This is a genomic window from Pantoea sp. 18069 (assembly GCF_902706035.1).
In the GTDB taxonomy this organism is placed as follows: Bacteria; Pseudomonadota; Gammaproteobacteria; order Burkholderiales; family Burkholderiaceae_C; genus Comamonas.
The window spans coordinates 1-56,048 of record NZ_CACSJA010000030.1 but is presented as its reverse complement, the minus strand read 5'-3'; the positions used below and the strand labels follow the sequence as shown (position 1 = coordinate 56,048).

Annotated in this window: 53 protein-coding genes, 6 tRNA genes and 1 pseudogene; 43 read left to right on the top strand and 17 right to left on the bottom strand. The window is 64.3% G+C overall.

Annotation, left to right across the window (positions count from 1 at the left end):
• Nucleotides 1-14: 14 nt before the first annotated feature.
• The 3 genes from GVL12_RS19840 to GVL12_RS19830 are packed head-to-tail and all read left to right on the top strand — an operon-like array spanning nt 15 to nt 3,068.
• A complete protein-coding gene (locus GVL12_RS19840; protein WP_159917289.1) occupies nt 15-998 on the top strand; it encodes a branched-chain amino acid ABC transporter permease in 984 nt (327 codons plus the stop codon).
• Between the two features lie 16 nt (nt 999-1,014).
• A complete protein-coding gene (locus GVL12_RS19835) occupies nt 1,015-2,091 on the top strand; it encodes a branched-chain amino acid ABC transporter permease (protein ID WP_159917288.1) in 1,077 nt (358 codons plus the stop codon).
• Complete coding sequence (locus tag GVL12_RS19830; RefSeq protein WP_159917287.1) at nt 2,088-3,068, top strand: alpha/beta fold hydrolase; 981 nt, start codon at nt 2,088-2,090, stop codon at nt 3,066-3,068. Before GVL12_RS19835 ends, GVL12_RS19830 begins: the two co-directional genes overlap by 4 nt.
• Nucleotides 3,069-3,135: 67 nt before the next feature.
• Here the strand turns inward: GVL12_RS19830 and GVL12_RS26365 are convergent, their stop codons facing one another.
• The 4 genes from GVL12_RS26365 to hemH form a co-directional block, all read right to left on the bottom strand.
• The gene (locus GVL12_RS26365; protein ID WP_200843936.1) at nt 3,136-3,303 is read right to left on the bottom strand and encodes a hypothetical protein; all 168 of its coding nucleotides are present in this window, start codon (nt 3,301-3,303) and stop codon (nt 3,136-3,138) included.
• A 14-nt stretch (nt 3,304-3,317) separates the two neighbouring features.
• Nucleotides 3,318-4,415, bottom strand: a complete 1,098-nt coding sequence (locus tag GVL12_RS19825) for a YeeE/YedE thiosulfate transporter family protein (RefSeq protein ID WP_159917286.1) — start codon at nt 4,413-4,415, stop codon at nt 3,318-3,320.
• Between the two features lie 4 nt (nt 4,416-4,419).
• Nucleotides 4,420-5,361: a sulfurtransferase gene (locus GVL12_RS19820; protein WP_159917284.1), complete on the bottom strand. Its 942-nt coding sequence runs from the start codon at nt 5,359-5,361 to the stop codon at nt 4,420-4,422.
• 166 nt (nt 5,362-5,527) lie between these two features.
• A complete protein-coding gene (hemH, locus tag GVL12_RS19815; protein WP_159917282.1) occupies nt 5,528-6,622 on the bottom strand; it encodes a ferrochelatase in 1,095 nt (364 codons plus the stop codon).
• A 74-nt stretch (nt 6,623-6,696) separates the two neighbouring features.
• On the opposite strand from hemH, the gene GVL12_RS19810 reads away from it, so the two are divergent.
• From GVL12_RS19810 to GVL12_RS19690, 25 genes are all read left to right on the top strand, one after another.
• Complete coding sequence (locus tag GVL12_RS19810; RefSeq protein ID WP_159917280.1) at nt 6,697-7,431, top strand: HAD family hydrolase; 735 nt, start codon at nt 6,697-6,699, stop codon at nt 7,429-7,431.
• 80 nt (nt 7,432-7,511) lie between these two features.
• Entirely contained in the window at nt 7,512-8,321 is an 810-nt protein-coding gene (locus tag GVL12_RS19805) for a DUF2189 domain-containing protein (protein ID WP_200843935.1), read from the top strand.
• 11 nt (nt 8,322-8,332) lie between these two features.
• The gene (locus tag GVL12_RS26655) at nt 8,333-8,545 is read left to right on the top strand and encodes a DUF2788 domain-containing protein (protein WP_159917276.1); all 213 of its coding nucleotides are present in this window, start codon (nt 8,333-8,335) and stop codon (nt 8,543-8,545) included.
• 61 nt (nt 8,546-8,606) lie between these two features.
• Nucleotides 8,607-9,500 (top strand): aromatic amino acid DMT transporter YddG, encoded by an 894-nt coding sequence (gene yddG, locus GVL12_RS19795; protein ID WP_159917297.1) that lies wholly within the window; start codon nt 8,607-8,609, stop codon nt 9,498-9,500.
• A 16-nt stretch (nt 9,501-9,516) separates the two neighbouring features.
• On the top strand, nt 9,517-9,666 hold the full coding sequence (locus tag GVL12_RS19790) for a hypothetical protein (protein WP_159917274.1): 150 nt from the start codon (nt 9,517-9,519) through the stop codon (nt 9,664-9,666).
• A 248-nt stretch (nt 9,667-9,914) separates the two neighbouring features.
• Nucleotides 9,915-11,048 carry a porin gene (locus GVL12_RS19785; RefSeq protein WP_159917272.1) on the top strand — a complete coding sequence of 378 codons (1,134 nt, stop codon included), beginning with the start codon at nt 9,915-9,917 and terminating at the stop codon, nt 11,046-11,048.
• Between the two features lie 92 nt (nt 11,049-11,140).
• Nucleotides 11,141-12,115, top strand: a complete 975-nt coding sequence (locus GVL12_RS19780; protein ID WP_159917270.1) for a tripartite tricarboxylate transporter substrate binding protein — start codon at nt 11,141-11,143, stop codon at nt 12,113-12,115.
• A 5-nt stretch (nt 12,116-12,120) separates the two neighbouring features.
• Nucleotides 12,121-12,837: a hypothetical protein gene (locus tag GVL12_RS19775; RefSeq protein WP_159917268.1), complete on the top strand. Its 717-nt coding sequence runs from the start codon at nt 12,121-12,123 to the stop codon at nt 12,835-12,837.
• A 186-nt stretch (nt 12,838-13,023) separates the two neighbouring features.
• Nucleotides 13,024-14,064 carry a hypothetical protein gene (locus GVL12_RS19770; RefSeq protein WP_159917266.1) on the top strand — a complete coding sequence of 347 codons (1,041 nt, stop codon included), beginning with the start codon at nt 13,024-13,026 and terminating at the stop codon, nt 14,062-14,064.
• Nucleotides 14,065-14,143: 79 nt separating this feature from the next.
• Nucleotides 14,144-14,935: an HpcH/HpaI aldolase/citrate lyase family protein gene (locus GVL12_RS19765; RefSeq protein ID WP_200843934.1), complete on the top strand. Its 792-nt coding sequence runs from the start codon at nt 14,144-14,146 to the stop codon at nt 14,933-14,935.
• Nucleotides 14,936-15,895 (top strand): ABC transporter substrate-binding protein, encoded by a 960-nt coding sequence (locus GVL12_RS19760; protein ID WP_159917262.1) that lies wholly within the window; start codon nt 14,936-14,938, stop codon nt 15,893-15,895.
• 5 nt (nt 15,896-15,900) lie between these two features.
• Entirely contained in the window at nt 15,901-16,788 is an 888-nt protein-coding gene (locus GVL12_RS19755; RefSeq protein WP_159917260.1) for a phosphate ABC transporter substrate-binding protein, read from the top strand.
• A 10-nt stretch (nt 16,789-16,798) separates the two neighbouring features.
• The gene (locus tag GVL12_RS19750; protein WP_159917258.1) at nt 16,799-17,722 is read left to right on the top strand and encodes a VOC family protein; all 924 of its coding nucleotides are present in this window, start codon (nt 16,799-16,801) and stop codon (nt 17,720-17,722) included.
• Nucleotides 17,723-17,740: 18 nt separating this feature from the next.
• On the top strand, nt 17,741-18,760 hold the full coding sequence (locus tag GVL12_RS19745; protein ID WP_159917256.1) for an amidohydrolase family protein: 1,020 nt from the start codon (nt 17,741-17,743) through the stop codon (nt 18,758-18,760).
• 17 nt (nt 18,761-18,777) lie between these two features.
• On the top strand, nt 18,778-19,557 hold the full coding sequence (locus tag GVL12_RS19740) for an SDR family oxidoreductase (RefSeq protein WP_159917254.1): 780 nt from the start codon (nt 18,778-18,780) through the stop codon (nt 19,555-19,557).
• Nucleotides 19,558-19,569: 12 nt separating this feature from the next.
• Complete coding sequence (locus GVL12_RS19735) at nt 19,570-20,433, top strand: fumarylacetoacetate hydrolase family protein (RefSeq protein ID WP_159917252.1); 864 nt, start codon at nt 19,570-19,572, stop codon at nt 20,431-20,433.
• A gap of 48 nt (nt 20,434-20,481) precedes the next feature.
• Complete coding sequence (locus tag GVL12_RS19730; protein WP_159917250.1) at nt 20,482-21,681, top strand: LysR family transcriptional regulator; 1,200 nt, start codon at nt 20,482-20,484, stop codon at nt 21,679-21,681.
• A gap of 103 nt (nt 21,682-21,784) precedes the next feature.
• A complete protein-coding gene (locus tag GVL12_RS19725; RefSeq protein ID WP_159917248.1) occupies nt 21,785-22,588 on the top strand; it encodes an amidohydrolase in 804 nt (267 codons plus the stop codon).
• Complete coding sequence (locus GVL12_RS19720; RefSeq protein ID WP_159917246.1) at nt 22,585-23,877, top strand: MFS transporter; 1,293 nt, start codon at nt 22,585-22,587, stop codon at nt 23,875-23,877. Before GVL12_RS19725 ends, GVL12_RS19720 begins: the two co-directional genes overlap by 4 nt.
• 20 nt (nt 23,878-23,897) lie before the next feature.
• Nucleotides 23,898-24,899, top strand: coding sequence for a tripartite tricarboxylate transporter substrate-binding protein (locus GVL12_RS19715; protein ID WP_159917244.1), 1,002 nt, complete (start codon nt 23,898-23,900; stop codon nt 24,897-24,899).
• Nucleotides 24,900-25,211: 312 nt separating this feature from the next.
• On the top strand, nt 25,212-26,402 hold the full coding sequence (locus GVL12_RS19710) for a CaiB/BaiF CoA-transferase family protein (protein WP_159917242.1): 1,191 nt from the start codon (nt 25,212-25,214) through the stop codon (nt 26,400-26,402).
• A complete protein-coding gene (locus GVL12_RS19705; protein WP_159917241.1) occupies nt 26,402-27,211 on the top strand; it encodes an enoyl-CoA hydratase in 810 nt (269 codons plus the stop codon). The genes GVL12_RS19710 and GVL12_RS19705 overlap by 1 nt, the downstream gene beginning before the upstream one ends.
• 24 nt (nt 27,212-27,235) lie before the next feature.
• The gene (locus GVL12_RS19700; RefSeq protein WP_200843933.1) at nt 27,236-28,231 is read left to right on the top strand and encodes a zinc-binding dehydrogenase; all 996 of its coding nucleotides are present in this window, start codon (nt 27,236-27,238) and stop codon (nt 28,229-28,231) included.
• Between the two features lie 34 nt (nt 28,232-28,265).
• Nucleotides 28,266-29,243 (top strand): tripartite tricarboxylate transporter substrate binding protein, encoded by a 978-nt coding sequence (locus tag GVL12_RS19695; protein ID WP_159917240.1) that lies wholly within the window; start codon nt 28,266-28,268, stop codon nt 29,241-29,243.
• Between the two features lie 97 nt (nt 29,244-29,340).
• Nucleotides 29,341-29,970, top strand: a complete 630-nt coding sequence (locus GVL12_RS19690) for a GntR family transcriptional regulator (RefSeq protein WP_235033920.1) — start codon at nt 29,341-29,343, stop codon at nt 29,968-29,970.
• Between the two features lie 44 nt (nt 29,971-30,014).
• Here GVL12_RS19690 and hpnE read toward each other — a convergent pair whose 3' ends face one another.
• The 4 genes from hpnE to hpnC all read right to left on the bottom strand — a co-directional run bounded on the left by hpnE (nt 30,015) and on the right by hpnC (nt 34,662).
• Nucleotides 30,015-31,319: a hydroxysqualene dehydroxylase HpnE gene (hpnE, locus tag GVL12_RS19685; protein WP_200843932.1), complete on the bottom strand. Its 1,305-nt coding sequence runs from the start codon at nt 31,317-31,319 to the stop codon at nt 30,015-30,017.
• Between the two features lie 7 nt (nt 31,320-31,326).
• Complete coding sequence (gene hpnD, locus GVL12_RS19680) at nt 31,327-32,166, bottom strand: presqualene diphosphate synthase HpnD (RefSeq protein ID WP_159917238.1); 840 nt, start codon at nt 32,164-32,166, stop codon at nt 31,327-31,329.
• 135 nt (nt 32,167-32,301) lie between these two features.
• A complete protein-coding gene (locus GVL12_RS19675) occupies nt 32,302-33,576 on the bottom strand; it encodes a DEAD/DEAH box helicase (RefSeq protein WP_159917237.1) in 1,275 nt (424 codons plus the stop codon).
• Between the two features lie 150 nt (nt 33,577-33,726).
• A complete protein-coding gene (hpnC, locus tag GVL12_RS19670; RefSeq protein WP_200843930.1) occupies nt 33,727-34,662 on the bottom strand; it encodes a squalene synthase HpnC in 936 nt (311 codons plus the stop codon).
• Nucleotides 34,663-34,983: 321 nt separating this feature from the next.
• On the opposite strand from hpnC, the gene GVL12_RS19665 reads away from it, so the two are divergent.
• The 4 genes from GVL12_RS19665 (at nt 34,984) to GVL12_RS19650 (ending at nt 40,871) form a co-directional block, all read left to right on the top strand.
• Complete coding sequence (locus tag GVL12_RS19665; protein ID WP_159917235.1) at nt 34,984-36,138, top strand: efflux RND transporter periplasmic adaptor subunit; 1,155 nt, start codon at nt 34,984-34,986, stop codon at nt 36,136-36,138.
• 7 nt (nt 36,139-36,145) lie between these two features.
• Nucleotides 36,146-39,400, top strand: a complete 3,255-nt coding sequence (locus GVL12_RS19660) for an efflux RND transporter permease subunit (RefSeq protein WP_159917234.1) — start codon at nt 36,146-36,148, stop codon at nt 39,398-39,400.
• A 150-nt stretch (nt 39,401-39,550) separates the two neighbouring features.
• Nucleotides 39,551-40,630, top strand: coding sequence for an RNA-guided endonuclease TnpB family protein (locus tag GVL12_RS19655; protein WP_159917233.1), 1,080 nt, complete (start codon nt 39,551-39,553; stop codon nt 40,628-40,630).
• A 157-nt stretch (nt 40,631-40,787) separates the two neighbouring features.
• Nucleotides 40,788-40,871 (top strand) — tRNA-Leu (locus GVL12_RS19650).
• A 278-nt stretch (nt 40,872-41,149) separates the two neighbouring features.
• Here the strand turns inward: GVL12_RS19650 and iscB are convergent.
• From iscB to GVL12_RS26930, 3 genes are all read right to left on the bottom strand, one after another.
• A complete protein-coding gene (gene iscB / locus GVL12_RS19645; protein WP_306770609.1) occupies nt 41,150-42,574 on the bottom strand; it encodes an RNA-guided endonuclease IscB in 1,425 nt (474 codons plus the stop codon).
• Between the two features lie 515 nt (nt 42,575-43,089).
• Entirely contained in the window at nt 43,090-43,668 is a 579-nt protein-coding gene (locus GVL12_RS19640) for a cysteine hydrolase family protein (RefSeq protein WP_159917231.1), read from the bottom strand.
• A 9-nt stretch (nt 43,669-43,677) separates the two neighbouring features.
• Complete coding sequence (locus GVL12_RS26930; protein ID WP_306770608.1) at nt 43,678-43,812, bottom strand: hypothetical protein; 135 nt, start codon at nt 43,810-43,812, stop codon at nt 43,678-43,680.
• Between the two features lie 127 nt (nt 43,813-43,939).
• Here GVL12_RS26930 and GVL12_RS19635 point away from each other — a divergent pair, with 127 nt between their 5' ends.
• Complete coding sequence (locus tag GVL12_RS19635) at nt 43,940-44,209, top strand: hypothetical protein (protein ID WP_159917230.1); 270 nt, start codon at nt 43,940-43,942, stop codon at nt 44,207-44,209.
• Between the two features lie 434 nt (nt 44,210-44,643).
• On the top strand, nt 44,644-44,850 hold the full coding sequence (locus tag GVL12_RS19630) for a hypothetical protein (protein ID WP_159917229.1): 207 nt from the start codon (nt 44,644-44,646) through the stop codon (nt 44,848-44,850).
• Nucleotides 44,851-45,513: 663 nt separating this feature from the next.
• Here GVL12_RS19630 and GVL12_RS19625 read toward each other — a convergent pair.
• Nucleotides 45,514-45,590, bottom strand: a tRNA-Pro gene (locus tag GVL12_RS19625).
• A gap of 413 nt (nt 45,591-46,003) precedes the next feature.
• Between GVL12_RS19625 and tig the strand changes: the two genes are divergently transcribed.
• The 9 genes from tig (at nt 46,004) to GVL12_RS19580 (ending at nt 53,905) form a co-directional block, all read left to right on the top strand.
• The gene (tig, locus tag GVL12_RS19620; RefSeq protein ID WP_159917228.1) at nt 46,004-47,314 is read left to right on the top strand and encodes a trigger factor; all 1,311 of its coding nucleotides are present in this window, start codon (nt 46,004-46,006) and stop codon (nt 47,312-47,314) included.
• A 126-nt stretch (nt 47,315-47,440) separates the two neighbouring features.
• Nucleotides 47,441-48,049, top strand: a complete 609-nt coding sequence (gene clpP, locus GVL12_RS19615) for an ATP-dependent Clp endopeptidase proteolytic subunit ClpP (RefSeq protein ID WP_159917226.1) — start codon at nt 47,441-47,443, stop codon at nt 48,047-48,049.
• Between the two features lie 128 nt (nt 48,050-48,177).
• Entirely contained in the window at nt 48,178-49,440 is a 1,263-nt protein-coding gene (clpX, locus tag GVL12_RS19610) for an ATP-dependent Clp protease ATP-binding subunit ClpX (RefSeq protein WP_159917224.1), read from the top strand.
• 163 nt (nt 49,441-49,603) lie between these two features.
• Nucleotides 49,604-52,003, top strand: coding sequence for an endopeptidase La (lon, locus tag GVL12_RS19605; protein ID WP_235033919.1), 2,400 nt, complete (start codon nt 49,604-49,606; stop codon nt 52,001-52,003).
• Between the two features lie 105 nt (nt 52,004-52,108).
• Nucleotides 52,109-52,184: transfer RNA gene (locus GVL12_RS19600), tRNA-Gly, on the top strand.
• A 65-nt stretch (nt 52,185-52,249) separates the two neighbouring features.
• Nucleotides 52,250-52,325: transfer RNA gene (locus GVL12_RS19595), tRNA-Gly, on the top strand.
• Between the two features lie 65 nt (nt 52,326-52,390).
• Nucleotides 52,391-52,466: transfer RNA gene (locus GVL12_RS19590), tRNA-Gly, on the top strand.
• A 48-nt stretch (nt 52,467-52,514) separates the two neighbouring features.
• A tRNA-Cys gene (locus tag GVL12_RS19585) sits at nt 52,515-52,588 on the top strand.
• 183 nt (nt 52,589-52,771) lie between these two features.
• Nucleotides 52,772-53,905 (top strand): site-specific integrase, encoded by a 1,134-nt coding sequence (locus GVL12_RS19580; protein ID WP_159917220.1) that lies wholly within the window; start codon nt 52,772-52,774, stop codon nt 53,903-53,905.
• Here GVL12_RS19580 and GVL12_RS27055 read toward each other — a convergent pair.
• The 5 genes and pseudogenes from GVL12_RS27055 to GVL12_RS19560 form a co-directional block, all read right to left on the bottom strand.
• Entirely contained in the window at nt 53,891-54,193 is a 303-nt protein-coding gene (locus GVL12_RS27055; protein ID WP_368855048.1) for a helix-turn-helix domain-containing protein, read from the bottom strand. The genes GVL12_RS19580 and GVL12_RS27055 overlap by 15 nt on opposite strands.
• Before the next feature lie 76 nt (nt 54,194-54,269).
• Nucleotides 54,270-54,635 carry a DUF5131 family protein gene (locus tag GVL12_RS26355; RefSeq protein ID WP_200843928.1) on the bottom strand — a complete coding sequence of 122 codons (366 nt, stop codon included), beginning with the start codon at nt 54,633-54,635 and terminating at the stop codon, nt 54,270-54,272.
• Nucleotides 54,636-54,697: 62 nt separating this feature from the next.
• Nucleotides 54,698-55,549 carry a hypothetical protein gene (locus GVL12_RS26350; RefSeq protein ID WP_200843927.1) on the bottom strand — a complete coding sequence of 284 codons (852 nt, stop codon included), beginning with the start codon at nt 55,547-55,549 and terminating at the stop codon, nt 54,698-54,700.
• Nucleotides 55,537-55,752 (bottom strand): hypothetical protein, encoded by a 216-nt coding sequence (locus tag GVL12_RS19565; protein ID WP_159917218.1) that lies wholly within the window; start codon nt 55,750-55,752, stop codon nt 55,537-55,539. Before GVL12_RS19565 ends, GVL12_RS26350 begins: the two co-directional genes overlap by 13 nt.
• Nucleotides 55,749-56,048: pseudogene (locus GVL12_RS19560) on the bottom strand (morphogenetic protein); the annotation flags it as partial. The pseudogene GVL12_RS19560 and the gene GVL12_RS19565, both read right to left, overlap by 4 nt.

The following is a 56,048-nucleotide window of genomic DNA, read 5'->3' as shown; positions in this document are numbered from 1 at the left end:
GGCAAGGAGAAAACATGAATCTCAAGGACCTGGACTGGAAACCGCTGGCCCTGGTGCCGGCGCTGGCGCTGGTCACGCTGCCGCTGATCGGCTCGCCCAGCACCTGGCTCACGCTCACCGTGGCCGGGCTGGCGATGGGCATGATCATCTTCATCATCGCCTCGGGCCTGACGCTGGTGTTCGGCCTGATGGACGTGCTGAACTTCGGCCATGGCGTGTTCATCGCGCTGGGCGCGTTCGTCGCGGCCAGCGTGCTCGGCGCGATGGGCGACTACACGGGCTCGGCCGATCTGTGGCGCAACCTGCTGGCCGTGCTGCCCGCGATGCTGATCGCGATGCTCGTGGCCGCGGCCGTGGGCCTGGCGTTCGAGCGCTTCATCGTGCGGCCCGTGTACGGCCAGCACCTCAAGCAGATCCTGATCACCATGGGCGGGATGATCATCGGCGAGGAGCTGATCAAGGTCATCTGGGGCCCGCAGCAGATTCCGCTGCCGCTGCCCGAAGGCATGCGCGGCGCCTGGCTGCTGGGCGATGCCGCGGTGGAGAAGTACCGCGTGGTCGCGGTGCTCGTGGGCCTGGCGGTGTTCGCGGCGCTGGCGTACACGCTGGCGCGCACCAAGGTCGGCCTGCTGATACGCGCGGGCGTGCAGGACCGCGAAATGGTCGAGGCGCTGGGCTACCGCATACGGCGCTTGTTTGTAGGCGTGTTCGTCGTCGGCTCGGCGCTCGCGGGCCTGGGCGGCGTGATGTGGGGGCTGTACCAGCAGAGCGTGATTCCGCAGATGGGCGCGCAGGTCAATGTGCTGATCTTCATCGTGATCATCATCGGCGGCCTGGGTTCCACGGGCGGGGCGCTGATCGGCGCGCTGCTGGTCGGGCTGATGGCCAATTACACCGGCTTTCTGGTGCCCAAGGTCGCGCTGTTCTCGAACATCGCGCTGATGGTCGCCATCTTGCTGTGGCGGCCCCAGGGCGTGTACCCGGTCGCCAACCGTTGAACCAGGAGTCACAAGCATGTTGAACCGATTGCTTTCCGGCGATATGCCGCGCAGCAGGCCACTGGCGGTGATTCTGCTCGCCATCCTGGTGGGCCTGGCCGTGGCGCCGTTTCTGTTTCCCGGCGTCAAGGCGCTGAACGTCGCCGCCAAGGTGCTGATTTTCGTGGTGCTGGTCGCGAGCTTCGACCTGCTGCTGGGCTATACCGGCATCGTGAGCTTCGCGCACACCATGTTCTTCGGCATAGGGGCGTATGGCGTGGCGATTGCCGCGGGCCGGCTCGGCCCCACCTGGAGCGCGCTGGCGCTGGGCATAGGCTGCGCCTTGCTTCTGAGCCTGCTGCTGTCGCTGGCCGTGGGGCTGTTCTCGCTGCGCGTGCGCGCGATCTTCTTTGCGATGATCACGCTGGCCGTGGCCGCGGCCTTCCAGACGCTGGCCTCGCAGCTGTCGGAGTGGACCGGCGGCGAAGACGGGCTCACGTTCAGGCTGCCCGAGTGGCTGTCGCCGAGCTTCGAGCTGTTCGAGAACGAAGTCCTGGGCCGCATGATAGACGGCAAGCTCATCACCTACTACCTGCTGTTCGTCGTCGCGCTGGTGCTGCTGCTGGCGCTGCTGCGCATCGTCAACTCGCCGTTCGGGCGCGTGCTGCAGGCCATACGCGAAAACGAGTTCCGCGCCGAAGCGCTGGGCTACCGGGTCGTGGTCTACCGCACCTTGTCTAGCGTGCTGTCGGCGCTGTTCGCGTGCCTGGCGGGCGCGATGCTTGCGCTCTGGCTGCGCTACAACGGGCCCGAGACCTCGCTGTCGTTCGAGATCATGATGGACTGTTTGCTGATCGTGGTGATAGGCGGCATGGGCACGATCTACGGCAGCGCGATAGGCGCGGTGCTGTTCCTGATCGCCCAGAGCTATCTGCAGGACCTGCTGCGCGTGGCCAGCGAAGCCGCTGCGGGCCTGCCTTGGCTGGCGGCATTGCTGAGCCCCGACCGCTGGCTGCTGTGGCTGGGCGTGCTGTTCGTGCTGTCGGTCTATTACTTTCCCACGGGCATTGTCGGCCGTCTGCGCGCCGCGGCCCAGCGCAGGAGCGTGCCATGAGCCATGCAGCCCCCCGTCTGGAATGCGCGATTCCCTCGGCTGCCGAGCAGACCGCCTGGGCCGCCCAACTGGCCCATGTGCCTGCGCCGGCATCCCGTTATGTGCAGTGCGCGGGTTATGAGATCCATTACATGGACTGGTCCGCCGCTGCGGTCGATGCAGCATTGCCCACGGTGATCGCCTGGCATGGCCTGGCGCGCACCGGGCGCGACATGGACCCGCTGGCGCGCTATCTCGCGGCCCAGGGTTATCGCGTGATCTGCCCCGACACGCTGGGCCGCGGCCTGAGCGAGTGGAGCCGTGCGCCCGGCGATGAATACCAGCTGCGCTTCTATGCGCGGCTGGCGCGTGAACTGGCCGATGCGCTTGGTCTGGAGCAGATCCATTGGATAGGCACGTCGATGGGCGGCGCCATCGGCATGGTCTGCGCCTCGGGGCTGTTCGAGCCCACGCTGGGCTCCCGCATTCGCAGCCTGGTGCTCAACGACAACGCGCCCGAACTTGCCGCGCCCGCGCTCGAGCGCATCAAGGGCTATGCGGGCCAGCCGCCGGTGTTTGCGACCATGGCCGAGCTCGAAGCGTTTTTCCGCAGCGCCTACGCACCTTATGGCTGGCTGCCCGACGCGCAGTGGCGCGCGCTGACCGAAACCAGCATGCGCCGCCTGCCCGACGGCCGGGTGACGCCGCACTACGACCCGCGCATGATCGAGCAGTTCACGGGCCATGAGAACGACTATCTGATCTGGCCGCACTACGACGCCATTCAGGTGCCGGTGCTGCTGCTGCGCGGCGAAGCCTCGGACCTGGTGCTGGCCTCGACGGCGCAGCAGATGCTGCAGCGCGGGCCGGGTGCGCGCGGGCAATTGCAATGGCTGGAAGTCGCGGGCTGCGGGCATGCGCCGGCGCTCAATGTGCTCAAGCAGTGGCAGGCGGTGAAGGGGGCGCTGCGCGCGGGGGAGGCGGCGCGCGGCGCTTGAGTACAGGCCGTTCACCCTTCGACGTGGCCGGCCAGGCAGGCTCAGGAAGCACGGTTGTTAGCGCTTTTCAATCCGGCATAGAACAATGCCCGCCCTGCGAGGCCTGGCCCGAGCCCGCGGCGATCAGCGGGGCTTCGTAGCGCAGGTCGACCGGCGCGGAGTGCTGGTAGTCCCAGGCCAGAAAAGCGACCAGCACCAGCCAGAAGGCGATGCGCAAAGTGGTTTGTTGCGTCATGGTGTGCGGTCCCTTCAGAAGCCGAAGCGCCGGCGTATGCGCAGGCCGAAGATGGTGCCGGCGAAGGCCAGCGGCACCCAGATCCAGCCATGGATGCTGCCGGTGCTGATGCCCGAGAGCATGGCGCCGACATTGCAGCCGAACGCCAGGCGCGAGCTGTAACCCAGCACCAGGCCGGCGACCAGCGCCACGACCCATTGCGTGCCGGTCAGCGCCTTGGCCGATGCCGGCTTGTTCGCCGCGACCCACAGCGCGCCGGCCAGAATACCGATGTTGGTGATGCTGGTGACGTCGAGCAGCACGGTTTCCTGCAGGCGCGCGGCGTTGCCGGGCTGGCTCCAGAACCAGTTCTGCGCCAGGTCCACGGCGCCCGTGGCATTCGCCACCTTGGCGGCCCACAGGCCAAAGCCATAGACCACGCCCCAGGGCTGGCCGGCAATCACCAGATTGGCCGTGGCCAGGATGGCCAGCAGCACCGCGCCCACGACCCATTTGCGCTGCCACAGCGGCTGCGTGGCGCGCTGCAGGCGGGCGTTGGCCCGACCCACATACCAGCGCACGCCCACGGCGACCGCGGCGAGTGCCAGCAGCGTCGCGCCCAGCGCCGCCGGCCAGCCCCAGGCGCTGACCAGGCCCACGGGCTGCATGCGCCCCAGGTCCAGCCACCAGCCCAGGTGCAGCGAGCCGACAAAGCTGCCGATCGCGAACATCGGCAGGATGGCGGCGTTCATGGGAATGCCCATGCCCGCCTTGTAGAGCGTGCCGCTGCCGCAGCCGTCGGCGATCTGCATGCACAGGCCGAAGACAAAGGCACCGATCAGCAGGCTCACGCTTGGTGGCCCGAGCGCGGCGGTGAGTTCGGGAAAGCTGCCCAGCAGCGGCATGGCAAGCAGAGCGGCCAGGGCCAGCAGCAGCAACTGGCCGAAGACGCCGCTGGCGTCCTTCTCTTCGATCAGCAGGCGCCAGCCGGTGGTGAAGCCAAAGCGCTGGCCCGCGAGCACCGCGCCCAGGCCTATGCCCACGGCAAACAGCGCGGCCTGGCGCACGGACACGGTCCACAGCAGCCAGGCAAAGAAAACGGCCATCAAGGCCGCGAGGGGAAGACGTTTCATGGGTTTATTTGAATTTTCGCTGCCACCATTGGCGCGCGTCATAGGCCAGCGACTCCAGGCGGCCGGGCTGGTTTTCGAGCGCGGGTGCGTCGGGCTGCTGGGTCCAGTCGACCATCGAGCCCGCATACAGCTTGACGTTGGGCAGGCCCGCGATTTCGCTCAGGCCGAACCAGTCGGTCGCGGCCCAGTGGCCGGTGTTGCAGAAGGCGACCATGTCCTGGCCTTGCTTGCGCTGGACCTTGGCGGCGATCTGCCGGGCCGTGGCGGTGTCTACAAAGGTCGAGGTACCGGGCACGAACCACTGGTTGAAGTCGAGCTGCTGCGCGCCGGGCAGCGTGCCCGACAGCTTGGCCGCGGGCGCGCGGGTCTTGCCCTGGTAGAACGCGTCGGGGCGCGCATCGACCAGCGCCGCATTGCTCAGGTCGAGGTTCTGGCGGATGTCTGCGCGCGTCGCGATCAGGCTGCTGTCGAGTTGCGGCTGCCAATGGCTGGCCGCCACTTGCACGGCCGCGTTGTCCTGCGGCAGCTTCGCATCTGCCCAGGCTTTCATGCCACCGTTGACGATGGACAGCTCCTGGAGCCCCAGCGTCTTGAGCGTCCAGTAGACGCGCGCCGAAGCGCCGAAATCGGTGGTGTCGGCGCCGCTGGACACGACCACCGCATGGGTCGCGGGTGTCAGGCCCAGCGACTGCACGAGCTGCGTGAGCTGGGAGACATCGGGCAGTTCGCCGGGATTGCTGGCCGGGCCGCGCCACTTGCCATAGGGCGCACTCACTGCGCCCGGAATGTGCTGCTTGGCATAGGCCTGCGGATCGCGGATGTCGATCACGCGCAGCGCGGGCGTCGATGCCGTGGCGTGCAGCTGTGCCGGCGTCAGCAGGGGCTGGGCCGCGGCGGCCCACTGCGCGGCAGTCAGCGCCAGCGCAAAGGCGAACATTTTCTTCATGGTCACTCCATGGGGAGCTATCCCCGAATACACCGATTGTCGTTTTCCATCAGTCGACGGCCAACGATGTTTACGCTCTTGGTTCATGAGCAGAGGTAATAAGAAGGGGCGCCTTGCTGCGCAAAACCGCAGAACGCGGCGTGTGCCTGAGGCGCCGATACCACGCTCAGCGCGCGCCCATGGCCTTGGCCCGTTGCGCAGTCTGTTGCAGCGCCGCGTCAGAGGGCTTGCCCATGGCCCAGCCCGCGAGGTGCTGCTGCGCAACCTGGCTCAGCGCCGTGATCCAGGGCGCGCTGTCGTTGAGGCAGGGGATATAGGCGAAGGCCTTGCCGCCTGCATGCAGGAAAGCTTCGCGTGCCTCCTGGTTGATTTCCTCCAGCGTTTCAAGGCAGTCGCTGGTGAAGCCCGGGCAGACCACGTCGACGCTTTGCAGGCCGCGCTGCGCCATGGCGATCAGCGTGGGCTCGGTATAGGGCTCGAGCCATTTGGCCCTGCCAAAGCGCGACTGGAACGTCACGGTGTACTGCGATGGCGCCAGGCCCAGGCGCTCGGCCAGCAGGCGGCCGGTTTTCTGGCTTTCGCAGTGGTAGGGGTCGCCCAGATGCAGCGTGCGTTCGGGCACGCCGTGAAAGCTCATCACCAGGTGCGCGCTGCGGCCGGCGTCGCGCCAGTGCGTTTCAATGCGCTGGGCCAGTGCATCGATGTAGCCGGCGTCGTCGTGGTAGCGGTTGACGAAACGCAGCTCGGGAATATGGCGCTGGGTGCGGGCCCAGTCGTAGACCGCGTCGAACACGCTGGCCGTGGTCGTGCCCGAGTACTGGGGGTACAGCGGCAGGATCAGAATGCGCGTCGCGCCTTCGGCCTTGAGCGCGTCGAGCTCGCTGGCGATAGCCGGGCTGCCATAGCGCATCGCGTGGCGCACCAGCACGTTGTGCCCGGCCTCGCCGAGCCAGCCGCGCAGCAGCAGCGCCTGGCGCGCCGTCCAGTGCGCGAGCGGCGAGCCGTCCTGGGGGTGCCAGACCGTGGCGTATTTCGCGGCCGATTTCGCGGGACGCGTACGCAGGATGATGCCGTGCAGGATGGGCCACCAGGCGAGCTTGGGGATCTCCACGACGCGGTCGTCGCTGAGAAACTGCGCGAGGTAGCGGCGCACGGCCGAAGGCGTGGGCGCATCGGGCGTGCCGAGATTGCACAGCAGCACGGCGGTGCGCGCAGCGCGGCCGTGGGGGGAGGGGGGTTCTGGCGCAAAGCGTGAAGGCATGGGCCGATTGTGCCAAGGCGCGGGGACGCGCGCAGCCGCAGGCCCGCGATGGCTGCGGTATTCTCGGGCTACCTATGCAAGCTTCTCCTGACTCCAACGCATTCTCCGGCATCCGTGCCCGCGGTATCCGTGCCATCACCCTCGATCTCGATGACACCCTGTGGCCGATCTGGCCGACGATAGAACGTGCCGAACGCGTGCTGCTGCAGTGGCTGCAGACCCATGCGCCGGCCACCGCGCAGTCGCTGCAGACCCAGGCCGCGGTGCGCGCCGTGCGCAACGAGATCGGGCGCCTGCGGCCCGATCTCGCGCATGACCTCAATGGCCTGCGGCGCGAGTCGATCCGGCTGGCGCTCACGCGCGCGGGCGATGACCAAAGCCTTGCCGAGACCGCGTTCGACGTGTTCTTCGCCGAGCGCCAGCGCGTGGACCTGTTCGAGGACGCGCTTCCCGCACTCGAGTTTCTCGCCGCGCGCTGGCCGCTGGTGGCGCTGAGCAATGGCACGGCCGATGTGCATGTCGTCGGGCTCGGGCGCTACTTCCATGCGAGCGTCAGCGCGCACCGCGTGGGCGTGGCCAAGCCCGACCCGCGCATCTTCGCGCTCGCGGCGCAGGCCGCAGGCGTGCCCGCCGCGAACGTGCTGCATGTGGGTGACGATGCGCTGCTCGACGCCCGAGGCGCGATGGATGCGGGTATGCACGCAGTCTGGCTCAACCGCGCGGGCGTAGACTGGACGCACGGAGGCGCCAGCCCTTCCGTGACGGTGGCCAGTCTCGCGCAGTTATGTCAGGGTCTGGCCGAAGGCTGATCCTTCCCGATGCTGTTAGCGAGCCGAGAACCATGCCCAGTACCCTGCGCTCCCGCCCGCGTTCTCCCTCTCCTCTCCCCGTGGTGCGTACCGTCGGCCTGCTGCAGCCGCTGTCCTGGCTTGCGCTGGCCTGGCGCGACATCTGCCGCGCGCCGGCCCTGGGCTTCGCGCATGGTCTGGTATTGGCGCTGCTGGGCGCTGCCATCCTGGCCGTGGGGCACAATCGCTTCTGGCTGATGGCCGGTGCGCTGTCGGGCTTTCTGGTGATAGGACCGGTGGTGGCGACCAGCCTCTATGCGATCAGCCGTGCGCTCGAGCGCGGCGAGCCCGTAGGCCTGGGCCTGGTGCGCCAGACCTGGACGCGCTGGCAAAGCGGCCACGCGGGCGCAGGACGCCACGCAGGCTACTGGTGCCTGGTGCGCTTCGGCCTGCTGCTGTCGCTTGCGGCCACGGGCTGGGTGGTGATTTCGGCTTCGCTGATCACCGTGCTGTCGCCCGTGCGCGTGCAGACGCCGATGGATTTCCTGCACCACGTCGTGCTCGCACGCGATGGGCAATTGTTTGCTTTGTGGATGGCGCTGGGCAGTTTTCTGGCCGCGCCTATTTTTGCGTCCAGCGTCGTGGCCATGCCGCTGCTGCTGGACCGCCGTGTAACCGTGCTGCAGGCCGTGCTGACGAGCTGGACGGTGGTGACCGCCAACCCGGCGCCCATGGCGTTCTGGGCGGCGTTGATTGTGTTGTTTACCCTGTTGGGCCTGGGCTCGGTGCTGATCGGCCTGGTGGCCGTGGTGCCCATGCTCGGCCATGCGAGCTGGCATGCCTACCGTGATCTGGTCGACGCCTCGGCGTTCGCGCCACGCGAGCCGCCGCAGCCGGACAGGGCGTTGTAGGACTTGTCGTCGTGATTTTTGGGTATACGGAAGAGCAGCTTGCGCACTTCTTTCTCACCTACGGGGTGGGAGCGTTCATTCTTTTCATGGTGTTCATCATCCTGCAACTCGCGCGCCAGTCGAAGGCGGGCAAGTTCGGCACGTTCGTGATCTTTCTCGGGCTCGGTGTGGGCTTTGTCGGCTTTCTGGCGAAGGTGGTGATTCAGTGGTGGCTCGAAAGATAGCCGCTGGCGGGCAGCCGGGCATTGCACGCAGCGCCCATGCAGGATTTCGGTAGCCATGCGAATGCCCAGCAAGAAAGGCGCCACACTCATCGGCCTGGTCGCGATCGTCCTATGGTCTTCGCTCGTGGGCCTGATCCGCAGCGTCAGCGAAGGCCTGGGCGCAACGGGCGGCGCGGCCATGATCTACACGGCGGCAGCGTTGCTGCTGCGGGTCACCGTGGGCTGGACGCCTTTGCGCGAGATGCCCAGAAGATACCTGTACTGGGGAAGCGCGCTGTTTGTTTCCTATGAACTGTGCCTGGCGCTGTCCATCGGCCATGCGCACACCGGGCAGCAGGCGATCGAGGTGGGCATGGTCAATTACCTCTGGCCCACTTTCACCATGCTGGCGGCGATCGCTTTCAACGGGCAAAGAGCCAACTGGCTGGCGGTGCCAGGGCTGCTGCTGGCGCTCGCGGGAATCTGCTGGGTATTGGGCGGCGAACAAGGCATGGACCTGGCGGGAATGCGCGCCAACGTCGAGGACAACCCGCTGAGCTACGGGCTGGCGCTTGCGGGCGCATTCATCTGGGCCGCGTACTGCACGGTCACGGCGCGGATCGCCAAGGGCAAGAACGGCATCACGCTGTTCTTCATGCTCACGGCGCTGGCGCTGTGGGTGAAGTACCTGGCGTTGGGCGGTGTCGAAATGAATTGGAGTGTGTCGACTGCCGTGCACTTGGCATTGGCCGCCGCCGCCATGGGTTTCGGCTACGCGGCCTGGAATATCGGCATCCTGCACGGCAATGTCACCCTGCTCGCCGGCGCATCCTATTTCACGCCGGTTTTTTCCGCCGCGCTGGCGGCGCTGATGCTGCGCGTGCCGTTGACGGCCTCGTTCTGGATGGGTGCCTTGACGGTGTGTGCGGGCGCCATTGTCTGCTGGCTGGCAACGCGCGTGACAGCCAGGGCGTAGCGCTGGTAAGCCGGCGGTGCTGCGCCGCAAAGGCAATTCCCAGCCCGCCGTGCAGATGCTGGAGACCGTGGTCGAGAAGATCTTCGAAGATTTGCGGCACAAGGTCGATGCCTGGCTGGCATCGACATCACGCGCACGGCTGCGGCGGGGCGATTCTCGGCCTTGAGGCACAGGCCCGGGGCCGCGATGCACGCCCCAGGCCCTTTGCCCGCCCCCCTGGGCACGAATGTGCTGTGGCTGGCCTGCCAGAGCATCGAAAACCCTTGGATTGCGGCGTTTTCAGTGGAAATTTATAGATAACGCGTATTTCGTATGAAGATTTTCTCCCGACATTGAAGAGAATAAATTCTCGAACGCAAGCCGTGGTGGTGCCGAGGCTGCGCGAAGATGCATTCATTAAAATGAGGAGACAATATGATTATGAAATATGCATTTCCTATAGGGGCCATGCTGCTCGGTATTTCCACTTCGCTGATGGCGCAAAGTGGTTTGAAAATATCGGGTGAAATGGATGCGGGAATTCAGAATTACAAAAGCGCCAATGGCAATACGCTGAATCGGCTGCAAAGCGGCGCATTTGGCGCCACGCGCATGATCTTCTCGGGCAACGAGGATCTGGGCAACGGAATGCAGGCCAATTTCATGCTCGAGATGGCCCCGGCGCTGGACACCGGTGCGACCAGCCGCTTCGGGTTCTTCAACCGCAACGCCTGGGTCGGCCTGTCGGGGCGCCAGTGGGGGGAAGTGCGCCTGGGCCGCTATCTGACCGGCACCGCCAACCTGCTGTGCCAGGTCGATCTGCACTGGTGCGCGAGCGGCTTCAACGGCACGGGCATCATGTACAACGGCGATCTGTCCACCGTGGGGCGCTGGATTTCGGGCAGCCCGGGGCGCGGCGGCAACAACAACGACGGCATTTCGGTGTTCTCGGGCGGAACGGCCGCGGCCGGGACCGCCGAGTCCAACCGCAAGAACAACTCGTTGCAGTACACGACGCCGCGCGTCAATGGCTTGCAGGGCAAGGTCATGTACTCGCTGGGCGAAGCCGGCAGGAACCCGGTCAATGGCTCGGGCGACCATGTCGATCTGACGCTGAGCTATGCGAGCAAGCAGTGGTTTGTCGGCATCGGCTACGCCCAGGTGCGGCCCGACCCGCTGTGGAATGCGAAAGGCAGCCTGACCAGCCTGGGCGGCACCTACGACTTCGGCCAACTCAAGGTCGGCGCGATCTACCAGCATGAGACGGCTTCGGGCGCTTCGGCGCGCTGGACCCGCGCCAATGCCTGGGCCGTGACGGCCGCCTACCGTGCGGGCGCGTTCGAGCCCTATGTGAAGGTCGGGCAGCACCGCACCAACGGCACGGGCGCCTACGGCATCGTCGACGGCGCGGACGCGACCGTGGTCAACCTGGGCACGCTGTACCGCCTGTCCAAGCGCACGGCGCTGTATGCGGACTTCGTGACCGATCTCAAGGGCAGCGAGGGCAATCCCGCAGTCTACAAGAACGACACGCGCGGCATTTCGCTGGGCCTGCGCCACAACTTCTGAAACTTGGCGCCTGCGCGCGACCGGATCGGCCCGGCCTGAAGGCCGGGCCGCGCAGCCGGCGTGTGCAGCCGCATTCCAACGTCGAGAACATCATGCACAAAAGAATCGTCTTGCGCGCCGCCGCGGCCGCAGTCCTGCTGGCCAGTGCCAGTTGCTGGGCCAACGAGGCCTATCCCACACGCGCCGTCACCATGGTCGTGCCGTTTGCCCCGGGCGGGGGCGTGGACCTCATGGCGCGCTATGTGAGCAAGAAGCTCGAAGCCCGGCTGGGCCAGCCGGTGATCGTCGAGAACAAGGCCGGCGCCGGCGCGTCAATCGGCAGCGGTCATGTGGCGCGGGCGCGCGCCGACGGTTACACGCTGCTATTCACCAGCGTCGCCCATGCCATCAACCCCGGCTTCTATCCGCGCCTGCCGTTCGACACCGTCAAGGACTTCGCGCCCATCGCCACGGTGGCCACGGCTCCCAATGGCATTGCAGCGCGCGTCGATGCACCCTTCAATACGCTGGCCGAGATGGTGGCCTATGCCAGGGCCCACCCGGACAAGCTCAGCTACGGCGCGATCAGCGGTTCGACCACCATGTACCTGGGCATGGCGATGTTCGTCAAGGAAGCGGGGCTGCCGATCCGCTACATTCCTTATTCGGGAACGCCCGCTTCGGTGCAGGCCGCTGTTGCAGGCGAGGTCGACATGGTCTCGAGCGGCTATGCCTCGGCGGATATGTTCGCGAAAACCGGGCGCCTGAAGATGCTTGCCGTCACCACGGCCCAGCCCAGCGCGCTGGCGCCGGGTGTCGCAACCATCGCCCAGGCGGGCCAGCTGCCAGGCTTTGAAGTGCTCAACTGGATGGGCGTGCTCGCGCCCGCGCAGACGCCCGCGCCCATCGTGCAGCGCATCAACCGCGAGATCAAGGCGATTCTCGAAGAGCCCGAATCCGAGCAGTTCTTCTTCGCGCAGAAGAACGACCGTTTCTACAGCACGCCCGAAGCCTTCCAGAAGCTGATCGTCACCGACATCCAGCGCTACACCAAGGTCATCCAGGAAACAGGAGCGGCACAGAAGTGAACCAGATGCAAACGCGCAAACGCATAGGCATGATCGTGCCCTCGCTCAACACCATTGGAGAGGACGATTTGCGCCGGTTCTGCCCCGAGGATGTGGCGTATCACGTGCATCGCATCCGGCTGCGCAAGGAAGGCGGTGTGGTTACGCCCGAAAGCCTGCTGCGTGCCTACCTCGAAGCCACGGACGACGCGAGCTATCTCAAGGACTTCGGCCCCGATGTGATCACCTTCAACTGTACGGGCGCGAGCGTGGCCTATGGACCGACGGGCGACGCGCTGCTGGCCCAAAGCATGCAGCAGGCGCTGGGCGTGGCCTCGTCCAACACCATGCTGGCGATCAAGCGCGCGCTGGCCCATGTCCGTGCGCGCCGTATCGTGCATGTCTGCCCGTTCGCCGACAAATTCTCCAGCGGCGAAAAGGCCGCGCTTGAGGCCGCGGGCCTGGAGGTGATCAAGTCCGTGGGCCTGAACTTCGTCGATGCACGCGAAGCGGCGCGCATGGACCCGCAGACGCTGGCCGCGCATGCGATGGCGCATGCCGATCCGGGCATGGATGCGCTGCTGCTGTCCTGCGCCAACGTGCGGGCGTTCGAAGCCGTCGAGCCGCTCGAGCGCGCGCTGGGCGTGCCCGTGGTGACCAGCAACCAGGCCGTGCTCTGGGACGCGCTGCAGCAGATCGGCTGGACAGGGCAGGTGGAGGGCGGCGGCAGGTTGCTGCAATAGCAAGGCTGCTGGGAAGCGGCGAATGACACGGCGCTGTCTCGCGTCATTCTTGGGCCCCTGATGGGCCCTTTTTTTCCAGCCTTCGGATGGTTCAGCAAAAATTGATGGAAGCTGGAGTTTTTTAATTAGTCTGCTTTACAGTCGTCACCTAATATTCATTCAGTTGAATAACAGAAGGAGACGGTAATGGATAAAGTGATTTTTGCCGGCACGGCAGTTACTCGGGAAAATTCCATTGGATCGCTGTATAAACTCCTGCACGGTCAGCAATGGGAAAAAGTCCAGGATATTCCAGATGATGCCGCCGTGCAGGCCATTGTTCCGCACCCGAAATATGAGAATGTGATTCTCGCTGCAACGCGAAAAGGCATTTATAAATCCGAGGACAAGGGCATTACCTGGCGCGATGTGGGCGCGGCCGACGCCAGGTTCCAGTTCTGGTCCATTGAAGTCGACCCGCGCGACCCCGACCACCTGTTTGCGGGCACGGCACCTATCAGCGTTTTCGAGAGCCATGACTGCGGCGAAACCTGGCGCGAATGCGAAGTCCACCATCCCGAGCGCTTCAACATCCGCTTCGGCGCCTCGCGCGTGATGCGTCTGGCCTTCCATCCCTCCGACGCCAACGTGCTTTACGGCATTGCTGAAATCAACGGCTTCATGGTCAGCACCGATGCAGGCAGGAGCTGGCATGCGCGCACCGCGGGCATTCTGGCGCTGTCCGAGCAGCCGTACCTCAAGAGCAGGATCGAAACCGACGACGACGCCGAAGGCATGTTCGATGCCCACGCGGTGACGACGACGCCGGCCGCGCCCGATGCGGTGTTCTATCTGTGCCGGCTGGGCGTGTTCGAGAGCCGCGACCAGGGCTCGGTGTTCGAGGACCTCAAGGTCGGCCAGTTCGCGCCGTTCAACTATTGCCGCGACCTGCGCATCGTCGCCGGCCAGCCCGAGAAGATGTATGCCTGCTTCAGCATCGCCTCGCGCAGCAACGCTGGCGCGGTCTATACCAGCGATGACCTGGGCCGCCACTGGCACCGGGCCGATGCACAGGTCACGCCCCAGAGCACCATCATGGGCATCAACGTGCACCACGCTGATGGGCAGGGCGTGATTTCCGTGACCCGCGGCGGCCAGGTGTTCTACAGCTTCGATGGCGCGGCCAGCTGGTTCGAGGCACAGCTTCCCGCGGACGCCGGCGACGCGTTCTGCGTGGCGATGATTTGATCATGTGGAGCATAGGATGCGTCTGAACAGTATTATTCGCGCCCTGGAATCAGGGCCTGGCATCGCTTTCACCTCTTTCATGCAGGCCGAGGTCGAGAACGCCGTCAATTTCGCGCAGTCAAGCAACGATGGCCTGGTGTTCGAAATGGAGCACAACCCCTGGGACATCAACGCGCTGCGCGTGTCCATGCAGTTTCTGCTGCTGCGCGAGCAGATCGTGAAGGCTGGCTCGGTGGCCAATACCATGTCGCCACTGGTGCGCATTCCCGCCAACGGCAGCGAAAGAAACGAGTGGTTTGCCAAGCAGGCGCTGGACCTGGGCGCCTACGGCATTCTCTGGCCGCGCATCAGCAACAGCGAACAGGCCTACAACGCCGTCGCGGCCTGCCGTTATCCGCGCCTGCCGTCGCGCAGCCACTACGAGCCCGCGGGCCTGCGCGGCGACGCGCCGATGGCCGCCGCGCGCTACTGGGGCCTGCCGCAGCAAGAGTACTACAAGCGCGCCGATGTCTGGCCGCTGGTGCCCGAAGGCGAGATCCTCGTCGGCCTGATGATCGAGGACACCGAAGGCGTGAACAACGTCGAGAAGATCCTCAAGGAAGTGCCGGGCATCGGTTTCATCCTGATTGGCGAAGGCGACCTGAGCCAGGAGCTGGGCTGCCCGCGCGAGTACGAGAACCCCGAGCTGCTGCGCATGATGGACCATGTGCTGGAGGTGGGCAAGGCGCATGGCGTGGCCGTGGGCCACCCGCACATGACGCGCGAGAACGCGCGCCAGATCATCGGCCAGGGCTACCGTTTCCTGATGAGCTATCCGCGGCGCGACTTCTCGGCGCTCGAGACCGGCCGCAAGATTTTCCAGGAGCTCTGAATGGCATCGCTCAAGACCGTTCTGGGCCCGCACGCGCAGCTGGCCGGCGTGCGCGCGCAGACCGACATCCTGCCCGGCGTGACGCTGGAGTTCGTCAACGTCAAACGCATGCCCGACGCCTACCGCGACATGGCGCGCAGCCAGCCCTACGACATCTGCGAGATGGCGCCGACCATGTACCTGATGGCGCTGGAGCGCGGCGCGCAGCTCACCGCGCTGCCGATTCCCATGACGCGGCGCTTTCGCCATTCGGGTCTGAAGAAGCGCAAGGGCCTGGCGCTGGCCAGCCCCAAGCAACTTGAAGGAATGAAGGTCGGCGTGCGCAACTACTCGGTGACGGCCGCGGTCTGGACGCGCGGCGTCTATGCCGATGACTATGGGCTGGATCCGAACCGCGTGACCTGGGTCACCGAAGAAGCCGAGAACCTCGAAGACCTCGCGCTGCCGGCCAATGTGCAACGGCTCGCGCCCGGGCGCAAGATTGCCGATGCGCTCGCGGTTGGCGAGATCGACGTGGCGTTTGATGGCCTGGCGGGCGCAGGCAATGCGCAGGTCGAGATGGAGGAGGTGGTGGCCGATGCGGCCGCGGTGGAGCAGCGCTGGTTCGAGCGTACCGGCATCTACCCGATCCATGGCGTGATCGTCGTGCGCAACGACGTGCTGGCCCGGCATCCGGGCCTCGCACAGGCGCTGTTCGATCAATTCGTGCAGGCCAAGCAGAGCTATCTTGCGGGCCTGGCGGCGCTGGCAGAGCCTTCGGGCGACGACAAGCGCTATCTGCGGCTGGGCCGCTATGTCGGCGACCCGCTGCCCTATGGCTTTGCCGAAAACGCGGCTTCGCTGCAGGCGCTGGTGCGCTATGCCCGGACGCAGCAACTGGTGCGCACGCCCGCGCAGGCCGAAAACCTGTTCATAGACCCCCGCACCGCGCCTGCCGGCCAGGTCGCGCAATGGAAGTGATTCCCATGGAAAAAATACCGCTCACAGTCATGCTGGGCAGCTACCCCAAGACGGCGGCGCTCAAGAACGCGCAGATCGCGTCGGACCGCGTGGCGCTCGACATCGCGCCCGTGGACACGGCGCAAAAAGCCTTCAAGGACGTGGTGCGCGCCCACCGCTTCGATGTCGCCGAACTGGCCATCGTGACCTATCTGCTGGCCGTCGACGCGGGCCACCGCTACCTGCTGCTGCCGTTCGTGATGAACGGCAATTTTCACCACAAGAGCATCTATGCGCGCGCGGACGATGCGTTCGGGCCAGGGCAGCTCAAGGGCAAGCGCGTGGCCATGCGTTCGTTCTCGCAGACCACGCCGACCTGGGTGCGCGGCATCCTGTGCGACGAGTACGGCTTGCAGATGTCCGACGTGCAGTGGTGGAGCCAGGAAGGCGCGCATGTCGCCGAGTACCAGGACCCGCCATGGGTGAAGGCGCTCGACAAGTCGACCGGCCTCGAGCAGGCGCTGCTGGCCGGCCAGGTCGACGCGATCATTGCAGGCGGCGCGCTCGAGCACAAGGGCCAGTTGCGCCAGGTGATTGATCAGCCGCTCGCCGCCGCGCAACAGTGGAATGCGCGCACCGGCGTGATACCTATCAACCACATGGTGGTCGTCAAGCAGGAACTCGTCGAGCGTCACCCCGAGGCCGTCGCCGAGGTCTACCGCATGCTGATCGAGAGCCGGCGGGCCGCGGGCGAAACACTGGCCGCGGGCGAGCGCGATCTGCAGCCGTTTGGCTTCGATGCACTCGAGCTGTCGCTGCGCAAGGTGATCGACTATGCCTTCAACCAGCAGATGATACGGCGGCGTTTCACGACCGATGAGCTGTATGGCGCTGTGCGCAGGATTTTGAAATAGAGAGGACCCCATGCCCGGAATCGTTTCTTCCATTGCCTATGTGCGCCTGGGCGCACCCGATCTCGACGTGCAGGAAAAATTCCTGCAGGAGTTCGGTCTGTTGACCGTGCAGCGTGATGCCGATCGCCTGTACATGCGCGGCCTGGGGCCACGCCCCTTCATCCATGTCACCGAGCGCGGGGAGTCGGGCGTGATCGCCGTCGGCTACGACGTCCATCCCGACGTGCCTATCGAGTCGCTGCAGCAGCGCTTTGGTGCCCAGGTCGAGGCCATAGCCGAGCCCGGCGGCGGCAAGCGGCTGTGTCTGCGCGACCCCAACGGCATGCGCGTTGAACTCGTGCAGGGCCGCGACGTGGCGCCCGCACTCGCGCGCCGCAACCCGCTGCGCGGCGCCGAAAGCGTGAGCAAGGACCACGGCCCGGCGCGCATCGAGCAACTGGCGCACACCGCCTATATGACCACGCGCCTGCAGGAGACGCTCGACTGGTACCAGGGGAACTTCGGTTTCCTGCCCACCGACGAGCTGTTCATCGAGAAGAAGGGCAACACGCTGGGTCGCTTCGTGCGCGTCGACATGGGCGACGAGCCGGTATTCCACCATGTGCTGTTCATCATGCGCGGCGAGAAAGATGGCTTGCACCATGCGTCGTTCGAAGTCGAGCGTGTCGACGAGATCTTCACCGGCGGCGACCACCTGCACGGTCTGCGCTACGACCATGTGCGCGGCATAGGCCGTCATGCGCTGGGCAGCCAGATCTTCGACTACTGGATGTCGCCGTTCGAGGTGATGCACGAGCACTGGTCATCGAACGAAAAGATGAACGTGCACAGCCGCTTCAACGAGATCCAGATCGGCCCGGGCATGTCGCATGACAGCGGAGAGCGTCCGCCAGAGCGCTTCGTCAAGCAGGCCTCGACCATCGTGCAGAAATAAACCATTCAGGACAGCTTCATGATCATCGATTGCCACGGTCATTTCACGACCGTTCCCCCCGCGCTGCACGCCTGGCGCAAGCAGCAGCTCGAAGGCCCGGGCCTGTCGGGCCAGCCGCTGGAAATTTCCGACGACGAATTGCGCGCCTGCCTCGAAGACAAGCAGCTGCGCCTGCAGCGCGAACGCGGGCTGGACCTTACGCTGTTCTCGCCGATCGCAGGCCAGATGGGCCACCACCTGGGCACGCCCGCGCAGAGCGTGGAATGGTCGGAACTTGCCAACAACCTGATCCACCGCGTCTGCGGGCTGTATCCGCGCAATTTTGTCGGCGTGTGCCAGCTACCCCAGTCGGCAAGCGCGGCAGACTTCGGCATTGCGGCCAGCGTGCGGGAACTCGAGCGCTGCGTGAACGAGCTGGGCTTCGTTGCCTGCAACCTCAACCCCGATCCCTCGGGCGGCTTCTGGCAGGCGCCGGCGCTGACCGATAGCCGCTACTACCCGCTCTACGAAAAAATGGTCGAACTCGACGTGCCCGCGATGGTGCATGTGAGCGGCTCGTGCAACCCCTGCCACCACCATGTGGGCGCGCACTACCTCAATGGTGACACCTCGGCCTTCATGCAGTTCCTGCTCGCGCCGCAGCTGTTCCAGGATTTTCCGACGCTGCGCTTCGTGATTCCGCATGGCGGCGGCGCCGTGCCCTATCACTGGGGGCGCTACCGCGGCCTGGCCCAGGACCTGGGCTTAGCCAAGCTCAAGGCAGGGGTGCTCGACAACGTGTTCTTCGACACCTGCGTTTACCACCAGGACGGCGTGGACCTGCTGACCAAGGTCGTGCCCACGGAAAACATCCTGTTCGGCTCCGAAATGGTCGGTGCGGTCAAAGGCATAGACCCCGAGACCGGCCACCCCTATGACGACACGAAACGCTATGTGCAGGCCACGCCGCATCTGAGCGAAGCCCAGCGCCACGCCGTGTTCGCGGGCAATGTGCTGCGCGTCTATCCGCGCCTGGCGCGCCATCTCAACGCTGTCTGATTTCGAAGGAGAACCCCATGGATCTGGGTATCAAGGGCCGCAAGGCGGTCGTCTGCGCATCTTCACAAGGCCTGGGCCTGGCCTGCGCTACATCGCTGGCGCGCGAAGGCTGCGAGGTATGGATCAACGGCCGCACCGAGGCCAAGCTGCTCGAAGCCGCGGCGCGCATCGAGGCGCTGACGGGACATCGCCCGAAGGTCATCGTTGCCGACATCACGCAGGACCAGGGCCGCGCCGCAATTGTGGCGGCCTGCCCCGACGCCGACATCCTGGTCAACAACAATGCCGGCCCCGAGCCGGGCAAGATCGCCGACTGGTCGGAGCAGGACTGGCGTGACGCTGTCGAAGGCAACATGCTCGCGCCGATCATGTTGATCAAGTCCTATGTGCCCGGCATGCGCGCACGCAAGTTCGGGCGCGTGATCAACATCACGTCGGCAATGGTGAAGTCGCCCAGCGCGACCATGGGGCTGTCGGCCGCGGTGCGCGCCGGCCTCACGGCGCTGAGCAAGTCGGTGCAAAAGGATTCGGTCGTCGACAACGTGACCATCAACAATCTGCTGCCCGAACGCTTCGACACCGACCGCCAGCGCTTCATGGCCGAGCGCATGTCGCAGCGTGAAGGCATCACCATCGACGCAGCGCGCGAGCGCATTGCCAACACCATTGCCGCCAAGCGCTTCGGCAGGCCGCAGGAATTCGGCGATGCCTGCGCTTATCTCTGCAGCGCCCAGGCCAGTTTCATTTCGGGCCAGAACATGCAACTCGATGGCGGCTCGTATGCCGGCCTCGTCTAAGGAGAAAAAAGCATGAAACTCATCAGTTTCGAGAAGGCCGGCAAGGCCTCGTTTGGCGCCGTGGTCGAGGAACGCGTGGTCGACCTGGGCCGGCATTTCGCCGGGCGTTTCGCCACGCTGCGCGACCTGCTGGCGGCCGGTCTGGGCGAAGTCGGCGATATCACCCGCTACGCGACGGATTGCGCTCTGGCAGACGTCAAGCTGCTCAAGCCCGTGACGAACCCGGAGCACATCTGGTGTCTTGCGGTCAACTATGCCGACCACCACAAGGAGGTCGAGTCTGCGGGACGCGCCCAGGACCTGCCCAAGTACCCGGCGGTGTTTGCGCGTTTCAACGACAGCTTTGCGGCCCACGGCGAGGATCTCTGGCACCCCGAAGTCAGCGAACAGTTCGACTACGAGGGCGAACTTGCGGTGGTGATAGGCCAGGGCGGCTACCGCATCGCGGCCGCCGAGGCGTTCGCGCATATCGCGGGCTATACCATCCTCAACGACGGCAGCGTGCGCGACTGGCAGTTCCATACGCGCCAGATCACGCCGGGCAAGAACTTTCACCGCAGCGGCTCGATCGGCCCGTGGATCGTGACCGCCGATGAAATTCCCGATCCCTATGCGCTGCGCATCGAGACCCGACTCAACGGTCTGGTGCTGCAGTCGGACCCGGCAGGCCTGATGCTGCACAAGATCGCGGGCTTTATCGAGTATGTATCGACGATCGCGCCGCTGCAACCCGGCGACATCCTGGCCACGGGAACGCCCAGTGGCGTAGGGTTTTCCCGCAATCCGCCCGTCTGGATGAAGCCGGGCGACGTCTGCGAGGTATCCATCGATAAAATAGGTGCCCTGCGCAACAAGATCGTGACCCCACAGTATTGATGCCGGTATTTTGATTTTCAAGGGGCCGCGCGTTGCGGTCGACCCCTCATGAATAATATTCCCAATATATGGCAGCTCAGGGTTTTTGACTGCGTTGCACAACATGAGAACGTTACCAAGGCTGCGCAGGAATTGCTGCGCACCCAGCCTGCAATAACAACCAGCATTTTGGGATTGGAGAAAATCCTTGGTGCGACATTATTCGATCGCAACAAGACCGGCATTTATCTGACCGAAGTGGGCGTCGCCGCCCATATTCGCATCAAGAGCATTCTGGCCGCGCTGCAGGAGGCGATGGCGCTGCTGGGCGAGCGCAGCATCAGCCCGCTGGTGCTGGGCTCGCGCATCTCGCGCTCGCAGATGCATGCGCTGCTTGCCATCCATGAGTGCCACTCGTTTCGCGCCGCTGCCGCCAAGCTGGGCATCACCGATGCATCGCTGCAGCGCGCGGCGCGTACGCTGGAAACCAACCTCGGCTGTGTGCTCTACCGCTACACGGCCGCGGGCATCAAGACCACGCAACTCGGCGACGAACTCGCGGCGCGCCTCAAACACCTCGAAGCGCAGATCACGGCGCTGGTCGAGGCCGTCGCCGTGTTCGTCTACCCGCGCAGCAAGAACATCCGTGTGGGCGTGATGCTGCTGGATCCTTCGATGCTGCTGGTCAACGCCATCAAGGAAACCCGCAGCCGCCATCCCGATGTGCGCATCACCGTGATCAGCGGCGTCTACGAACAGCTGGTCAACAAGCTGTTGCGCGAGGAGATCGATTTCATTGTGGGACTGTTCAAGAAGCAGGAGCATGAGCTGAACCTGCGCCAGCAGCCGCTGTACGCCGAGTCGTACTGCATTGTCGCGCGACGAGGGCATCCGCTGAGCCACCAGGCGACCGTCAGCGTCGAGGATCTGCAGCAGTATCCGTGGATCATTCCGCCCGCGGGTTCGCCGCGCAGGAATGCCTATGAGCATGTGTTCATCGAGACCACCATGCCGCCGGCGCTGATCGAAACCTATTCGCTCTCGACCATGCGCATCATGCTCGCCGACTCCGATATGTTGACCATTCTGAGCTGGGTCGAAGTGCTCAGTGAACGGCATTTCGGCATTTTGACGCCCTTGCCATTTCATATTCACTGCGACGGGCCCATGGTCGGTATCAGCACGGTGCAAGGTAAACAACTCAATGAAGCCCAGCAGTATTTCATTGATGCCTTTAAAAAGAATTCGGAATGCCTGGGCGGGCATTGAATGACGTTTTTTATGAATGCTGGTAAATATCTTATGGAAGGCTGAATCGGCTTCTGGTTAGCATATCTCTACTTGATTAATATGCGCAAGAAAGTAGGGATATATGGTTATTGTGGATGCCCAGGTTCATCCATGGTCTGACGGAGAATCCACCGGCCACCACCGGCGCGATCCGATTGACAACGGGGTTTTGCTGCAGGAGATGGCCGCGGCCGGCGTGGACAAGGTGGTGCTGGTGCCGCCGCTGTGGGACCCGAATGGCAATGCGTATGCGCTGTCGATGGCGCGCCAGGCGCCCGAGCGCTTCTCGGTCATGGGCTTGATCGATCCGGCTGCGCAGGATGCCGCCGAGCGCCTGTGCCATTGGCATGACGAGCCCGGCATGCGTGGCGTGCGCCTTTTGCTCAACACGCCCGAGCGTCTGCAGCCGCTGCTCGACGGTCGCTGCGACGCGCTGTGGCCGGTCGCGCAGGAGCAGGGCATCACCGTCGCGATTCTTGCGCCCGGGCAGCTGGGCCGCGTCAAGGCGATTGCACAGAAGTACCCGAAGCTCAAGCTGGTCGTCGACCATCTGGCCGTGCCGCGCGCGGCCGTCGGCCCGCGCGCGCTGCAGCACTGGCCTGAATTGCTGGCGCTGGCCGATCTCCCCAACATCCACGTCAAGGCCGTGGGCGTGGGCGACTATGCGCTCGATCCCTATCCTTTCGCTTCGCTCGAGACGCCGCTGGCGCAGGTGTTCGACGCGTTTGGTGCCGACCGCGTCATCTGGGGCAGCGACCTGAGCCGGCTGCACCATCCCTATGTGCATTGCGTGCAGCATTTCCGCCAGCACCTGCCATTCCTGGCCCAGGATGCGCTGGCGCGGGTCATGGGTCAGAATATCCTGCGACTGCTTGACTGGACATGAGCGCGGCCCTGCGGCGTGGGTCCGCTTTCCAGGAATTGCTGACATTGGCGCCGTTTCGCCGGCTGCTCGCGGTGCGCGTGTGCTGGACGCTGGGCATTCAGATGCTGCTGATGGCCATCGCCTGGCACGCCTACGAGATCGAAGGCGACGCCTGGGCGCTGGCGCTGATCGGCCTGTGCCAATTCATTCCGGTGCTGCTGTTCGCGCTGCCCGCGGGATACATCGTCGACCGCTATCCGCGTTCGCGCGTGATTGCCGCCAGCCTGGTGCTGCATGCGCTGACGGCGCTGGTACTGGTGCTGATGGCCGCGACGCAGACGCTCACCACGCCCGCGCTGTATGCCGCAAGCGTCGTGCTGGGCGTGGCGCGCGCGCTGTTTCTGCCTGCACTGCAGTCCATCTTGCCCGGCCTCGTGCCGGCATCGATGCTGTCGCGCGCTATGGCATCAGTGTCCACCGCCTCGCAACTGAGCGTGATGCTGGGTCCGGCACTCGCGGGGTTTTTGATCGTGCAGGACGTGCACTGGGCCTATGGCGTGGCTGCGGGCCTGTTCGTGCTGGCCCTGGCGCTGCCTGTGGGCCGACACCTGCAGTCGCAGGCCGCAGCGCCGCGCAAGATCAGCCTCGAGACGCTGTTCGCGGGCTGCGTCTATATCCGCCGCCATCCCGTCGTGCTCGGGGCCATTTCGCTCGACATGTTTGCCGTGCTGTTCGGCGGGGCGGTGGCGCTGCTGCCACTGTATGTGAAGGACATTCTCGGCGGCAGCCCCGCGGACCTGGGGTTGCTGCGCGCGGCGCCGGCCTGCGGCGCAGTGCTTGCGGCCGTGGCGCTGTTCATGCAGCCGATACGCCGGCGCGTGGGCCGCAAGCTGCTGCTGGCCGTGGGTTTGTTTGGCCTGGCGGCCGTGGTGTTCGGACTGTCGCGCAGCTTCTGGTTGTCGGCGCTGGCGCTCGCCGTGAGCGGCAGCGCCGACATGGTCAGCGTGGTGATACGCCAGACGCTGGTGCAGCTCGAGACGCCCGATGCGATGCGCGGGCGCGTGAGCGCCGTGAACTCGGTGTTTGTCGGCGCGAGCAACCAACTGGGTGAATTCCAGGTGGGCGCGGCCGCAGCCTTGCTCGGGCCGGTCACGGCCGTGGTTGCGGGCGGCCTGATCACCGCGCTGCTGCCGCTGCTCTGGTGGAAGTTCTTTCCCGCGCTGGCACAGCGGGACGCCATGGAATCCAATGATGCCGGCCAACCCCAGGGCGGGCGGATGCAAGCGCTTCGCACTGAAGCCCCTCAATGAAAATACCAAGGAGACAAACCATGCAACACGTCTTTTCTCGCCGCCGTTTCAACGCCTGGCTCACCATGACCGCGGTCGGCGCGGGCCTGGCCGCGCCAGGCGCGCGCGCGGCCACCGAACGAATTCCCATGGTGCGCGTCGTGACCGGCGTGCCCGCGGGCTCGATGGTCGACAACATCACGCGCCGCGTGGCCGAAGTGATCAAGACCGACTATGCGGTCAACTCCATGGTGGAGAACAAGACCGGCGCGGGTGGCATCCTGGCGCTGGGCTACCTCAAGAGCCAGCCCAAGGATGGCAGCAGCCTCTATGTCGGCGTGTCTTCGCCGCTGACCGTATACCCCGTGACCTACAAGAAGCTGCCTTACGACGCCGACAAGGACCTGGTTCCCGTGGGCAGCCTGGGTACGTTCGATCTGGCGCTGGCCGTCGGGCCCATGGTGCCGGCGTCGGTCACCGATCTCAAAGGCTATTTCGAGTGGTGCAAGAAGAACCCCGAGAAGGCGAGCTTTGGCTCGCCTGGCGCGGGCTCGATGCTGCATTTCATGGGGGCGATGGCCGGGCGGTCGGCGGGCGCGGAACTGAGCCACGTCGCCTATCGTGGCCCGGGACCGGCGGTGATCGACCTGCAGGGCGGTGTGGTCTCGGCCGTCGTGGTGCCGCTGGTTGATGTCGCCGAATTCGCGGCCCAGGGCCGGATACGCATCCTGGGCACCACGGGCGAGGAGCGCAGCCGCTTCGTGCCGCAGGTGGCGACGTTCAAGGAACAGGGCTTTGGCGAGTACGCCAAAAGCGTCTGGATCGCGGTGTTCGCGCCCGCGGGCACGCCGGACGCCGTGGTGGAAGCCTTGCGCGCCAACCTCAAGTCGGCGCTCGCCACGCCCGACGTGCAGTCCACGCTGGGTCGTCAGCTGCAAAAGGCGCAATGGGGCGGGCCCGAAGCGTTGACACGCGCAATCGAGCAGGAGCGCGCGAGCTGGAAGAAAGCCGTCGAGGCGCTGAACTTCACGCCCGAGTCCTGAAGCGCGCGTCTCACCACGCGAGCCGAGCGCGCACGCCAAGTGCGCGCTGCGCGGCCATACCGTGCGGCTGCGCCCTGCAGCGCCGCGCGAAGGCGCCCGAACGCGGCGTAACCAGTCCAATCTCCCGTGTCGCAAAGACAGCGCCTTGTCGAGCCCGGCTGGGCCAGCGGGCCCCATCCGCGAGGCTGGGCATTGTGTCACTCCTTTTGAAAACAGAAAACAATGGATTTCCATGAGTTAACTTAAATTCATAAAGTGTTGACAGTTTGGTTTTAATTGAAAACAATTAATCCATCTTGTTAAGGAGTTGCCATGCCACATATGCCCGCATCCGCTGCGCTATCACGCTTTCGCGTCATTGATCTCAGCCAGGTTCGTGCCGGGCCTACCGCGTGCCGCCAACTGGCCGACTGGGGCGCGGATGTCGTGCAAGTGCAGATGCCGGAGCACATGCGCGGCGACGACACACTCGGCGGCCAGGATGGCTCCGACTACCAGTACACCCATCGCAACAAGCGCTCGATCACGCTCAACCTCAAGGAAGAGGAAGGCATTGCCACGCTCAAGCGCCTGATCGCCACCGCGGATGTGGTGGTGGAGAACTTCCGGCCGGACGTGAAATACCGGCTGGGCATCGACTACGACAGCCTGGCCAAAGACCATCCTGGCCTGGTCTATGCCAGCATCTCGGGCTTCGGCCAGACAGGCCCGCTGGCGCAGCGCCCGGGTTTTGACCAGATCGCGCAGGGCATGGGCGGCCTCATGTCGGTGACGGGTCTTCCCGGCGAAGGTCCGATCCGCGTCGGCATTCCGATCGCCGATCTCTGCGCCGGCATTTTTGCCGCCCAGGGCATCCTCATCGCGCTGCTGGAGCGCGAACAATCGGGCAAGGGACAGTGGCTGCACACTTCGCTGCTGGAGTCCATGGTCTACATGCTGGACTTCCAGACCGCGCGCTTTCTCACCGACGGCGAGGTGGCCACCCAGGCCGGCAACTTCCACCCGACCAGCATTCCCACCGGGGTCTATCAGGCGCGCGACGGCTACATGAATATCGCGGTCTTCGGCTCCAAGATCTGGGAGCGTTTTTGCCACATTCTCGGCGCGCCGCAGTGGATAGCGGACGCGCGTTACTGCGACAAGGCCTCGCGCTCGGTGCACCGCGATACCTTGAACGCCGAGATCAACCAGCGCCTGGCCGCCGAGGACCGTGCGTACTGGGTCGAGAAGTTCAACGCAGGAGGCGTGGCCTGCGGCCTGATCAGTGACATGCGCGAAGTGTTCGCCGAGCCGCAGATCCAGCACCTGGGCATGGTCAAGGAGGTGGTTTCCGAGCGCCTCGGGCCGCAGCGCCTGGTGGGCCAGCCGGTGCAGCTCGAGCGCACCCCCAGCACCATCGCGCGGGCCGCGCCGCGCCGCGGCCAGCACACCGAAGAAGTCCTGCAGGAACTGGGGATCTCGGCCCAGCACATCGTCGAAATGAAGGAACAAGGAGTTTTCTGATGACTGAACCTATCTATGCATCCGGTACGGAGCGTGTGCTGTCCTGGCTGGACGGCAGCGCGCTGCATGTGCAGTTCAACAACCCTGCGCGGCACAACGCCCTGTCCGTCGACATGTGGGAGGCCGTGCCAAGGCTGCTGAACGCAGCACGCGACGACGATCGCGTACGCCTGGTGGTGTTCTGCGGCGCGGGCGAGAAGGCCTTTGTTTCCGGCGCGGACATCTCGCAGTTCGAGGACATGCGCGCGGCGCGTGAAGCCGTTGCGCGCTACGAGGCCATGGCCGAAGAGGCGCTCATGGCGATTCACGATTTCCCCAAACCCACGCTGGCCAGCATCCGCGGCTACTGCATTGGCGGCGGGGTGAACGTGGCCATCAGCTGCGACATTCGAATCGCTGCGGACGATGCGGTGTTTTCCATTCCTGCCGCCCGCCTTGGCCTGGGTTACCGCTACTCCGCGATGAAGAACCTGGTCGATCTCGTGGGCCCGGGCGTGGCCAAGGACCTGTTCTTCACCGCCCGCCGCATTGACGCGGCCGAGGCAAAAGCCGTGGGACTCATCAGCCGCACCGCATCCGCCGAGGACCTGCCGTCGCTGCTGGCCGAGTACACCGGCAGCATCGGCGTGAATGCTCCGCTGACCATTGCCGCGGGCAAGGCCATCACGCGCGAGATCCTCAAGCCGTCCACGGACATCGACCTGGAACTGTGCACTGCACTGATCCAAGGGTGTTTTCGCAGCGCAGATTACACGGAGGGCCGCACGGCCTTCATGGAAAAGCGCAAACCGGTTTTCTCCGGCCTTTGAGCCGCCATCTCCAGGAGTCTTGACATGGACCAGACCACAATGCAGTCCTACTGGATGCAGCAGAACGCCGATTCATCGGTGCTGGAGCAGCGCGTCGTGCCGGTGCCCGTGCCCGGCGCGCAGCAACTGCTGGTGCGCGTGCGTGCCGCATCGCTCAACCGCGGCGAGTTCGTTGCCGGCCACGGGCTGCACGGCGCGCCCGGCAGCTGGAAGGCCATAGGCGGCGAATGTTCCGGGGAAGTGGCGGCGCTGGGCGAGGGCGTCACCGGATTCACCGCGGGCGAGCGCGTCATGGGCCGCTGTGCCGGCGCGTTCTCCGAATACGCGCTCATCGACACTGCGGAGGCGATGCACGTGCCGGCGGGGATTTCATGGGAAGAAGCCGGCTGCATCCCCATGACCTTCCTCGTTTCCTACGACATGCTGGTACTGCAAGGCCAGCTCGAGAGCGGCCAATGGGTGCTGATCAACGGCGTGTCCTCCGGTGTGGGCGTAGCGTCGCTGCAGCTTGCCAAGGCTTTGGGCGCCCGGGTCATCGGCACCTCAGGCTCGCAGGAAAAGCTCCAGTCCCTGGCACCTCTGGGCCTGGACCTGGGCATCCAGACACGCGCGCCGGATTTTTCAGCGCGGGTGCTCGAAGCCACGGGGCAACAAGGCGCGAACCTCGTCATCAATACGGTGGGCGGCAGCGTGTTCGCCGAAAGCATTCGCAGCCTGGCCTTTGAAGGTCGCCTGGCTACCGTGGGCTATGTCGACGCCGTGGTCCATGCCGACATCGATCTTGGCACGCTGCATGCCAAGCGCCTGACCGTTTTCGGCGTGTCCAACAAGCTGCGCACCAAGGCGCAAAGGTCCGCTGCCATTCCCCGGTTCGTGGCTGACGTGCTGCCCTTGTTCGCCAGCGGCCGCATCCGCCCGCATATCGACGAAACGGTGGATTTCGCCCACCTCGCCCAGGCCAAGGCCCGCATGGAAGCCGGCCATCACGCCGGAAAGATCGTTCTGACGATGCCCGCGTAAGACGCTTTCGCAATCCATAAACAGGAGACAGACAATGAAAAAGAACAAGCTGCTACTGACGGTGACTCTTATTGCGTGTGCCACCGGCGCCCTCGCGCAGTCCGCGCCGGCCAACTACCCCGTCAAGCCGATCCGGCTGGTGGTGGGTTTTGCGCCAGGAGGTGCGGCCGACTATGTGGCGCGGGCGATGGGCGAGGCTTTCTCCAGGGAACTCGGCCAGCCGGTCATCATCGAAAACAAGCCCGGCAACGGCTCCAGCATCGCGGCGGACGTCGTCGCCAAATCGGCACCCGATGGCTATACGCTGCTCATCGCCAGCCCCAGCAGCATCTCGGTCAACCCGGCGCTCAATCCCAAGCTGTCCTATACGGCCAAGGATCTGGCACCGGTCACCAAGATCACCACTTCGCCGCTGGTGCTGGCGGTCAATGCGTCCACCGGCATCCAATCCGTCCAGGACCTGATCAAGGCGGCCCAGAAGGACCCGGGCAAGCTCAACTATTCAACTTCGGGCAACGGCTCGGCACCCCATCTGGGCGCGGCTCTGTTCAGCCTGGTGAGCAAGACCGAGATGACGCATGTGCCTTACCGGGGCGGAAGCCTGGCCATCCAGTCCGTCATGGCGGGCGACACCCATCTCACGTTCGGCACTTCGCCTTCGGTGCTGCCGATGATCGTCAGCGGCAAGCTGCGTGCGCTGGCGGTGAGTACCCGCGATCGCTCGCCCCTCGTGCCGCAGTTGCCAGGCATGCGCGAAGCCGGGCTGCCGGACTACGACCTCGCGTTCTGGTACGGGATGTTCTTGCCGGCCAACACCCCCGCGCCCATACTGCAGAAGGTTTTCAAGGCCACCGTGGCCGCCATGCAGAAGCCTTCGGTCAAGGCGGCCCTGGAACGTGACGGCACCGAAGTGTCGTTGTCGAGTTCGCCCGCCGACTTCGGCAAGTTCCTCGATGAGGACGGCAAATTCTGGGTGGGTCTCGTCAAAAGCGCCAATGTGAAGGTCGAATGAGCCCGCAGCCTGCAGCCCGGGGGCTGGCGCAGGTACGATCCATCTCATGACGATATCCCCTCCTGTTTCTCGCGGCCCAGGCCTCTCGAACTCCATAGTGGAGCAACTCAAGCAGCTGATCTACACGGGAGAGTTCAAGCCAGGTGAGCGCCTCAACGAGGCGGCCCTGGCCTTGCGCATGGGGACCAGCCGCGGGCCCATCCGTGAAGCCGTTCGAGTGCTGGCCGGGCTCGGCATCGTCACCGCCGTGCCGAACCGGGGCGTCTATGTGCGCCAGCTTACGCTGCGCGAAGCGCTGGAGCTCTACGAACTGCGGGCCTTGGTGTTCGGCTATGCGGCCGAGCGGGCCTGCGACCACATGACGCAAGAGCACCGCCAGCATTGCGAATCGCTGTTGACGGCGATGGATCAGGCCTGTGATGCAGGGGAGGGCTCCGCCTACTACGAACTCAACCTGCAGTTCCACGCGCTGATCATGCAACTGTCGAACAACCGGAGGGCCCAGCAGGCGTATGACGACTACGTCAAGGAGTTGCACCTGGTGCGGCGGCGGTATTTCAATGCGCCGGGCAATATGCGACGCTCCAATGTCGAGCACCGCGCGATCTTCGATGCCATCGTGGGCAACAACGCCGCGCGAGCCCGTGCCGCGGCTGAGCGCCATGTACAGGCGGGGCGCTTGCGCCTGATGGAATTCTTCGAAGAACCTTTGCCGGCTGGAAGCTGATGGGGCGGTGTCCTGCCCATGGCCCAGCGTTCGATCGCCCGCTCCTACCTCGCAGCCCGCGATTGCCCCGCTGACTCCAGGGCCCGCGCCGCAGCCATCCCGCTTCTCACGGCGCCTTCGAGCGTCGCCGGATAAGGCCCATCCACATAGTCGCCGCAGGCCCACAGGCCTGGCGCCAGCGCCTGGCCCGGGCGCTGCAGCCCGGGCGTGCAGGCAAAGGTCGCGCGCTTGTCGATCACCGTGGTCAGTGGCTGCATGCCGTGCCAGCCGAGTTCGCGCGCGGCCTGGGCCAGCACCTGGGCCTGGGTGTCGGCGCGCGATGCAACGCTGGCACTGACCACAAAGGCCATCAGGCCCGCGGGCCCGCCGAGGTGGCCGCGGTCGAAGACAAACTGCGCGGGCGCGCCGGCCGCCGGGCGCAGCGCCATCAACGGCAGCGCGGCCGGCAGGCGCTGTTCGGGGAGGGCTGTGCGTGCGTAGACCGTGGCGATCGCGGTGTGCGTGAGTGCGGCGGCGCTACCTGACCATGCGCGCAGGCTGTCGGTCTGGCCGGCCAGGCGCGCGGCTTCGCTGCTGGGCGTGGCCAGCAGCACGGCGTCGAAACGTTCGCCATCGACGCGCCAGGCGTGGCCCTCGGCCTGCAGCGCTTCCACGCGCGCGCCCAGTCGCAGCGCATGGCCGCGTGCCTGCAGCCAGTCGGCCGCGGCCTGGGGAAACAACTGGCCCAGGTCGCAGGTGGGCAGCAGAAAGTGCGAGCCGCCGCGGCCGCTGAACAGCGCGTCGCGCAGCACGCGCAGAAAGACGGCACCGCTGGAAATCTCGGGCGGCGTATTGAGCGCCGAAACGCATAGCGGTGCGATGAATTCGTCCATCAACTTCTGCGGCAGCGATGCGCACAGATCGGCCACGCTGGCCGCGTCATCGCAGCGAAAGCCTTGCAGCCGCCAGCGCGCGGCGCGCGCGAGCAGCGCCTGTTTTTCGCGCCAGCTCCAGCCGTGCGCGCCGAGAATGCCGGCCAGCGCGTCGAATGGCGGCGCCCAGTCGGGAAACGCCAGGCCCGTGCCATCGGCGTAGCGCAGCGTCATCGGCAGGCGCGCCAGCGCCTGGTCCACCGGCACGCCTACGCCACGCATCAGCGCCAGGCAGTCGCTGTAGGCGCCGATCAGGATGTGCTGGCCATTGTCAAGCGTCAGCGGGCCTTCGGGTGTATCAAGAGTGAGTGCGCGCGCACGCCCGCCCCATTGGCGTGCCGATTCATAAATCGTGACCTGCCGACCCGCCAGGGCCAGGGTCAGCGCCGCGGCCATGCCGGCCCAGCCGCCACCGATGACGGCGACGCGCGCGTTCACATCCGCCTCACATTCGTCCCAAGGCCTGCATCTTCCACGCGAGCCAGAACTTGCGCAGCGGCGTGAGCTTGATGCGCTGGTGCAGCACCTGGAAGTTGTCGTGCTCGATCTCGCGCAGCAGCGTGCGGTAGATGCTGGCCATCATCAGGCCGGGCTTTTGCGCGCGCCGGTCGGCTTCGGGCAGCATCGCCAGCGCCTCGTCGTACAGCCGGTGCGCGCGCTCGGCCTGAAAGCGCATCAGCGCCGTGAAACGGTCGGAATACTGGCGCTTGAGAATCTCGTGGGCCTTGACGTCGAACTGCTGCAGCTCGCTCACGGGCAGATAGATGCGTCCGCGCAGCGCGTCTTCACCGACATCGCGAATGATGTTGGTGAGCTGCAGTGCCTGGCCCAGCTTGTGCGCGTAGGCGGTGGTGGCTTCGTCGGTCTGGCCGAAGATGCGCGCCGCGACTTCGCCGACCACGCCTGCGACCAGATGGCAGTAGCGCTGCAGGCCCGCATAGTCGAGGTAACGGGTCTGGTCCAGGTCCATCTGGCAGCCGTCGATCACGGCCAGCAGCTGCGCCTGCGTGATGCCGTATTCGGCGCTGCAGGGCATCAGCGCCTGCATCACGGGGTGCGAAGGCTCGCCCGCATAGGACTTGGCGACTTCGCCGCGCCACCAGGCGAGCTTGGTCGCGGCCACGCCGGGGTCGCTGACTTCGTCCACGACATCATCGATTTCCCGGCAGAACGCGTAGAACGCGGTGATGGCCGCGCGCCGCTGCTGGGGCAGGAAAAGAAAAGCGTAATAAAAGCTGCTGCCCGAAGCGGCAGCTTTTTCTTGGACGTACTGGGCCGGATTCATATTGGCGCTGATTCTCCCATGATCCCGGATGGGTCTTTGGCGTGGAGGCCCTTCGACGGGCTCAGGGCGATAGGAATGGAACCGTTGGTCCTGGGCCTGCGCTTGTCGTCGGATCGAAGGATGAACGGCCTGCGCTCAAGACGCGTCGTGCCGTCCTTGAGCCGCCGCCGCGCGCAGCTTGTCCTTCTTGCTCGGGCGCTTGCCCTTGACGCCTCCATTGCCGTCGGCCGCGCCCGCCACGGGCGCGGGCACTTCTTCAATGGGCTCGAAGCCCTCGACGATCTCGCGCGGCAGCGCCAGGTGCTGGCGCTTTTCGATCAGCTGCCAATGGGCTTCGCTGGCTGGCGTGACAAAGCTCACGGCCAGGCCGCTTTCGCCCGCGCGGCCCGTGCGGCCGATGCGGTGCACGTAGTCGACGGCCGAACGCGGCAGGTCGTAGTTCACCACGACCGGCAACTGCGCGATGTCGATGCCGCGCGCCGCGAGGTCGGTGGTCACGACCACCTGCCAGCGCTCGGCCTTGAATTCCTCGAGCACCTGCTGGCGCGCGCCCTGGCTCAGTTCGCCATGGAATGGCGTGGCGAATACGCCGTTCTTGTAGAGCTTTTCGGCAACGATGTTGGCCGTGTGCTTGGTGGCGACAAACACCAGCACGCGCGTCCAGGCCGGGTCCTGAAGCATTTGACGCAGCAGTTGCGTGCGCCGGCTGGTGTCGACGGCGATGGCGCGCTGCTCGATGATGGCCTGGCTTTCGCTGGCGTCGGTGGCGATGTCCACGCGCAGCGGGTCGCGCAGCAGGCTTTGTGCCAGCGCTTGCACCTCTTGCGGGAACGTGGCCGAGAAAAACAGCGTCTGGCGCTGTGCGGGCAGCAGGGCCAGCGTGCGCTGCAGTTCGTCGGCAAAGCCCAGGTCGAGCAGGCGGTCGGCTTCGTCGAGCACCAGCAACTGCACCTGCGACAGGCGCAGCGCGCGCTGGTCGACGAGGTCCAGCAGGCGCCCGGGCGTGGCCACGACGATGTCTGCACCGCCGCGCAGCGCCATCATCTGCGGGTTGATCGACACGCCGCCGAACACCACCGCGATCTTGGGCGGCTGGGACAGGTGCTGGCCCAGGCTGCGCAGCACTTCACCGACCTGGGCCGCGAGTTCGCGCGTGGGCACAACCACCAGCGTGTGCACGCTGCGCGCGCCGCCGGCGCGCTGGCCCAGCGTGAGGTTCTGGTGCTGCAGCAGCGCGGGCAGCGCGAAGGCCGCGGTCTTGCCCGATCCGGTGCGCGCGGACGCCCAGACATCGCGGCCTTGCACGATGGCGGGAATGGCCTGCGACTGGATGGGCGTGGGTTGGTCGAACCCCAGTTCACTGGCGGCGCGGGCGAGGGCCGGGGAAAGGCCGAGGGAAGAAAAAGGCATGTATGGGCAAAGAAAGTGGCGGACGCAAGAGCCGGGCGCGAAAGCCGGGCGGGCACAAGCGCAGGCCAGCGCCTGTAATGCCCGCATTGTGCGCCAGCGGCGCCAAAACGCCACGGGCCAGGGCATTCGCGGGGGCTGGGCGCTCCCGACCTACATCCGCAGGCAGCGGCCCAGCATGCGCAGCCAGTCGGCCTTGCCCAGCTTGGGGCGGGTGTGCAGGCTCGCGCCCTGCAGCGCGTCGACCTTGTCGAGAATGCGCAGCCCGCCTTGCACCACGAGGCGCAGCTCCCAGCCCGCGCGCCCGGGCAGACGGTGCACCAGCGGCAGGCCCTCAAGCATGCACTCACGCGCCCAGCGGGCATTGTCTGCAATCAGTTGGCGGTTGGCAGGCGTGCTCTTGCGCGTCGCCAGCTCGGCGCGGCTCACGCCATGCCGGGCGCAATCGGCGTCGCTGAGGTAGTGGCGCCCGCGCGGAATGTCCACGCTCAGGTCCTGCCAGAAATTGATCAGTTGCAGCGCGCTGCAGATCGCATCGCTTTGCGCCAGCGCGTTTTCATCGTGCACGCCGTAGAGGTGCAGCAGCAGGCGGCCCACGGGGTTGGCCGAGCGCCGGCAATAGTCGAGCAGCTCGGCGCGGTCGGCATAGGTTTCTCCGCCCGCCGTTTTGTGCACATCCTGGGAAAAGGCGCTGAGCAGGTCGGTGAGCAGCGGCACGGGCAGGTCGTGCTGCCGTATCGCCTGCTGCAGCGGCCCGAACACCGTGGCCCAGCGTGCGCCAGGCGCCTTGCCCGCAGCCACGGCCAGCAGCTCGTCGCGGTAGTCGGCGAGCGCTTCCAGGCGTTCGGCGGCGCTGGCGTCGCCTTCATCGGCGATGTCGTCGGCGGTGCGCGCAAAACCATAGATGGCCGCAATCGGCTGGCGCAAATGGGGCGGGCACAGCAGCGAAGCCACGGGAAAATTCTCGTAATGCGTGACGGGCGCGGCCAGCAGGGGCGCGGCGAGGGTTGGAACGGGGGCCTGCGCTGCAGCGTCGGGCGTCAGCGGGGCGCCGGGGGAGGGCGAGGATGGCGGGGGGGCAGGTTTCACGCCGTTATTGTCGCTTGACAAGCGCGCGCGGCTTTCGATAATTACTAACCGTTGAGTCATTAGTGCGACCAACACCCCCTTGAAACGTCGTTGCTTCGCCTTGCCGTGCTGTTGCACAGTCTGCGGCGCAGCGCCTGGTTTTCACCGCAGATCCAGCGATTTGCCGGGCGGTGTGGGCCGCGATCAGTGACCATTCCCACAGAAGAGAGAAGGCGCGCAGACCTTCGTCGTTTGTATTGTGTTGTGGGCCGTTGCCCCCTTGGCGACGATTCCCCGGTGGTGGCGCGCTGATGGCGCGGCGCCCGTTTTTTTGAGCACCGCATGCCTTCCTTGATCTCTGTCCGGCCCGGTTGGGCCCTTTCCACCGTGGTGCTCGCCTGTGCGCTTGCCGCCTGTTCACGGCCTGAACCCGCGCCCGAGCCCGTGCGTGCGGTCAAGCTGCTCGAAGTCGGCGTCGGCGTGTTCGACGCGCAGACCGAATATGCGGGCGACGTGCGCGCGCGCGTCGAATCGCGGCTGGGCTTTCGCGTGCCGGGCAAGCTGGTCTCGCGCCAGGTGGAGCTAGGTCAGCAGGTGAAAGCGGGCCAGTTGCTCGCGCAACTCGATGCGCAGGACTACCGGCTCGCAGCCGATGCGGGTCGCGCGCAGGTGAGCGCGGCCACGACGCAGCGCGATCTGGCGGCGGCCGATGTGCAGCGCTATCGCACGCTCAAGGCGCAGAACTTCATCAGCGGCGCCGAGCTCGAGCGCCGCGAGGCCACGCTCAAGTCGGCCCAGGCCAGCCTGGACCAGGCGCGCGCCCAGGCCGCGGGCCAGTCGCTGCAGACCGATTACACGCGCCTCGTGGCCGATGTGGCGGGCGTGGTCACGGGCATAGACGCCGAGCCCGGCCAAGTCGTCGCTGCTGGCACCCCCGTGGTACGCATCGCGCAGGACGGCGAGCGCGACGTGGTGTTCTCCGTGCCGGAAGACCGGGTCGCGCGCGTGCGCACCGGCCAGGCGGTGGCGGTGCGCCTGTGGGCCAGCGACCAGCGTTACAGCGGGCGCGTGCGCGAAGTCGCGGCCAGCGCCGATCCCGTGACGCGCACCTACCTCGTCAAGGTGGCGCTGGAGCGCGCGCCGGGCCAGGCCTTGCCGGCGCTGGGCGCCACGGTGCATGCGCGGCCCGAAGGCATGGGCGCGACCGGCCAGCCGGTGATCAAGCTGCCGACGACGGCGCTGCACCAGGAAAACGGCGGCTCGGCCGTATGGGTGTTCGACGCCGCGTCAAGCACCGTGCGCTCGCAGCCGGTGGTGGTGGCGACCGCCGATGGCAACGAGATCGTGATCTCCGAAGGGCTGACGCCGGGCATGCGCGTGGTCGCGACCGGCGGCCATGTGCTCGCGCCGGGCCAGAAGGTGACGGTGTACCAGGGCACTGCAGAAGCAGCGCGCGCCGCGGCCCCCGCCGCACAGCCCACCCCTGCCACCCGCTGAGTCCGCCATGAATCCACAGCAGCCCAAACCCGGCTTCAACCTCTCGCGCTGGGCGCTCGAGCATGTGGCGCTCACGCGCTATCTGCTGGTGTCCATCGTGCTGCTGGGCTTTGCCGCCTACTTCCAGCTCGGCCAGGATGAAGACCCGCCGTTCACCTTCCGCGCGATGGTGGTGCGCACCTACTGGCCCGGCGCCACGGCGCAGCAGGTTGCCGAGCAGGTCACCGACAAGCTCGAGCGCACCTTGCAGGAGGTGCCCTATGCCGACAAGATCCGCAGCTATTCCAAGCCCGGCGAGTCGCAGATCATCTTCCAGCTCAAGGACAACTCCAAGCCCGCGGACGTTTCCCAGCTCTGGTACACGGTGCGCAAGAAGATAGGCGACATCCGCTACACGCTGCCGCAGGGCGTGCAGGGGCCGTTCTTCAACGACGACTTCGGCGATGTCTATGGCGTGATCTATGCGCTGCAGGGCGAAGGCTTCAGCTACGCGGAACTCAAGAACGTGGCCGACGACGTGCGCCAGCAACTGCTGCGCGTGGGCGACGTGGCCAAGGTCGAGATGTTCGGCGTGCAGGACGAGAAGCTCTATATCGAGCTGTCGCAACTGCGCCTGTCGCAACTCGGGCTCGATATGAACCAGGTGCTGGGCCAGCTCGACCAGCAGAACGCGCTGCAAAGTGCGGGCGTGATCCAGGCCGGGGCCGAGCAGGTCCAGGTGCGCGTGGCCGGGCAGTTCAACGCGGTCGAGGACCTGCGCGCCATGCCGATACGCGGCGCTTCGGGCGCGCAGCTGCGCCTGGGCGACATCGCCGAGATCCGTCGCGGCTACGTGGACCCGCCGGCCGTGAAAGTGCGCCACCAGGGCCAGGATTCGATCGCGCTGGGCGTGGCCATGACCAAGGGCGGCGACATCATCCGCCTGGGCAAGGCCTTGCATGTGGCCAGCGAGCGCCTGGCCCACGAGCTGCCCGCGGGTATGCAACTGGTCAACGTGCAGGACCAGCCCAAGGCCGTGTCGAGTTCGGTCAACGAGTTCATCGCGGTGCTGATCGAGGCCGTGGCCGTGGTGCTGGCCGTGAGCTTCATCAGCCTGGGGCTGCACAAGCGCCCGGGCGAACAGCGCTGGTGGCGGCGCTGGTACATAGACCCGCGCCCGGGGCTGGTGGTGGGCATCACCATTCCGCTGGTGCTGGCCGCGACCTTCCTGGCCATGTGGTACTGGGGCATAGGCCTGCACAAGATCTCGCTGGGCTCGCTGATCATCGCGCTAGGCCTGCTGGTCGACGACGCCATCATTGCCGTCGAAATGATGGTGCGCAAGATGGAGGAGGGCTACGACAAGCTGCGCGCGGCCACGTTCGCCTACGAGATCACGGCCATGCCCATGCTCACCGGCACGCTGATCACGGCCGCGGGCTTTTTGCCCATCGGCCTGGCCAAGTCCATGACCGGCGAATACACCTTCGCGATTTTCGCGGTGACGGTGGTGGCGCTGGTGCTGAGCTGGCTGGCGTCGGTGTTCTTCGTGCCCTACCTGGGCATGCTGCTGCTCAAGCGCCCGCCGCATGCGCCGGATGCACCCGCGCAGGTGCCTGTGGCCGATGCGCCGCCCGACACCCTGGCGGCCGCGGCGCAGGAACCCATGGGGACGGCCCATGCCGGGGCGGCCCATGCCGCGAGCCAGCACGAAGTCTTCGACAGCCCGTTCTACAACCGCTTCCGGCGCACGGTCGACTGGTGCGTCGAGCACCGCTGGATCACCATAGGCGCCACGGTGCTGGTGTTCGCGCTGGGCCTGTTCGGCATGTCGCGCGTGCAGCAGCAGTTCTTCCCCGATTCGACCCGGCTGGAAATCATGGTCGACCTGTGGTTCCCCGAAGGGACCTCGTTCGCGGCCAATGAAGAGACCACGCAGGCCGTCGAGAAGCGCCTGCTCGCGCAGGACGGCGTAGAGACCGTGAGCACCTGGTTCGGCTCGGGCGTGCCGCGCTTCTACCTGCCGCTGGACCAGGTGTTTCCGCAGGCCAACGTCTCGCAGTTCATTGTCCTGGCCAGGACGCTCGAGGAGCGCGAGGCGCTGCGCCGGCGGCTGCCCGGCATGCTGGCGCAGGAGTATCCGCAGGCGCGCGGCCGCGTGACGCTGCTGTCCTCGGGCCCGCCCGTGCCGTATCCCGTGCAGTTTCGCGTGATGGGGCCGGACCCGGCGACGCTGCGCATGCGCGCCGACGAAGTCAAGCAGATACTGCGCGACAACGCCGACATGCGCGGCGTCAACGACAACTGGAACGAGTCGGTCAAGGCCTTGCGCCTCGAAGTCGACCAGGACAAGGCGCGCGCGCTGGGCGTGAGCAGCCAGTCCATCGCCCAGGCCGCGAACGTCATGCTCAGCGGCGCCACTGTCGGCCAGTACCGCGAAGGCGACAAGCTGATCGACATCGTGCTGCGCCCGCCGCTGGCCGAGCGCGACGCGATCACCGACATCGGCAACGCCTACCTGCCCACGGCCTCGGGAGCGTCGATTCCATTGACCCAGATCGCCAAGCCCGTGATGGCCTGGGAGCCGGGCGTGCTCTGGCGCGAAGGCCGCAGCTATGCAATCACCGTGCAGGGCGATGTGCGCGAAGGCCTGCAGGGTGCGACCGTGACCGAAGCACTGCTGCCTGCGCTGCGCGCAGTCGAGCAGCGCTGGCACGCCGAAGGCGCGAATGCCTATCGCATCGAAGTCGCGGGCGCAGTCGAGGAAAGCTCCAAGGGCGCTTCATCGATCGCCGCCGGCCTGCCGGTCATGCTGTTCCTCACTTTCACGCTGCTGATGCTGCAGCTGCACAGCTTCAGCCGTGCGCTGCTGGTGTTCCTCACCGGCCCCATGGGCATTGCCGGCGTCGCGGCCGCGCTGCTGCTGCTCAACCGGCCGTTCGGCTTTGTCGCGCTGCTGGGCGTGATCGCGCTGATGGGCATGATCCAGCGCAACTCGGTGATCCTGATCGACCAGATCGAAGTCGACCGCGCGCGCGGCATGCCGGCCTGGGACGCGATCATCGAAGCCACCGTGGGCCGCCTGCGTCCCATCGTGCTCACCGCCGCTGCCGCCGTGCTGGCCATGATCCCGCTGTCGCGCAGCGTGTTCTGGGGCCCTATGGCCGTGGCCATCATGGGAGGCCTGATCGTGGCCACGGTATTGACGTTGCTGGCCCTGCCGGCGATGTACGCGGCGTTCTTCCGTGTGCGCAGGCCCCAAGGGAGTGTGCAGACTCCCTAAACAACGTGTGCGACTGCACCTCCACGCTGGTTCGCTGCACAGCCGCTTGGGGGTGAAGCTGAGAGGGCAGGAAAATATAGCCCTGTCAGCGTTGGCTGTCATGGCTTGAGATACTTGTTTTTTATACAGTTTTGTATAAAAGCAGCATTCATGCACCATACCAAAACCCTCCAGTTGCGCATCAAAGACAAGCACGCAAAAGTGCTCTCTGCGATGGCGCGTGAGGCAAATACAGTGTGGAATTTTTGCAATGAGACAAGCCACCGGGCCATCCGGGAAAAATGCACATGGCTGTCTGCCTACGACTTGCAAAAATTGACAGCAGGCTACAGTAAGTGCGATGGAGTGCAAATTGGCTCGGCCACGGCGCAGTGTGTATGCGAGCAGTACGCTCTTCGGCGCAGGCAGTTCAAGAAGGCCAAGCTGCGCTGGCGGGTGAGCGACCCCAAGTCCAGCAAATACTCCCTGGGCTGGATTCCGTTCAAGGTGGGTTGTGTCAAGTACAAAGCAGGCCAAGTCTGCTTTGCGGGCCATAAATTCAGTCTGTGGGACAGCTATGGCCTGGCGGACTATGTGTTGCGGTCCGGCAGCTTCACGCAAGACACACGTGGGCGCTGGTACTTGAACGTTGCGGTGAAGGTGCTGATCAAAATCAGTACGGGCAAGGGCAGCGTGGGCATTGACCTGGGTCTCAAGGAAGCGGCTACAGCCTCTACGGGCGAGCGTATTGAAGGGCGCTTTTATCGCAAGCTGGAGTCCGAACTGGGCATTGCACAGCGGGCGCATAAAAAGCATCGGGTCAAGGCAATTCACGCAAAAATAGCCAACCAACGCAAGGACATGCTGCACAAATTCAGCACGCAGTTGGTTGCCAGCAACGCAGCGATCTTTGTAGGAGATGTAGCCAGCGCCAAACTGGTGAAAACCAAGATGGCAAAAAGCACGCTGGATGCGGGCTGGGCCATGTTCAAGACGATGTTGGAGTACAAGAGCCAGCAGGCCGGTGTCGTCTTTGAAGTCGTCAATGAAAGCTATTCAACCCAGACTTGCTCGTGCTGTTGGGGCATACCCGCCAGCAGTCCGAGAGGTAGAGCAGGTTTGCGAATAAGAGAATGGGTTTGCAGCGACTGTGGAACGGTCCATGACCGCGACATCAATGCGGCCCAGAACATTCTCGCGGCGGGACATCGTCGCCTCGCAGGAGGAATCACCGCCCCTTCCCGGCGGTGAGGATGTCAAGCACCAGGTTTAGGTCTGCGCCGATGGGGGCATCAATGATTGAGCCCTAGCCATCAGGCAAGCTGAATCTTTCCCTGAAGGACTTAGGCGTCAATCAGCGTATGTATAATTTCATGTTCCGCGCGAACGTGCGGGCATAGCTACAAGTGCGGAAGTGGTGGAATGGTAGACACGCTGGTCTTAGAAGCCAGTGCCGAGAGGCATGAGAGTTCGAGTCTCTTCTTCCGCACCAAAAAAGCGGGTGGTTTCTTCAACCACCATGGATTCTGTGAAAAAGGCTGCTTTCTCTTGGGAAGTGGCCTTTTGTGCTTGTACACCCAGCATGGGCGCGCATTCGGTCAAAGTGTGTGGCCCGGCTGCTGTGCTTACGTGCCCCAGCGCTCGCTGCCGTTCTTGCTGAAGTTGGGCACATTGAACCGCCCCGGGTGCAGTTCAAATTCCAGGTACGACAGGGTTCTGACCAAGCCGTCGGCCTTGTGGATCAACGGGTTGGGGTGGCGGGAGTCTTCATCAGAGTGCGCGTGAAACCTCGGCATTCATGCCGGGGAGGTAGAGCGCCGGATGCGAAGCATCCGATGCTTTTGGCCTTACCTGATCACGTTTTGTGTGATTGGCCGGGTTAAGAAAATAGCCATACCCGTCGTTCCTTTGAACGATACGGCAGTGTCTGTAGTGGATTCCCTGCACCACCGCTGAAACGCCAGCTTGGTGCAATTGGATGTTGAACCTGCCCGTTGCCCGAATCGCCACGCGGCCCGTGTGGACGCCGGCCTTGAGACCTTTGGGTACATCCGCGCGCACCATGTCGCCCGTGGCAAAGTCGTGGACGCGCTTGCTGCGCATGAGGTAACCCCTGGGGAAACCGAATTTATCCAGGCGCGTGCGTTGGTAGCTGCCGCGGCCCATCGCCTTCAAGGCCAGGGTCGGGCTATTCCAGTTTTCAATGGAGTGGACCTGGCCCACGCAGGCCGCGTCCAACGCATGGGTTTTGGGCACACCCAGCGCACTGCGGTTGAATTTGGTCCGCCCGCCCGAGGCCAGCTCCACGGGCAGGCCCGTAGCCTGCAAGGCGTTTGCCAGTGCCCAGCGCGTGGCGTTGACGGCTGCCGCATCGCGCAGCGGCTTTTGGGCCTGCGCAAGAATGGCGTTTAGTCGCTTGTGGTCTTGGGACAGAAAATCCTCGATGCTGCGTGCCGCTTTTTTCTGGTTGCAGCAGGCGCAGGCCAGGGTCAAGTTGGAAGCGCGGTTGCTGCCGCCATGGGCCTTGGCTCGGATGTGTTCGATCTGCAGGGGCAGATTCCTGGCGCCGCAGTAAGCGCATTGACGCCCCCATTTTTCCAGCAGATACTCGCGCAACTCGTAGCCGAACAGCGTGCCTTGCTGGTATTCGATGCCATCGATCTCAGGATTTTGCAACGCTTGCATGTCGAAGCGCACAAGCTCCGAGCTGATGGCACGCACGGGTGCCCAGCGCTGGATGCGCCGAACCCAGGTCATGGTAGTGTCCACGCGGTGCTGCAGCGATGGGGCGAGCCTGCCAGTCTTGTCGCCGCCCCGGTTCAGAAATCTTGGAGCGCGATAGCGCAGATTGCTGCGACGCCGACGGCGCATCTGACGGCGCGCCGTCATGGCCTCGGAAATCTGCCGGCCGCGGTGGACCAACTCCAACAGGTTCAGCACGGCTACGCCCAGCTGGACTTCGCCAGTCAAAGCGTCCACTGCCGCCACCTCGCGGACCAGCGCGAGCCCCGTAGTCTTGCTCCCCGGGTCGATTTTCAGACGCAGAGGCTGGAATTCGCAGTCGCCGGCCTGACGGTCGACCAGTCGGACGACCATAGGCAGGAGGCGATGCACGCGCGCCCGGCCGCGGTCCAGCAACAGCCGGGCCCGCTTTTCGGTGCACGGCATCAAAGCCTTGCCATGGATGTCCAACACAAAAACCGCCACATCGACTCCTGATCACAAGCGCTGCAATCTGTGCAGCCAGGCTGTCTTTCCAGCAGTCAGCCCTTACGGGCCTGGTGACGGGGCGCGTGATTTCTCACGAACCCGCTCCCCTCGGGAATGTCGACAACCGGCTCCAGCCCTTGCGGGCTGCGATCCAGACCTTCGGACCTTTACCTTTGTCCTGCATGATCCGGACCTTGCAGAGCAGCGAACTGAGGAAGCATTCGCTGGTGCGTCTGAACGACCTGTTATCGACGCAGCGGGTTGGGTACCGCTTTCCCTGGTCAATCTGGCTTGATTCCTTTCAGTTCCAAGCCCCGTCTTTTAGGGCGGGGTAATTGACATAGTGCCGTTCTTGAGTTTTTGCGTTCGATGATGCCGAAGTTGCATTGCCGTGCATATGAAATAATTTTGTATTTTTATTGCAAATGATGGTTTTGCGCATGCTGAAGCTAGTCCTTGCTACGTGATCGATGCGGCACACGACGTTGTGAATTGCGGCGCTACGCTGTGCGATGCGCGGCGTGGACTGCGCATTTGAATACCGCATGCAACTGCTGCAATGCGTTGTCCTTGCGCTCGGCGGACTCCGCGGCCGTGCAGTCCTTGGGCACCCATACCTTGTAGCCGAGCATGCGGGCATCGGTGGCAGTGAGCATTACGCACATGTCGGCGGCCAGGCCTACGATGGTGATTTTCTCGGCCGCCATCTTTCCCAGCAGATGCTGCAGCGGCGTCGAGTGGAATGCCGAATGCTGGGGCTTGAGGATGACCAGGTCGTCGGGGGCTGGAGACAGCAGCCGCGCCATCTCGCCGCGCTCGCCTGGCAGACTGCGGCAGGCCGCGAGAATGTCGCGGAACTCGCTGTGCCAGGTGCCGTAATTGTCGTTCGCATAGATGCAGCATATACCGCGCCGCGCGTAGCGGCCCTTGAGTCGGGAGATGGCCTGCGCTGCCAGCATGGCGCTGGGCAGGAGGGCCTGCGCCGTCGGGAAATCCAGCGGGTTGATCACATCGACCAGCAGCAGGACTTCGCGGCTGGGCGGCAGGGTCGTGCGCTTGAGCAGGCGCGAGCGTGCCATGGCGGGATCTCAGTGCATGCGGCCGCGCTGCTGCTGCGCGCGCGCGGCACCGATCGCGGTTTCCGCCTCTTTGGCGTATTCGGGGGTGGGCCTGTGCAGCGACAAACCCTTGCGCTGTACCGTGTCATATGCGGTCCCTGGCATGCAAGCCTCCTGCGTGATCAACATCCTGCGTCGATCATTGATCCAGGGGCGGGGCCGCGCTGTCAGTGCTTTCCGGTCCAGGCGTAGTCCTTTGACCGCAGCAATTTCGCAATGAAGGCGAGGGGCGATGGGCAAGCACCCGAACGTCTGGCGTCGCCACCGGATAGGGGGCAGCGCCGTGCCATTCCCCCCGCGCGCTTTTGTCGCTTACCATCGCCGCTACGAGTCTTATTTCGAGACATCATCGGGAGAATTTATGTCCAAAGAACAGCGCAACGAGAAGATGTCCAAGAAACCCAAAAAGGATACTTCAGCCCCGAAAACCGGCAGTCCTTCCGATCGCCCCATGCCGCCCGTCACTTCGGTGATTCCGCGCGGTAAAGACAAGAACAAATAACCCGCAAGGCGGCCCCGCCGGCAGGTGCCGGCGGGCTCGGTGCCACGCCCCGGGCGTGCAGCTTGCCGTTTTCATCGCGCTGGCCCCACGCCGTGCTGCGCGACAGGCTCCACATCACAAGCATGCCGCCGCGCATGGCTTTCGCATGGCGCACGCCTGCTGCGCGCAGAGCCGATCTGCTCTTTCTCTCATGCGCCCGCCCGCGGGAAGCGCTCGATTCACTTTCGTGCCTCATTCCCCGACGCTGGTATTCGAGAGGTTCTCCGTATTTTCCCTGCCAGCATTTAACGTGCATAGATATTGATTCAATCTGCCATTTGCTATAGCGCTTGTCTGGCAAGAAAGTAGGTGGTTGATGACATTATCTAAATGGAGTGGTTTATAGAATTTAACCGTGCAAATCATTCTTTGCACTTAACTTCCAAGGAGATGTAATGGCTGTCAATAACCCCCATGGTCATAATCAATATACCGACAAGAAGAAGACGGAAAATGCGGATGCCAACGGCAAACGCACCACCACCGCCAGCAGCGCGGGCGGATCGCGCGGTGGCAGCAGCGAGCAGCATGCAGAAGCCGGGCGCCAGAGTCACAAGAACGATGAAAAGTCTGGCCGCCAGGGCCAGAAAAGCGACGGCTAAGCGGCCTGAAATTCAACCGGATCATTATGTGAAGGTTGAATTTTTTCATTGTTGATGGTGAAATGAATTTTTGGAGATATTCAAATGTTTTCACGCAGCCATGAGGAAGGCTATTATCGGCGGGGGCCGCCGGGTGGGTGCAATGAATTCAACCGCGCAGGCCATTTTGGGTGCGATGAAGGAGATTATTCCTGTCCGCCGCGAATCTATGGCCGTGAAAACGCCGGCCCGGACGAGCGCTATCCACGGCGCGCGGACTATGGTTATCGCGATTCCGGGCGCCGGGCCCGTGGCGGCGATGTCTGCCGCAGCTACGCGGGCCGGGGCAGTTGCGGCGGCCCGCAAGGCGGCGAAGCCGGGCCTTATGTTGGCCCTGCACCCGCACGGCGCGGCGAGCGCTGCCGGAAGTGTGCCGATGAATTCAGTCAGTGGAGGTCGGGGCGTTCGCGTCCCGATGAGGAGAGCAGGGGCAAGGGCGAGGAGGTGGAAAATCCTGGCAAGGGCAAGTGAGCGACAGGGGATTTTCTTGAGATGCCTGGGCGATGGTGGTTGCCCAGGCATTTTTTGTCATTGCGGGCATGCCGCCCCTTACCTGCCGGGCCGTGGTGCGACGGCCGGGGAAATAAAAAAAGGACTTGGCAGAGCCAAGTCCTTTTGAATCAATGGTCGGCGAGAAAGGATTCGAACCTTCGACCCCTTGCACCCCATGCAAGTGCGCTACCAGGCTGCGCTACACGCCGACGAGAACGCTATTGTATGCCAAACAATGGGGCGCTTTTGGAAAACGTGTGCATTTTTCGAAAAATGGGCTTGCGCGGCGGTTGCGGCGTTGTTGCCGGCCCCCCTCCACGGGCCGCGGGGCAGGGGGCGGCGATGCGCGAATCCGGCGCGCCGCAGGCGCGGTTGCCGCAGGCCGCAGGGTTTCCCTTGGTCACCTCCCGTCTGGGAGGTTGAGCGGCTCGCTATAATTGCAGATTCGATTTTTAGTGCGCGACGCGCTTTCATCCTGTGTGGACTGGACGCCCGCTGCCTAAGCTATTGATTTTCTTGGTGTGCGGAAGTCCCCGCACACCATCCATGTGAGACTTTGCGGAACACGGTGCAGGCTGCACTGCAGCCGGCACGGTCCACATATCCCTGATTAGGAAGAACCATGGCCGTTACTGTTGAAACCCTCGAAAAGCTCGAGCGCAAGATCACGCTGAGCTTGCCTTTGTCCGCAATCCAGTCCGAAGTCGAAACGCGTCTCAAGCGTGTTGCCCGCACGGTCAAGATGGACGGCTTCCGTCCCGGCAAGGTCCCCATGAACGTGGTCGCACAGCGCTATGGCTACTCGCTCCAGTACGAAGTGCTGAACGACAAGGTCGGCGAAGCTTTTGCCCAGGCCGTGAGCGAAGCCAAGCTGCGCGTGGCCGGCCAGCCGCGCATCACTGAAAAAGAAGGCGCGCCCGAAGGCGAAGCGCAATTCGACGCCGTGTTCGAAGTGCTGCCCGAAGTCAAGATCGAAGATCTGACGACCGCTGAAGTCGACAAGCTGACGGCTGAAGTCGACGACGCCGCCATCGACAAGACCATCGACATCCTGCGCAAGCAGCGCCGCACGTTCGCCCAGCGCGCTCAAGACGAAGCCGCTGCCGATGGCGACCGCGTGACCGTGGACTTCGAAGGCAAGATCGACGGCGAAACCTTCGCTGGCGGCAAGGCCGAAGACTTCCAGTTCCTGGTCGGCGAAGGCCAGATGCTCAAGGAATTCGAAGACGCAGTGCGCGGCATGAAGACCGGCGAAAGCAAGACTTTCCCCCTGGCCTTTCCCGAGGACTACCATGGCAAGGACGTTGCCGGCAAGACCGCTGACTTCCTCGTGACCCTCAAGAAGGTCGAAGCCGCGAACCTGCCCGAAGTCAACGAAGCCCTGGCCAAGTCGCTGGGCATCGCCGACGGCACTGTCGACGGTCTGCGCGCCGACATCAAGAAGAACCTCGAGCGCGAAGTCAAGTTCCGCCTGCAGGCGCGCAACAAGCAAGCCGTGATGGATGCACTGGTCGCCAAGGCGGAACTCGATCTGCCCAACGCCAGCGTGCAAGCCGAAGTCGCACGCCTGCTCGAAGGCGCACGCGCCGAACTCAAGCAGCGCGGCATCAAGGACGCCGAAAAGGCCGAAATCCCTGAAGACGTGTTCCGTCCCCAAGCCGAGCGCCGCGTGCGCCTGGGCCTGGTGGTCGCCGAACTGGTGCGCGCCAACGAACTGCACGCCACGCCCGAGCAGCTCAAGGCCCACGTCGAAGAACTGGCCGCCAGCTACGAGAAGCCCGAAGAAGTCGTGCGCTGGTACTTTGGCGATCGCCAGCGTCTGGCCGAAGTCGAAGCCGTTGTGGTTGAAAACAACGTGACCGAGTTCGTGCTGGGCAAGGCCAAGATCAGCGACAAGTCGGTGTCGTTCGACGAGCTGATGGGTCAAGCGTAAGCCAAGCGCCCGGTTTCCCGCGAAAACCTGTCTTTTTGCGGGAAGACCCTGGTTTGGGGCTTGTGCTTTTGAGCACAGGCCCCATTTCTTTTCTGGGTACAGTAACCCCCATTCAATGGAGAAAACATGAGCGCACTGGAAACTCAAGGCCTGGGCATGGTTCCGATGGTGATCGAGCAATCGGGTCGTGGCGAACGGTCTTACGACATTTATTCACGCCTGCTCAAGGAGCGCGTGATCTTCCTGGTCGGCCCGGTCAATGACCAGACGGCCAACCTGGTTGTCGCCCAGTTGCTGTTTCTGGAGAGCGAAAACCCTGAGAAGGACATTTCGTTCTACATCAACTCTCCTGGCGGTTCGGTGAGCGCGGGCATGGCGATCTTCGACACCATGAATTTCATCAAGCCCGACGTCTCGACGCTGTGCACCGGCATGGCCGCGAGCATGGGCGCATTCCTTCTGTCGGCAGGGGCAAAGGGCAAGCGTTATGCTTTGCCCAACTCCAAGGTCATGATCCACCAGCCTCTGGGCGGCATGCAGGGCCAGGCCACGGAAATCGAGATTCACGCGCGTGAAATCCTCAAGACCCGTGAGCAGCTCAACCGTGTCCTGGCGGAGCAGACCGGCCAGCCGCTGGAAAAGATCCAGCGCGATACCGAACGCGACTACTTCCTGTCGGCGGACGAAGCCAAGGACTACGGCTTGATCGATCAAGTGATCAGCAAGCGCGCCTGAGCCTCGCCGGCCGCGCCTGGCCGGCCGCGCCCGTACCCTCCGGCTGGCGGCGTTTCCCCTGGAGGGAGGCGCCGTTTTTTATTTCAGTATCATCCTTTTCCACACTTTTGTAACAAGGCACCGCCCCCATGGCCGAGAAAAAAGGCACTTCCAGCGAAAAAAACCTCTACTGCACTTTCTGCGGCAAAAGCCAGCATGAAGTGAAGAAGCTGATCGCCGGTCCGTCGGTCTTTATCTGCGACGAGTGTATTGATCTGTGCAACGAAATCATCCGGGACGAGAAGCCCGCGGATGAGACGCGCGACGCGCGTGGCGATCTGCCCACGCCGGCCGAGATCAAGGCGAATCTGGACAGCTATGTGATCGGCCAGGAGGTCGCCAAGCGCACGCTGTCGGTGGCGGTCTACAACCACTACAAGCGCCTGCGCCACAAGGAAAAGGCCGGCAAGGACGATGTCGAACTGTCCAAGAGCAACATCTTGCTGATCGGCCCCACGGGCTCGGGCAAGACGCTGCTGGCGCAGACGCTCGCTCGCATGCTCGACGTTCCGTTCGTGATGGCCGATGCGACCACGCTGACCGAAGCCGGCTATGTGGGCGAAGACGTGGAGAACATCGTCCAGAAGCTGCTGCAAAGCTGCAACTATGAAGTCGAGCGCGCGCAGCGCGGCATTGTCTACATCGATGAAATCGACAAGATTTCGCGCAAGTCGGACAACCCCAGCATCACGCGCGACGTCTCCGGTGAAGGCGTGCAGCAGGCGCTGCTCAAGCTCATCGAAGGCACGATGGCCAGCATTCCGCCCCAGGGTGGGCGCAAGCATCCGAACCAGGACTTCCTGCAGGTCGACACGACCAACATCCTGTTCATCTGCGGCGGCGCGTTCGCGGGCCTCGAAAAGGTGATCGAGAACCGGACGGAAGCTTCGGGCATAGGCTTTGGCGCCGTCGTCAAGAGCAAGAAGCAGCGCTCGGTCTCGGACATGTTCCAGGAAATCGAGCCCGAAGATCTGATCAAGTTCGGCATCATCCCCGAGCTCGTGGGCCGCATGCCGGTTGTGACGGCGCTGGCCGAGCTCAGCGAGGACGCGCTGGTGCAGATCCTGACCGAGCCCAAGAACGCGCTGGTCAAGCAGTACAGCAAGCTGCTCGCGATGGAAGGCGTGGAGCTCGAGATCCGCCCCGCGGCGCTGCGCGCCATTGCCCGCAAGGCGCTGGCCCGCAAGACCGGTGCGCGCGGACTGCGCTCGCTGCTCGAGCTGTCGCTGATCGACACGATGTTTGAATTGCCCAATACCGACAACGTGGAAAAAGTGGTGCTCGATGAGTCCACCATAGAAGACGGCAAGGCGCCGCTGCTCGTGTACCGCGAAGCCGCCAAGAAAGCCTGATCTTCGCCATGCATGGCGTTGGCGCAACCTGGCTCCAGGGCCCGGTTGTGCCGGCCCCGCGTTCCATGCCATTCAAGTGGGCATGGTCATCGGGTTGAAATACGCCGCAAGCGGACCATATTCCGCAAAGTTACCAAGGAATTCCATGTCAGGACCCAAGCCTTTGCCTTCCTCCTCTCTCGATTTGCCGCTGCTGCCGTTGCGCGACGTGGTGGTGTTTCCGCACATGGTGATCCCGCTGTTCGTGGGCCGTGCCAAAAGCATCAAGGCGCTGGAACTGGCGATGGAAGGCGATCGCCGCATCATGCTGGTGGCGCAAAAGACCGCCTCCAAGGACGAGCCCGCCGTGTCGGACATGTTCGAGGTGGGTTGCGTCTGCACCATCCTGCAGATGCTCAAGCTGCCCGACGGCACCGTCAAGGTGCTGGTCGAAGGCCAGCAGCGCGCGCGTGTCGAGGCCATCGTCGACCATGAAACCCATTTCCTGTCGACCGTGCTGCCCGTCGAAGTCGACGACGCGGCCCACAAGCCCAGCGAGATCGAGGCCCTGCGCCGCGCGGTGACGCAGCAGTTCGACCAGTACGTCAAGCTCAACAAGAAGATCCCCGCGGAAATCCTGACTTCGATCTCGAGCATCGACGACGCCGGGCGCCTGGCCGACACGATCGCGGCCCACCTGCCGCTCAAGCTCGAAGCCAAGCAGGCCGTGCTCGACCTGGCCGATATCAAGGCCCGGCTCGAGAACCTGTTCGAGCAGCTGGACCGCGAAGTCGACATCCTCAACGTCGACAAGAAGATCCGTGGCCGCGTCAAGCGCCAGATGGAAAAGAGCCAGCGCGACTTCTATCTGAACGAGCAGGTCAAGGCCATCCAGAAGGAACTGGGCGAAGGCGAGGAGGGCGCTGACCTCGAGGAGATCGAAAAGCGCATTCGCCTGGCGAAGATGCCCGCGGAGGCGCGCAAGAAGGCCGAGGCCGAACTCAAGAAGCTCAAGCTGATGTCGCCCATGTCGGCCGAAGCCACCGTGGTGCGCAATTACATCGATGTGCTCACCGGTCTGCCCTGGAGCAAGAAGACCAAGATCAAGCACGACCTGGTGAACGCCGAAGAGGTGCTCAACGAGGACCATTACGGTCTCGACAAGGTCAAGGACCGGATCATGGAATACCTTGCCGTGCAGCAGCGCGTCGACAAGGTCAAGGCGCCCATCCTGTGCCTGGTCGGCCCACCGGGCGTGGGCAAGACCTCGCTGGGCCAGTCGATCGCCAAGGCCACGGGCCGCAAGTACGTGCGCATGGCGCTGGGCGGCATGCGTGACGAAGCCGAGATCCGCGGCCACCGCCGCACCTATATCGGCGCGATGCCGGGCAAGGTGCTGCAGAGCCTGGAGAAGGTCGGCACGCGCAACCCCCTGTTCCTGCTCGACGAAATCGACAAGCTGGGCATGGACTTCCGCGGCGATCCTTCGAGCGCGCTGCTCGAAGTGCTGGACCCCGAGCAGAACCATGCGTTTGGCGACCACTATGTGGAGCTCGACTTCGACCTGAGCGACGTGATGTTTGTTGCGACCTCGAACTCGATGAACATTCCGCCGGCGCTGCTCGACCGGATGGAAGTCATCCGCCTGTCGGGCTACACCGAGGACGAGAAGGTCAATATCGCGATGCGCTACCTGCTGCCCAAGCAATTGACCAACAACGGCCTCAAGGAAGGTGAGCTCGATGTGCAGGAGTCGGCGATCCGCGACGTGGTGCGCTACTACACGCGCGAAGCCGGCGTGCGTTCGCTCGAGCGCGAGCTGTCGAAGATCTGCCGCAAGGTGGTCAAGGCAGTGCAGCTGTCCAAGCTCACCGCGCCCGTGGTCGTCACAGACACCAACCTCTCGGAGTTCCTGGGCGTGCAGAAGTACACCTATGGCCGCGCCGAGCAGCAAAACCAGGTCGGCCAGGTGGTCGGACTCGCCTGGACCGAGGTGGGCGGCGATCTGCTGACCATCGAGGCCGCGACCATGCCGGGCAAGGGCGTGATCACGCGCACGGGGTCGCTGGGCGACGTGATGAAGGAATCGGTCGAAGCCGCGCGCACCGTGATCCGCAGCCGCGCGCGCATGCTGGGCATCAAGGACGAAGCCTTCGAGAAGCGCGACATCCACGTGCATGTGCCCGATGGCGCAACGCCCAAGGACGGCCCTAGCGCGGGCGCGGCAATGTGCACGGCCTTCGTGTCGGCGCTCACGGGCATCCCGGTGCGTGCCGATGTCGCGATGACCGGTGAAATCACCTTGCGCGGCGAAGTCACGGGCATTGGCGGTCTGAAGGAAAAGCTGCTGGCCGCGCTGCGCGGCGGCATCAAGACCGTGCTGATTCCCGAGGAAAACGTCAAGGACCTGCAGGAAATTCCCGAGAACGTCAAAAGCGGCCTCGAAATCGTGCCGGTGCGCTGGGTCGACCAGGTGCTCAAGTACGCGCTCGAGCGCATGCCCGAGGCCCTGACGGACGCGGAAGTCGCGGCCGTGGTGGCGAGCGACAAGTCGGCCGTGACGCCGGCCACGGTACAGCACTGAAATTTGAAAAAATTCGGTGCTCAACGATAGTGGGCAAAAAAGTACGCTACAATTCACTCCATCGCAGCAACGAAGCATTGTAGAATGTGAGGCTGCAGAGGAAATGCGGGAATAGCTCAGTTGGTAGAGCGATACCTTGCCAAGGTATAGGTCGACGGTTCGAACCCGTTTTCCCGCTCCAGGTTTTTTGCCAGTTGCTTCGGTGGCTGGTGCAAATCTCGAGAAATGAAAGTTTTTTGAGAGTTTGCGGGAATAGCTCAGTTGGTAGAGCGATACCTTGCCAAGGTATAGGTCGACGGTTCGAACCCGTTTTCCCGCTCCAGTTTTTCAGTCGGTCGCTTCGGTGGCTGGCGAAATTCCGGAGAAATGAAAGTTTCTCGGGAGTTCGCGGGAATAGCTCAGTTGGTAGAGCGATACCTTGCCAAGGTATAGGTCGACGGTTCGAACCCGTTTTCCCGCTCCAAATTAGAATGGGAAGCAAACGCTTCCCATTTTTCTAAGTGTGAGTTTTGGCGCGATAGCAAAGCGGTTATGCCCCGGATTGCAAATCCGGTTAGACCAGTTCGACTCTGGTTCGCGCCTCCAAAAAAACCTTGTAAATCAAGGACTTAAATGCACCGCACTGTCGGTGCATTTTTTTATCAGTAGAAATACAGCCGGTTTCAGTCGGTTTTTAGTGGGTTTAAGTAGCGGCTGCTACTTCAAACGGATCGGAAAGTCCGTGTTGCCGCATAAGATCAGGCTCTTCAAACCATCCTGATATTCATTATGGCAAGCATCCAGCAGCGCGGCAGCAGGTGGCAACTTCGCGTTGTCAATAAGCTCCTGCCAAGACCATTTTTCCAATCATTCGATTCTGAGTCGGCGGCCCGCAACTACGGCGAGCAGCTGGAGGGCTGGCTATCGGCTGGCATCGTGCCGCCTGGTTTGTTTGATGCCCCCGGCGCGGCGGCGTCGCCATTGGTGTCAGAGGTCATCCGAGCGTACACTTTGCGCGGCTCGCCCAGTCCATCCACGTCCACCGTGCTCGATGTTGTTTTGCGGGAGGTGGTTGGCCTGCGCCTATCTGAGCTGACGTTCCTTTGGGCCGAGGGCTATGTGAAGGCGCTGAAGGCGCGCGAGAAAAAGCCTACGCCGGGAACAATCCGCAAGCGCATTGGAGCACTGGCCCGGGCGCTTGACTGGTATCACATTGCGGAGGCGCATAAGCGCGAAGACGGTGTACCAATGCCGGTGAACGTGCTGCGCCTGCTGCCAGATGGCTACAGCCTCTATGCCGATAACGAGGTGAGGGATGCAAAGCGCGATGTCCGGTTTGGTCCTGGAGACGAAGAGAGGATTGCGGCGGCGCTGGCCGGCGTGAAACGCGAGGGCCGCGAGAGGCCCTGGGGCGACGATCCAGCATTCAGGTTGCTGTTTGAGCTGATCGTAGACACAGGTTTGCGTTTGCGTGAGGCGTACTGGCTTCGCGTTGGCCAGCTAGAAGGCGAGAAGGGCATCCTTCGCGTGGATGGCACCAAGGGGCACCGGGGAATCATCAAGCCGCGCGTGGTGCCGCTCAAGCGCGAGTTGCGCGCCAAGCTGATCGCCTGGTGCGAAGGAAAGCAGCCCGGAGAGCTGATTTTTCCATTTTGGGATGGCACGCCAGGCGATCTGCCGAAGTGCTCCAGCAGGATGTCCAACCGGTTCGCCACCTTGTTCGAATACGCGGAGGTTACCAAGTTCACGGAGCATGACCTGCGGCATGAAGCGTGCTGCCGCTGGGTGATGCTTCGCGATGCGAACAATCGTTGGATGTTCAACGACACGGAAATTTGCAAGATCATGGGATGGGAAGATCCCAAGATCCTGCTGCGTTACGCATCGCTGCGTGCTGAAGACCTTTCATTACGACTTCTGTAGGGCTGGTGGCAAGGGCGGCAATGCGGGCGGCTCGCGGCGTTGCCTACCCCGTGTTTCCTGCGCCCGGGCCGCAGGCATGGGCGGCGGGAGCTTTGGTACTGCGGCTGGCACGTCCACCGGCTGCATATTGCACAGGGCAAGCAGGTGCAGGCCTTCGCGCAAGGCAGATTCGGGAACCTGCCAGTGCTGGCCGATGCGGACGCCAGGCAGTTTGCCCGTTCGCCAGGCCGCCTCTACCGTGCTGGGCTGACAGCCCAGTAGTGGGGCAACGTCGTGGGCATTGAGCATGCGGAGGATTTCGCTCACTGTTCTAGTTCCTTTGTTGCAACTTTGCAGTTGCTTGTCTGAAAATTGAAAACCAGCCTCATCGGGTGGTGCGCTTTCCCTGGCTCAACCAGGCGAAGTGCGGGGGCATGCCCGCGTTGTTGTATGTGTCCCAGAGGGCTTGCCCTTGCGGGCAGCGTGTTTGCGAGCTGCGGACGATGCCCGCGGCGGTGCACTGGGCGCAATTGATGTGGTGGAGCTGGTAGGCCTTGTCGGCCTGTTCCCAGTTGCTGGCGCTGGTGCGGCGCCGCGGCGCGCCCGGGCCCCAATTCACGGCCGTGCCGCCGGCGAAGCGCGCGTTGCGCGTCTCGGCATAGCAGTGGTCGCAGCCGGGCCCGACCTTCTGGCAGCCTTCCCACGGATTAAACGTGTGGTCGGTCCACTCGATCTTGCTGTTTTCGGACATTTCGTCCTCCAAAAAAGAAGCCCCGCTCGATGGCGGGGCTGATGGTTGGTCTGTGGTGGCGGCTACTTGAGGCCGTGGGCGGGTTCGATGGCGCGGCGTGCAGGCAGCAGGACGTTGCCCACGTAGGTAATCCCCACGAATATTCCATTTGGGTCTGGCTGCCAAGTTACAGCGTCATCTTGCAGAAACTCGTCGCCAGCTTGGATGGTGTCGACGCCGCGCTGCAGCAGGCGATATGCCGGCGCAGCTCCAGCAGTAACGCTGCCAGCTCCAGTAGTAGGGGCCTGTGGTTCGGTAGTAGGCGCGGCTGGTGGCCGCGGGGCTGCTGCGCACATAGCCTCGAATACGATCACAGCCTGACCTGTCGAGGTGCAGTCCGCAGCACCCTTCAACGCCTGCCGTCCTGCAGCCTTCATCGTTCGCGTGCTTTCCATCGGCACGGCCTGCCACTCTGGCGGCACGCGGCCCATGGCCTGCACCTGGGCTGCGGTGTAGAGGTCTTGCCCGTCGATTGCTGGCAGGTCGGCATACGTCATGCCCTTGCGCCACTGGATATTCGCTCCGGCGCCTTGGCAGACTCGCGCCACCGGCTCCATTCCCGCAGGCAGGGCGCGGGCGGCTTGCAACTGGCGCGCCGCCCACTTCACGCGCCGCAGGATTTCCGGCTCACCCGGAACGTCGGGCCAGTCATCGCCAAAGCATGCGGCAACGGCTCCTACGGCGGCTAGGGTGGCGTGCGGCGCTTGGTGAATCTGAAAGGCAGCCAGCGCCGCGCGCTCCCACTTGGCTTGCTCGGTGGCAGGTTCTCGGCACCAGGATGCCTCTCCCCGCCCGGTTGCTGCCGTGTATATGGCGATGACTGTGGCCGCGTGCTGCGCCTCGACGTCGAAACGTTGGTCGTTTACTTGTTCCATCGTGCCCCTTCAATGCCGGCGCGCGCGGCTGCTGCTTCGTTCATGAATGCGCTGCACGGCTTGCTGAATTCGTCCTGTTGCGCGCCGCAGTTAACGCATTGGATGTTTTCCGGGAAGGACGCGCCGGCTTTAACTCGGTGCATCGCGCCGACGACTACCGTTGCCGGCTCAGCGCGGCTCTGTTGGTCTTGTGCTGTGGTCATGGCTGGGCTTTCTGCGACAGGTCGCGCTTGAAGTCGATCACCCACACCCAGGGGTTGGCGGCCCAGTCGCCTCCGGTGGATTCCCAGAGCTGGCGGAACCGCTCGCGGGCATAGCCCGGGATGGATGTGTTGGTGCGATCCACGCCTTCGGCCAGGGCGTCGGCATCCGTGATGTCCTGCAGGCGCTCCACGCGCACGCCGGTGATTTCCAGCCAGATGCGGGCCAGCGCCTTGGGCATGTGGATTGCCGGTTTCCATGGCCGCAGGTCTGCGTGGTCGCCGTCAGCGCGATAGAA

Excerpts from the sequence above, each read along its gene's own strand:
- GVL12_RS19840 (WP_159917289.1), top strand. The coding sequence starts at position 15 with ATGAATCTCAAGGACCTGGACTGGAAACCGCTGGCCCTGGTGCCGGCG.
- GVL12_RS19835 (WP_159917288.1), top strand. The coding sequence starts at position 1,015 with ATGTTGAACCGATTGCTTTCCGGCGATATGCCGCGCAGCAGGCCACTG.
- GVL12_RS19830 (WP_159917287.1), top strand. The coding sequence starts at position 2,088 with ATGAGCCATGCAGCCCCCCGTCTGGAATGCGCGATTCCCTCGGCTGCC.
- GVL12_RS26365 (WP_200843936.1), bottom strand. The coding sequence starts at position 3,303 with ATGACGCAACAAACCACTTTGCGCATCGCCTTCTGGCTGGTGCTGGTC.
- GVL12_RS19825 (WP_159917286.1), bottom strand. The coding sequence starts at position 4,415 with ATGAAACGTCTTCCCCTCGCGGCCTTGATGGCCGTTTTCTTTGCCTGG.
- GVL12_RS19820 (WP_159917284.1), bottom strand. The coding sequence starts at position 5,361 with ATGAAGAAAATGTTCGCCTTTGCGCTGGCGCTGACTGCCGCGCAGTGG.
- hemH (WP_159917282.1), bottom strand. The coding sequence starts at position 6,622 with ATGCCTTCACGCTTTGCGCCAGAACCCCCCTCCCCCCACGGCCGCGCT.
- GVL12_RS19810 (WP_159917280.1), top strand. The coding sequence starts at position 6,697 with ATGCAAGCTTCTCCTGACTCCAACGCATTCTCCGGCATCCGTGCCCGC.
- yddG (WP_159917297.1), top strand. The coding sequence starts at position 8,607 with ATGCCCAGCAAGAAAGGCGCCACACTCATCGGCCTGGTCGCGATCGTC.
- GVL12_RS19785 (WP_159917272.1), top strand. The coding sequence starts at position 9,915 with ATGATTATGAAATATGCATTTCCTATAGGGGCCATGCTGCTCGGTATT.
- GVL12_RS19780 (WP_159917270.1), top strand. The coding sequence starts at position 11,141 with ATGCACAAAAGAATCGTCTTGCGCGCCGCCGCGGCCGCAGTCCTGCTG.
- GVL12_RS19775 (WP_159917268.1), top strand. The coding sequence starts at position 12,121 with ATGCAAACGCGCAAACGCATAGGCATGATCGTGCCCTCGCTCAACACC.
- GVL12_RS19770 (WP_159917266.1), top strand. The coding sequence starts at position 13,024 with ATGGATAAAGTGATTTTTGCCGGCACGGCAGTTACTCGGGAAAATTCC.
- GVL12_RS19765 (WP_200843934.1), top strand. The coding sequence starts at position 14,144 with ATGCAGGCCGAGGTCGAGAACGCCGTCAATTTCGCGCAGTCAAGCAAC.
- GVL12_RS19760 (WP_159917262.1), top strand. The coding sequence starts at position 14,936 with ATGGCATCGCTCAAGACCGTTCTGGGCCCGCACGCGCAGCTGGCCGGC.
- GVL12_RS19755 (WP_159917260.1), top strand. The coding sequence starts at position 15,901 with ATGGAAAAAATACCGCTCACAGTCATGCTGGGCAGCTACCCCAAGACG.
- GVL12_RS19750 (WP_159917258.1), top strand. The coding sequence starts at position 16,799 with ATGCCCGGAATCGTTTCTTCCATTGCCTATGTGCGCCTGGGCGCACCC.
- GVL12_RS19745 (WP_159917256.1), top strand. The coding sequence starts at position 17,741 with ATGATCATCGATTGCCACGGTCATTTCACGACCGTTCCCCCCGCGCTG.
- GVL12_RS19740 (WP_159917254.1), top strand. The coding sequence starts at position 18,778 with ATGGATCTGGGTATCAAGGGCCGCAAGGCGGTCGTCTGCGCATCTTCA.
- GVL12_RS19735 (WP_159917252.1), top strand. The coding sequence starts at position 19,570 with ATGAAACTCATCAGTTTCGAGAAGGCCGGCAAGGCCTCGTTTGGCGCC.
- GVL12_RS19730 (WP_159917250.1), top strand. The coding sequence starts at position 20,482 with ATGAATAATATTCCCAATATATGGCAGCTCAGGGTTTTTGACTGCGTT.
- GVL12_RS19725 (WP_159917248.1), top strand. The coding sequence starts at position 21,785 with ATGGTTATTGTGGATGCCCAGGTTCATCCATGGTCTGACGGAGAATCC.
- GVL12_RS19720 (WP_159917246.1), top strand. The coding sequence starts at position 22,585 with ATGAGCGCGGCCCTGCGGCGTGGGTCCGCTTTCCAGGAATTGCTGACA.
- GVL12_RS19715 (WP_159917244.1), top strand. The coding sequence starts at position 23,898 with ATGCAACACGTCTTTTCTCGCCGCCGTTTCAACGCCTGGCTCACCATG.
- GVL12_RS19710 (WP_159917242.1), top strand. The coding sequence starts at position 25,212 with ATGCCACATATGCCCGCATCCGCTGCGCTATCACGCTTTCGCGTCATT.
- GVL12_RS19705 (WP_159917241.1), top strand. The coding sequence starts at position 26,402 with ATGACTGAACCTATCTATGCATCCGGTACGGAGCGTGTGCTGTCCTGG.
- GVL12_RS19700 (WP_200843933.1), top strand. The coding sequence starts at position 27,236 with ATGGACCAGACCACAATGCAGTCCTACTGGATGCAGCAGAACGCCGAT.
- GVL12_RS19695 (WP_159917240.1), top strand. The coding sequence starts at position 28,266 with ATGAAAAAGAACAAGCTGCTACTGACGGTGACTCTTATTGCGTGTGCC.
- hpnD (WP_159917238.1), bottom strand. The coding sequence starts at position 32,166 with ATGAATCCGGCCCAGTACGTCCAAGAAAAAGCTGCCGCTTCGGGCAGC.
- GVL12_RS19675 (WP_159917237.1), bottom strand. The coding sequence starts at position 33,576 with ATGCCTTTTTCTTCCCTCGGCCTTTCCCCGGCCCTCGCCCGCGCCGCC.
- GVL12_RS19665 (WP_159917235.1), top strand. The coding sequence starts at position 34,984 with ATGCCTTCCTTGATCTCTGTCCGGCCCGGTTGGGCCCTTTCCACCGTG.
- GVL12_RS19660 (WP_159917234.1), top strand. The coding sequence starts at position 36,146 with ATGAATCCACAGCAGCCCAAACCCGGCTTCAACCTCTCGCGCTGGGCG.
- GVL12_RS19655 (WP_159917233.1), top strand. The coding sequence starts at position 39,551 with ATGCACCATACCAAAACCCTCCAGTTGCGCATCAAAGACAAGCACGCA.
- GVL12_RS19640 (WP_159917231.1), bottom strand. The coding sequence starts at position 43,668 with ATGGCACGCTCGCGCCTGCTCAAGCGCACGACCCTGCCGCCCAGCCGC.
- GVL12_RS26930 (WP_306770608.1), bottom strand. The coding sequence starts at position 43,812 with ATGCCAGGGACCGCATATGACACGGTACAGCGCAAGGGTTTGTCGCTG.
- GVL12_RS19635 (WP_159917230.1), top strand. The coding sequence starts at position 43,940 with ATGGGCAAGCACCCGAACGTCTGGCGTCGCCACCGGATAGGGGGCAGC.
- GVL12_RS19630 (WP_159917229.1), top strand. The coding sequence starts at position 44,644 with ATGGCTGTCAATAACCCCCATGGTCATAATCAATATACCGACAAGAAG.
- tig (WP_159917228.1), top strand. The coding sequence starts at position 46,004 with ATGGCCGTTACTGTTGAAACCCTCGAAAAGCTCGAGCGCAAGATCACG.
- clpP (WP_159917226.1), top strand. The coding sequence starts at position 47,441 with ATGAGCGCACTGGAAACTCAAGGCCTGGGCATGGTTCCGATGGTGATC.
- clpX (WP_159917224.1), top strand. The coding sequence starts at position 48,178 with ATGGCCGAGAAAAAAGGCACTTCCAGCGAAAAAAACCTCTACTGCACT.
- GVL12_RS19580 (WP_159917220.1), top strand. The coding sequence starts at position 52,772 with ATGGCAAGCATCCAGCAGCGCGGCAGCAGGTGGCAACTTCGCGTTGTC.
- GVL12_RS27055 (WP_368855048.1), bottom strand. The coding sequence starts at position 54,193 with ATGCTCAATGCCCACGACGTTGCCCCACTACTGGGCTGTCAGCCCAGC.
- GVL12_RS26355 (WP_200843928.1), bottom strand. The coding sequence starts at position 54,635 with ATGTCCGAAAACAGCAAGATCGAGTGGACCGACCACACGTTTAATCCG.
- GVL12_RS26350 (WP_200843927.1), bottom strand. The coding sequence starts at position 55,549 with ATGGAACAAGTAAACGACCAACGTTTCGACGTCGAGGCGCAGCACGCG.
- GVL12_RS19565 (WP_159917218.1), bottom strand. The coding sequence starts at position 55,752 with ATGACCACAGCACAAGACCAACAGAGCCGCGCTGAGCCGGCAACGGTA.